Source organism: Microbacterium proteolyticum, from assembly GCF_030818075.1.
GTDB classification, from domain to species: domain Bacteria; phylum Actinomycetota; class Actinomycetes; order Actinomycetales; family Microbacteriaceae; genus Microbacterium; species Microbacterium proteolyticum_A.
Genome location: NZ_JAUSZZ010000001.1, coordinates 2754085 through 2811255 on the forward strand (window position 1 = coordinate 2754085; position 57171 = coordinate 2811255).

Consider the following 57171-nt stretch of genomic DNA (forward strand, 5'->3'; position numbering starts at 1 on the left):
TCCGCCCGAGGACACGGCCCGCGGGCTTATGAAAGTAGTTCGCGTGTTTCGGGGGCTGGGCGTCGCCTGATGCTCCGACGAATGACCGGCAGACGGCCCGAGCGCCGTCAGATCTCGGCGGTGCTCGACACCACCCGCTGCAGCACGGCGTGGCGGTCGGTGCGCCAGCGCTGCGAGAAGGAGTCGGTGAACTCCATGCTCTCCACTACGTAGCCACCGGTGACCGTGTACGGGCGAAGCGTTCCCTCGTACTCGCTCGGCGGCATTCCGAAGCCCCATGGGGCCTTTCCCTTGCCGCGGTCGGACTCCAACGGCACGAAAAGGCGACCCGGAGGCAGTGTCACCAACTTGAGCGTCGGCTGGACCTCCTTGTGAACGGTCGCGACGACGTCGACGGAGTAGAAGGTCGCTCCGCTGTCGTTCGCGATCAGCACCCCGTAAGCCCGGTGCTCGGGGTCGGCGTCGGTGACGGCCCACGCCGACAGTCGGGTGGCCTGACTCTTCTCCTCGCGGTCACGCTCCTGCGCGCGACTCTTCCTGTCACCGAGATAGCTGAGCGCCGCGAAGCCGATCGCCAACGTCGAGATCCATGTGGGAAGGTCGCCCATCCACTGCAGTCCGTCCATGTTCCACTCCCTGCTCTGGCGCACATCGCACCCGGCCAGAGCCTCTCAGGCGGATGCCGCCCTCCGCAGATGCCCTCACGCCAGACTCACCGGCCCACCGCGTGACGACGCCGTCTCCGTTGCTTGTGGGCGGCGCAGCGGCTCCGTGCATTCACCCCGCTCCTCAGCCGAGACGATGCTCTCCTTCGCCCGCGCGCCGGAACGTGCTGCGGGTGTGAGACGTTCTCGCGCGCGGAGACACCTCTCAGTGAGAGAGTGCTCATGACGGCCCCGCGAGGGGCGGAACGGATGCCATGACCCACGACGTGATCGACGACAGGACGCTCGTCGCGCGTGCCGCCGGCGGCTCGGAACAGGCCTTCCGCGCGCTGTACCGCGCGTACGCGCGGCCCGTGTACTGGGTGGCATTCGGACTGGTCGCAGATGCCACCGACGCCGAAGATGTCGTGCAGGAGACGTTCGTCGTGGCGTGGAAGAAGATCCCGTCCCTGCGGCTGGAGGGTGACTCGCTGCTGCCGTGGCTCGCCACCGTGTGCCGGCTGCAGGCGCAGAACCGCCTGCGCGCCCGTCGGCGGCACAGCTCGCACGCGACGCTCGACCACGAGATCCCCGCGGTCGTCGACGTCGAAGCGCAGGTCGTTCAAGCGCAGACCGTCGCGGCCATCCTCGCGGCTGTCGACCGCCTCAGCGAGCTCGACCGGGAGATCTTCCGGCTGTGCGCCGCGGAGGGCTACGGCTATGAGGCCGCCGCGGCGAAGCTGGGCGTGTCGCATGGAACCGTGCGCAACCGCCTCTCCCGCATCCGGTCCCGGGTGCGCGCCACCGCGATGGAGACGGAGACCCCATGACCGGCCCGACCCTTCCCCCGCTGCCCGCCGAACGCATGGATGCCATCGAGTCCGCCGTCTTCGGACGCATCGCCGATGAGCGGCACCGGGTCCGCCGGCGCCGCCGCGCGATCTGGACGGGTGTCGGCGCGGCCGCATCCCTCGTGGTGGTCGCTGCCGTCGTCGGCCCTGCGCTGACTTCGACGCAGAGCGCCGGCGGGTCGTCGGCTGTCGGTGTCAGCGGCGCGGAGAGCGCCCCGGGGTTCCAGGAGCAGTTCGACCCGGGCAGCATCGTGGTCGTGCCGGAACAGGTCCAGCCCGTGCCGGGCCAGGATGCCGCCGGGTCGAGCGCCGTCCCGGAGGGATCCGCCACCCGTGATGCGGGCGCACGTGACATCGTCGCCACCGGGTCCAGCACGGTGCAGGTCGACGATGTCGCGGGGGCCATGGACGCCATCTCGGCCGCAGCAGCGGCGGTCGGCGGATACATCGAATCGTCGCAACTCGGCGACGGCGTGGTCGGCATCCCGTTCGAGGGCTCATCGACGACGCCCGATCCCTCGTCGGGGTGGATCACCGTGCGCGTGCCCGCCGAGTCGCTGACCCAGGTCATGGACGGCCTGCGCGAGGTCGGCGAGGTCACGGCCACCAGCGTCAACCGCTCCGACGTCACACAGCAGACCGTCGATCTGCGTGCCCGTGTCGCCGCGGGTGAAGCATCCGTCGCCCGTCTGACGGAGCTGATGGCCCAGGCCGCGTCGGTGTCCGACCTCATCACCGCCGAGTCGGCGCTGGCCGAACGGCAGGCGCAGCTCGACAGCGACCGGCAGGTGTTGCAGTCGCTCGAGTCGCAGGTGGCGATGTCGTCGCTGAGCGTGCAGGTCGACGCGCGGACCGTCTCCGTGACCGCCGACCCCGCCGGATTCGGCGACGGCCTGGCCGCGGGGTGGAACGGGCTCATCGCCACGCTCAACGGCGTCGTGATCGGTCTGGGCTTCCTGCTGCCGTGGATGGTCGTCGCCGGCCTGGTCGGCGCGATCGTGTGGGGCGTGCGACGGGCGATGCGGCGCCGGCGCGACGCACGCGCGGGGTGACCCGCGGCGGGGACGACCGTCGCGCATTCGGCTGGGAAGAAGGGAATCGGATGCCGAGCGGCTCGGCATCCGATTCTCTCCGCCGTGCCCGACTCCGCGCCGGCGGCGACGCCCCGACCCGCGCGGCGATGACCTTGCCCGTACACGTGTCGCCCCCTCCACACGCCGCTGCGCGGCGCGCGGAGCCTCCGGGCGAGGGGGCCCAACCCGCGCATGCGGCTCCTCGTCCTGCCGCGGCACCGGAACAGCAAAAAGGCCCCGACCATTCGGTCGGAGCCTTTTTGGTGTTGGTGACCCCAGCGGGATTCTCCCTTCGCCCCCTCCACACGCCGCTGCGCGGCGCGCGGAGCCTCCGGGCGAGGGGGCCCAACCCGCGCATGCGGCTCCTCGTCCTGCCGAGGTCGCCGAAACGAAAAGAGCCCCGACCTGATGGTCGGAGCTCTTTTCGTGTTGGTGACCCCAGCGGGATTCGAACCCGCGTTACCGCCGTGAGAGGGCGGCGTACTAGGCCGCTATACGATGGGGCCGCGTCGCAACTGTTCAAGTATGCATCACGAATGGCACGCACGCAAAATCGGCTCGGAACCGGTGCGATCCCGGGCGTGTCCCAGCACGGTACCGCGAACGCGCCGGTGAGGGAAGAGCCGTTAGACGGTGTTCACCCGCTACGCCACCGGTTGCCCCGCCGCTCCGGTGAGGAGTTGACTCGACGCATGCGTCTTACGAAGCACGAACACGCCGCCCTCGTCCTCGTCGAGTCGGGCCACTCGCTGGTCATCGACCCCGGGAGCTTCACGTCGCCGCTGGAAGGCCTCGTCGGCCTCGTCGGCGTCGTCCTCACGCACGAGCACCCCGACCACTGGACGCCAGAGCATCTCACGCGCCTCCAGGACGCGCATCCCGGGGTGCCGATCTACGGTCCGGAAGGCGTCGTGCAGGCGGCGGCCGGTTTCGACATCATCGCGGTCCACCCCGGCGACCGTCTGGACCTCGGTCCCTTCCACCTCGACTTCTCCGGCGGCGAGCACGCCGTCATCCACGAGTCGATCCCGGTGGTCGACAACGTCGGCGTCCTGGTGAACGATTCGCTGTACTACCCCGGCGACTCGTACACGGTGCCCAAGCACGCCAAGGTGAAGCTCCTCGCCGCCCCCGTCGGCGCACCGTGGCTGAAGATCGGCGATGCGATGGACTACGTCCTCGCCGTGAAGCCGGAGCGGGTCTTCGCGACGCACGACATGACGCTGTCGGTCGCCGGCAAGAAGATGGGCGACGCCCGCCTCACCTGGGCGGTGGAGCAGAACGGCGGCTCCTTCGTCGATCTGCAGCCCGGCGACACCGTCGACGTCTGAGCCGCGACAGGCCGCCACGGCCGGCGGCGGCAGCGGGGCACGGAATGTGCACCGGGGTGTCTTCCGTCTGCCCCGGTGCGCATTCCGTGACCCGGCGCGGGGGCCTGGGGGTGCCCGCACGAAACACCGGATGCCACGAGCCCTCAGGCCCGTGGCATCCGGTGTTCTGGCGCGAAGCGCTTACTGCGCGTCGAGGTCGGTCTCGAGAAGGGCGACGAGCTCGTCGAGCGCCTGCTCGGCGCCCTCACCCTCGGCCTTGAGCGTCACGACGGTGCCGTGACCGGCGCCGAGGCCCATGAGCGACAGGATGCTGCCGGCGTTGAGGTCGGCACCACCGTTCGCGGCGATGGTGACGGGGATCTTCTTCTCCTGCACGGCCTGCACGAAGAGCTTCGCGGGGCGGGCGTGGAGACCCGAGCTGCTGGCGATGGTGGCCTGACGTTCTGCCATGGTGATTCCTTCCGAACCGATGGGGGTCTTAGGCGGCGACGGGGGCTGCGGGTGCAGCCTCGGCGACGCTTGCGTCCTTGGTGGTGCGACCGATGCCCTTGAGGGCGACGACGATCAGCGCCGTCACGACCGTACCCACAATGATCGCGAGGGGGAAACCCCACACCGGGTTGATCGCGAACAGGACGAAGATGCCGCCGTGCGGAGCGTACGACTGCACACCGATGAGCATGCTCAGGCCACCGGTGATGGCACCGCCCACCATCGAGGCGGGGATGACGCGCAGCGGGTCGGCGGCGGCGAAGGGGATCGCCCCCTCGGAGATGAACGAGGCGCCGAGCAGCCAGGCAGCCGCACCGTTCTCGCGCTCGACCGGGGTGAACCGGCCGCGAGCGAGGATCGTCGAGGCCAGGGCCATCGCGAGCGGGGGCACCATGCCTGCGGCCATGACCGCGGCCATGATGAGGTACGGCGTGGTGTTGGTCTGGGTCGCCGCGGCGAGACCGGTGGTGGCGAAGACGTAGGCGACCTTGTTGACCGGGCCACCGAGGTCGAAGCACATCATGAGGCCGAGGATGACGCCCAGGACGATGGCGCCGGCGCCGCTGTTGGCGAGACCCGTGAGGCCGTCGGTCAGCGCCACCATGAGCGCGGCGATCGGGCGACCGAGGAAGAGGATCATCAGACCCGACGCGAAGATCGATCCGAGGAAGGGCACGATCACGACGGGCATGAGGCCACGCAGCCAGCGCGGGGCGTTGAAGCGACCGAGCCACCACGCGATGAACCCGGCGAGCAGACCGCCGATGATCCCACCGATGAAGCCGGCGTTCATGAGCACCGCGACGGCACCGGCGACGAAGCCGGGCGCGATGCCGGGGCGGTCGGCGATGGCGAAGGCGATGAAGCCGGCGAGCACGGCGACGAGGAAGCCCATCGAGGTCGCGCCGATCATGAAGGCGACCGAGCCGAGGTACTGTCCGAGCGGGCCGAACGACGACGTGATGTCCTCGGTCGGGAGGTCCCACAGGGAGTTCTGGATGATGACGTTGGCCGCGTTCTGCGTGACCTGGTACCCGCCGAGCAGGAAGCCCAGGGCGATGAGCAGACCGCCACCGGCGACGAACGGGATCATGTAGCTGACGCCCGTGAGCAGCCAGCGCTGGATGCGACGGCCGACGGACTGCTGCGCGACGGGGGCGTCGGAGGCGGATGCGGCGGCGGCACCGCCCTGGACGCGAGCGGCGTTGGGGTTCTCGCTGGCCGCGACGGCCTCGGCGATGAGCTGCTTCGGCTGCTCGATGCCCCGCTTCACACCCGCGCGGACGACGGGCTTGCCCGCGAAGCGCTGCGGCTCGCGCACGTCGACGTCGACCGCGAAGATCACGGCGTCGGCCTCGTCGATGACGCTCTGCGGCAGGGCCTTGTAACCGCTCGAGCCCTGGGGCTCGACCACGAGCTCGACACCATCGGTCTCGGCGCCGGCCGCCGTGAGGGCGTCGGCCGCCATGAAGGTGTGGGCGATGCCGGTGGCGCACGCGGTGACGGCGACGATCTTCTTCGTCTTCGTCGCGGTGCGGGCCTCGGCGCGCGTCGCGGCCGGGGCGGCGGCGGCGGGGGCTGCCGCGGCGGCCGGAGCGGGCTCGGCGGCCGGGGTGACGGCATCCGTGATGATGCGGACGGCCTCGCCGGGGTTCTGCGCGGCGCGCAGGCCCGACATGAAGTCGTCGCGCATGAGGCTGCGGGCGAGCTGCGACAGCACCGACAGGTGGGCCTCGTCCGCACCGGCGGGGGCGGCGATGAGGAACACGATGTCGGCGGGACCGTCGGGTGCGCCGAAGTCAACACCCGGCGCGAGACGGGCGAAGGCGAGGGTGGGCTCCGTGACCGAGGCGCTCCGCGCGTGCGGGATGCCGATGCCGCCGGGCAGGCCGGTCTCGTCTTTCTGCTCACGCGCCCAGGCGTCGTCGAACAGTTCTTGCGCGCTCGTCGCGCGGCCCTGCGCGACCACGCGCTCGGCGAGGGCGCGGATCACCGACTGCTTGTCGGTGCCCAGGGGCACGTCGAGAGTGACGAGCTCCGGAGTGATGATGTCGGACATTGTCAGTGACCTCCGTGGTCAGGATTCAGCGATAGGGGTGGCGAAGTCGGAGACGGCGATCGGTGCGGTGGGCAGATCGTCGGGCGTCGGGGCTTGCGTCCCCGGCAGGGTCGCGGCAGCGGCACCGTAGGCGATGCTGCGCGCGAGACGGTCGGGGGCGGTGGCCCCCTCGAGGTCGGCCAGCAGGTAGCCGGCGAGCGAGCTGTCGCCCGCGCCGACCGTGCTGGCGACCTGGATCTTGGGGGCCACGCCGCGCCAGGCGCCGTCAGCGGTGAACAGCAGAGCGCCGTCGGCACCGAGGGTCACGAGCGCGGAGGCCACGCGACCGGGAACGAGCGCGTGCGCGCGGCGCGCGGCTTCGACGAGCACGTCGGCGTCGGACGCGGCGTCTTCCGCGACCAGTTCGGCGAGCTCTTCGTGGTTGGGCTTGATGAGGTCGGGGCGGGCACGCTCGACGACGGCCGTGAGCGCCGGACCCGACGCGTCCACCGCGATGCGGGGGGCGTCCTCGCCCCAGCGCGCGCGGACGGCGTCGATGAGATCGGCGTAGAAGGTGAAGGGCACCCCCGGAGGCAACGACCCCGCGAGCACGAGCCAGGTCGCGCCCTCGGACGCCGCGACGACTCCCGCCACGAGAGCCTCGGCTTCGTGTGCGGTGAGCTCGGCGCCCGGCAGGTTGAGCTTGGTGGTCTCGCCGGCGGGGTCGGTGATCGTGAGGTTGGCGCGCGCCCGTCCGGCGACCTCGACGGTCTCGAGGGCGATCCCGGTGTCTTCGAGGAGAAGGCGGTAGGGGTCGTGGGCGTTGACCGGGACGACGGCCCGGGCGGGAGCACCCGCAGCCGCGACGACGCGGGCGACGTTCACGCCCTTGCCCCCGGCATCCTCGCGCGACGACACCGCGCGCTGCACCTCGCCCGGAGCGAGGACGTCGGGGAGAACGACGGCACGATCGGCCGAGGGGTTGGCGGTCAGGGTGACGATCATGCGACACGCACCTCGACATCGGCGTCGGCCAGGGCCTCTGCGAGCGGGGCGGGCGGTGCCGCATTGGTGACGAGCACATCGATCTCGTCGAGCCGGGCGAAGCGCACGAGCAATTCCTCTCCGAACTTGGCGGCGTCGGCGACCAGCACGATGCGGCGGGCCGACTGGATGATGGCGGACTTGACGGCGGCCTCGTCGGGGTCGGGCGTGCTCAGACCGAAGCCGGCGCTGAGGCCGTTCGTGCCGACGAAGGCGATGTCGGGGCGCAGCTGCGTGATCGCGTGCACCGTGTGCGCGCCGACCGCCGCCGCGGTCACGCCGCGAACGCGTCCGCCGATGACCGTGAGGGAGAGCTGCTCCTCCCCCGCGAGCAGGTGCGCCGTCTCGAGCGAGTGCGTGACGACCTCGACGCCCGTCGAGCCGGGTCCGAGAATCTCGGGCAGTGCCGCGGCGACGGCCGCGGGCGTGGTGCCGCCGTCGAAGAAGATCGACCCGCGGAAAGTGCTCCCGATCAGGGATGCCGCGTCCGCGGCGATCGCGCGCTTGGCATCGCCGTGGCGGTCGCGTCGTTCGGTCAGAGTCGTCTCGGCGGTGCTCGCGCGGTCGGTGCTCACGGCACCGCCGTGGACGCGGCGGAGCGAGCCCGTTCCTTCGAGGCGGTCGAGGTCGCGTCTCACGGTCTCGGTCGTGACGTCGAAGCGCCGGGCGAGGTCGACGACGCTGACGCGTCCGACATCGCGCAGTTCGCGCTCGATGAGCTGCTGGCGCTCCATTGCGTACACGGGATCCCCTTCGAAGATTCCCACACAGTACAACACAGGCACACAACTATCAACACATTCCCACACGCCCTGCCCCGCTTTCGCCGACATTCTGCGGGGCGGAACCGGTGGCGCCCGCATCCGCACGGGACGAGGAGGGAACGGACGGAGGGCACGGACTGCGCGAAACGGACAAGTGAGGCTATCCTTACCGACGGTCCGCCGTCGGGCCTCCTGTCACACGATCCCTACGGAGTTCCCGGATGCCACGCGCCCGCGCCCTCGTTCTGCCCCTCGTCCTCGCGGTCACCGCCGCCGTCCTCACCGGATGCGGCGCGTCGGAGGTCGTGCCCGATGCTTCGGCGGTCCCCGCCGGCGAGGGAGCGACGACCTACCCGCTGACGATCCAGAACTGCGGACGCGAGATCACCCTCGACGCTCCCCCCAGCCGCGTCGTCTCGCTCGATCAGGATTCGACCGAGATCCTGCTCTCCCTGGGGCTGCAAGACCGCCTCGTCGGCACGGCCTCGTGGACCGATCCCGTGCTCGACACGCTCGCCGAGGCGAACGCCGCGGTGCCCCGCTTGTCCGACAACGCACCCTCGTACGAGGTCGTGCTCGGCACCGACCCCGACTTCGTCACCGCCTCGTTCGGTCGGCATTTCGCGCAGGGCGGGGTGGCCACCCGCGACCGGTTCACCGAGACGGGGATCGCCTCGTACCTCTCCCCCACCGACTGCGACGGCGACGTCATGTTCAACGCCGGCGCGGACGTCGCACGACGGCGCTGACCATCGACGTGCTCTACGACGAGATCCGCGAGCTCGCACGCGTCTTCGACGTGACCGATCGCGGCGAGGCGCTGGTCGCGTCGCTGAAGGAGCGCGCCGCCGCCGCGACCGACGGCATCGACTTCGAGGGCCACTCGGTCGCCTTCTGGTTCGCCGACACGAAGACCCCGTACGTCGCCGGCGGGTTCTCCAACGCCGCGCTGCTGGCATCCACCACCGACATGACAAACGTCTTCGCCGACCAGAGCGACGACTGGCCCGCCGTGGGCTGGGAGAGCATGGTCGCGGCCGACCCCGACGTCCTGGTGCTCGGCGACCTGCAGCGCGACCGGTTCCCCGGTGACCGCCTCGACAACAAGATCGCCTTCCTCGAGAGCGACCCGCTCACCAGCACGATGACGGCCGTGAAGAACAAGCGGTACATCGCCCTGCACGGCGCCGAGCTCAACCCCTCGATCCGCTTCGTCGACGCGCTCGACAAGATCCGCGCGTGGTGGGATGCCAACGGGAGCACGCTCTGAGCGCCACCGTCGTCTCGCGCGCCCGGCTCGGCCGCGGCACCGCCGGTCGCGGGGCCCTGCTCGCCGGCTTCGGTCTGGCGGTGCTCCTGGTCTCGGTCGGCGTCTCCCTGACGCTGGGACCCGCGGATGTGTCGCTGGTGAATGTGCGCGACGTGCTGCTCAACCACGTGGGGTGGGCCGACATCCCGGTCAAGGCTGCGAAGAACGCCATCGTCTGGGAGGAACGACTCCCCCGCGCCCTCGTCGCCGCGTGCGCGGGCGCGGGCCTGGCCCTGTGCGGTGTCGTCATGCAGTCGCTGCTGCGCAACCCCCTGGCCGAGCCGTTCGTCCTGGGCGTGTCATCGGGAGCGTCGACCGGTGCGGTCGTCATCGGCGTGCTCGGGATCGGCGGCGGCGCGCTGGGGCTGTCGGGCGGCGCGTTCGTCGGCGCCCTGGTGGCGTTCGGTCTCGTCCTGCTCCTCGCTCGCTTCACCTCGGGCGGCACGTCGGGAGTCATTCTGGCCGGTGTCGCCGGCACGCAGTTCTTCTCCGCCCTCACCTCCCTGGTGGTGTTCGCCGTCGCCGACAGCGACGAGACGCGCGGCGTGATGTTCTGGTTGCTGGGCTCGCTCGAGGGCATGCGGTGGGACGACGTCGCCCTGTGTGCCGGCGTGGTGCTGGTCGGCGGAGTGATCTGCATCGCCGCCGCACGCGCACTCGACGCCTTCACCTTCGGTGACGACGTCGCCGCCTCTCTCGGCATCCCGGTCGTTCAGACCCGGATCGGCCTGCTCGTCGTGACGGCGCTCATGACCGCGGCGCTGGTCAGCGTCGTCGGCGCGGTCGGTTTCGTCGGCCTGGTCGTGCCGCACGCGGTGCGTCTGCTCGTCGGCCAGCGTCACGCCCGGGTCGTTCCGCTCGCCGCCGTCGTGGGCGCGGTCTTCATGGTGTGGGTGGATGCCGCCACCCGCACGTTCTTCGCGCCGACGCCGCTGCCGGTGGGCGTGGGAACGGCGATCGTGGGGGTGCCGGTCTTCGTCGCCCTGCTGCTGAGACGGAGGGGCCGCGCATGACGCTGGAAACCCGTGAGGTGCGTTGGACGCGCGGCGGCGCGCTCGTCGTCGACGGCGTCTCGCTGCGTCCCGACGCCGGGAGCACCGTGGGCCTGCTCGGCCCGAACGGCTCGGGCAAGTCGTCACTGCTACGGCTGCTGCAGGGAGCGGCCCGCCCCGACGACGGCGACGTGCTGCTCGACGACCGTCCCCTCGCCTCCTGGCGCCGACGCGACGTCGCCCGTGCGGTGGCGGTGGTGACGCAGCACGCCGAGACCGATGCCGACATCGTCGTCCGCGACGTGGTGCGCCTCGGTCGCACGCCCCATCGACCCGTTTGGGGCGGGTCCACCACGGGCGATGAGCAGGCGGTCGACGCCGCGCTCGAGCGCGTGGGCCTGACCGACAAAGCCGATCGCCTCTGGCACACGCTCTCGGGCGGCGAGCGCCAGCGGGCGCAGATCGCCCGCGCCCTCGCGCAGGAACCGCGCGAGCTGCTGCTGGACGAACCGACGAACCATCTCGACATCCGCCACCAGCTCGAGATCCTCGCGCTGGTCTCCGCCCTGCCCGTGACGAGCGTGATCGCCCTGCACGACCTCAACCTCGCCGCGACCTACTGCGACACCGTGCTCGTTCTGCGAGAGGGGGCGGTGGTGGCGGCCGGAGCGCCCGCCGACGTGCTCACTCCCGCCCTGATCGCCGACGTCTACGGCGTGCGGGCACGCGTGTTCCCGGATGCCGAGTCGAAGCGCGCGACCATCCTCTTCGACGGACCGCTGGCGCACTGAGCGGTCGGTGGACGCCGAGAGTCGTCCGCGTCCCCGCATCGCGACGGCGGGGCCGCGCCTGCTGACGGGGCCTCGATGCGTGAGGGGGCCGCGCCTCCTGACGGGGCCGCGCCTGCGGACGGGGCCCCGACGCGTGACGGAGCCGAAAGACTCGCCCCCCGACGCGTGACGGGACGCCAATGCCTCCACCGGCCGGAGTCATCGCCGTGGAGACGCCCGTCGCGGCGTCACAGCCGCCGGACGCGACAGCCCCCGGCATCCGCTACCGCTGAGCGATATGCCTGAGCCCGGCGTTTCAGACCGTGACATCGATACCCGTCCGCCCGAGGGAGAGGACTTCCTCCGCGTCAGTACTCGACGACGGTGATGGTGAACGCGACCGTTCGACCGTCGGGGCCCGTCACCGTGGCATCCGTCGTCCCGATGTCGCGCACGATGAATCCCGGACGGAAGACGGCGCCCTCCGACGGGCCGCCGGGCGAGAACTCGGCGATCGCCACGTCGGCGGTGGTGCCCATCCACTCCGCCTCGGTCCCGTCGGGAACGGCCAGCACCAGCGACGTGCCCCGGATGACGCGCACGTCGGTCCCGTCGAGGTCGGCCGGCACGACCGTCGTGGGCGGAAGCATCTGGTCCATCGGGGTGGCTGACGGAGTGGACGACGGGACAGTCGCTCCGGTGGGCGCGGTTTCGCTCACTGTCGGCGTGCAGCCGGCGACCATCAGCGGCAGGGCCACGGCGGCGGCGACGGCGATGGTGCGCTTCACGATGACCTTCTTCCCCGGCGGGCGGGTATCGCCCCGCTCGCTGCTCGGATGCTATCCCGCCCGGGCGTTCCCTCACGGGAGCCGAGGCGTGTCGCTCCCGCGGAGGCGGTCAGTCGCTGTCCGAGGTCGGCGCCTCGCCGTCGAGGGGGATCTCGACGGAGGTCGTCGAGGAAGCGACGAGTCCGAGCAGGCCCGTGGGGGTCGCGGTGGGCTCGTCGTCGGGAAGCAGCTCGGCCGAGGTGCGCGCCCGGAGCGGTTCGCCGGGCAGACCCGCCCACTCGCTCGGTTCCTCGGGCCGTTGAACGAAGAGTCCCATGCAGCCATTGTGCCTCGGCCGCCTGCTCGCCGGCGGGCGGCGGCATCCGCGTCACGACTCCCGCTCACCGAACAGGACGGGACCCCGCACCGCCACGCCGACCGATTCCTGCACGCGTGGGAGCGTCGCGTACCCGGACACCTCCACCGTCAGGCTCCCGCCGCCGTCGAGGACCACGTCCACCGAAGCGCGCGCGCCCTCGTCGCGCACGGCCCGCACGCGCGCCCGCACGGCCGCGGAGGGGTCGAGCACGAGCTGCTCCGGGCGCACCTGGCCGCCATGCCCCTTCCGGAGGGCGCTCGGCACCGGCACGAGATCGCCCGTCAGCGCCGCGACCTCCGGCGACGCCGGTGCGCGGTAGATCGCCGCGGGTGTCGCGAGCTGCGCCACCCGCCCGTCGTGGAACGCGGCGACCCTGTCGCCGGAGGCGAAAGCCTCGGCACGGTCGTGCGTGATGAGCACCGCGGCGACGCCCGCGTCGCGCAACAGGGCCAGGACGCTCTCGCGCACGCCCGCGCGCAGACCCGCGTCCAGGGCGTTGAACGGCTCGTCGAGCAGCACGACCGTCGGCTGCGGCGCGAGCGCACGCGCCACGGCCACACGTTGCCGCTGTCCACCCGATAACTCGTGCGGCATCCGGTGGGCGAGGTTCTCGAGCCGCACCAGGGCGAGCAGACGCCGCACGTCGGGATTCTCCGCCGCGCGCCGCGCCGGCACACCGCGGAGGCCGTAGGCGATGTTGGCTGCCACGGTCAGCCCCGGGAACAGCGCGCCCTCCTGCGCGACGAGTCCCACGCGTCGACGGTGGGCGGGCACGGCGGTGATGTCGCGGCCTCCCGACACGACGCGTCCGGAGGCGATCGGATGCAGCCCGGCGATCATGCGCAGGAGCGTCGTCTTGCCGCTCCCCGACGGCCCCAGCACCGACACGATCTCTCCGCGATCGACGTGCAGATCCACGTCGCGCACCACGGTGTCGGCGCCGTAGCCTCCGGAAACGGCGTGAAGGTCGAGGGTCATCGCGAGTCCTCCCCGATCGAACGGATGCCGCGGGCGACGGCGAGCGCCGGAACCAGCCCGACGAGGATGAGCAGCAGGGCGGGCAGGGCCGCCGCGCCGTAAGCGCCCACGCTCGTCGCACGCCACAACTCGGTGGCGAGCGTGTCGACGCCGATGGGTCGCAGCAGCAGGGTGGCGGGCAGTTCTTTCATCACCGCGGCCCAGACGAGCACGCCGCCGGCGAGCACGCCGGGTGCCGCGAGCGGCAGGGTGACGCGGGCGAAGACGCGGGGCGGCGGGTCGCCCAGGCTCAGCGCGGCGTCTTCGAGGTCGGGCCGAACCGCCGCGACCGCCGACCGTGCCGACCCGACCGCCTTGGGCAGGAACAGCACGACGTACGCCGCGATGAGCGCGGTGGGTCCCTGGTAGGCGCCCGGCGCGACGGCCACGGTCAACGACACGAGGGCCAGCGCCACCACCAGCCCCGGTATCGCGTGGCCGACGGAGGTGATCGCCTCGAGCACCGCCACGAAGCGCCCCCGTCGGCGGGCGGCGAGCCACGCGATCGGGAGGGCGGCCACGACGGTGACGCCTGCAGCGGTCACCCCGAGCGCCAGGGTCGTCGCGGTGGCGACGGCGAGGTCGTCGACGCCCGAGACGTACCGGTCGGCCCGGGGCAGGCGCGCCGCGAGGGCGGCCGGCGGAACGACGACGGATGCCACTGTCACCGTCGCGAGCGCCGCCGTCACCGCTGCCGTGGCGAAGGGGCCGAGATGGCGCCGCGCCGCGTCGACGACCCGGCCCCGCGCGTGTCGGGGCGACCGGCGCCGCAGGGCCCCCTCGGCGACGACGCACGCCACGGCCAGCCCCGCGAGCACCAGCGCCATCGCCGCGGACAGCGATCGGTCGAAGCCGCCGGCGAATTGGGCGTAGATACCGGTCGTGAGGGTGTCCACGCGCAGCAGCGCCGGGGCGCCGAAGTCCGACAGCGCGTAGAGCGCGACGAGCAGGGTGCCGGCGAGGGCCGCCGGCAGCACCTGCGGCAGGGTCGCCGTGACGAATGCCGCCCCCGGCGAGCGCCCGAGCGAGACCGCGGCATCCGCCACCGCCTGATCGGCGCGCACGAAGGCGGCCATCGTCGGCACCGTCACGTAGGGAGCGGTCGACAGCACGAGCACCCCCACGAGCGGACCGATGCCGGACAGGCCGGGAACGAGCCCCATCCAGCCGAACGCGGCGACGAAACTCGGAACCGCCAGCGGCAGGCACGCGGCGACGCGCCAGACTCCGCCCCACGGGAGTGCGACTCGCGTGAGCGTCCACGCCGTCGCGACGCCCAGGAGGAACGCCCCGGCGCTCGTCGCCAGCGTGACCACGATGCTCGTCGACAGCAGCTCCAGCGTGCGAGGCCGCAGCAGCACCGGCGCGAGACGCGCCGGATCGGCCGTCATCGCGCGCACGAGCAGATGAAGCAGCGGTGCCGCCGCGGCGAAGGCGACGACGACCGCGGCGCACAGCAGCGCCGGGGTACCCGCGCGAAAGGCACGGGCACCCCGGCGCGCGGGGAGGGCACGCAGAGTCAGAGCAGGCCTGTCGCCGTGAGCAGGTCGACGGTCTGCTGCACCGACGAGAGCTGAGCGAGGTCGATGTCGACACCGCCGAGCTCGTCGAGGGCCGGCACACCCGCCGGGGCTGCGACGCCGTCGACGAGCGGGTACTCGAAGGTCTCGGTCGCGAAGTACTCCTGCGCGGGGGTCGAGACGAGGAACTCCACGAACTCCCGAGCCGCGCTCGACTCGGAGCTGCCCGCGAGGATCCCCGCGCCGGTGACGTTGACGAGGGCCGAGACCGATCCGGGCTCGCCGAACTTCAGCTGGGCCCGCAGGGTGGTGGGGTCCTGCTCGGACCGCGCCCAGTAGTAGTGGTTGATCAGGCCGAGGGGTACCGCCCCGGTGTTGACGGCCTCGAGGATCTCGCCGTTCTTCGCGTACCGCTGCACGCCGTTCGCGACCATGGCCTCGACCCACTCGCTCGCTCGGTCCTCGCCTTCGGCGACGCGCATCGCGGTCACGAACGCCTGGAAGGACGCGTTCGAGGGGGCGACGGCGACCTTGCCGTTCCACTCCGGCTTCGTCAGCTCCCACACGTCGGCGGGGATCTCCTCCGCGGTGTAGCTCTGGCTGTCGTACGCGATGACGCGTGCGCGGCCGGTCAGACCCACCCAGGAGCCGTCGGTCGAGGTGTACTCCGCGGGGACGGCCGAGGTGATCCCGGTGGGCAGCGTCGCCAGCAGGCCCGCGGCATCCAGTGCTCCGAGCGAACCGGAGTCCTGCGACAGGAAGACCTGGGCGGGAGTGCGCTCGCCCTCCTCGAGGATCTGGGCGGCGAGTTCGGTGGATCCGGCATATCGCACCTCGACATCGATACCCGAGCTCTCCTCGAACTGCTCGATGAGGGGGGCGACGAGTTCTTCGTCACGACCCGAGTACACCGTGAGCGTACGCTCCTGGGCGGCGTCCGCGTCGGCGGGCGAGGGTGCGGCCCCCGAGCAGGAAGAAAGGGCGAGGGCGCTCACGAGGGCGAGCGCCAGGGCGCCGGTGACGGCGGTGATGCGGGGCATGGGGGCTCCTGTGATGGACGGTTCGGATCGTCGCGACGTCCTGAGGTTAGCCTTACCTTTGCGGCTTTCCTCCCCCTAAACTGAGGGGGTCATGACGCCGTCCGCCGCCACCGACACCCCGTTGCGGGTGCTCGTGATCGACGACCACCGCGTCTTCACCGACCTCCTCGCGTTCGCCCTGGATGCCGCGGCCGACACCGTCTGCGTCGGCACCGCCGCGACCCTCGTGGAGGGGCTCCGCAAGGCCGAAGCGCTGTCTGTCGACGTCATCGTGCTCGATGTGAGCATCGGGGACGACGACGGCGTGACGGCGATCCCCGATCTGCGCGAACGGTGTCCCGGCGCGCGCATCCTCGTGCTCACCGCGCACCCGATCGCGGCGGGGGCGGATGCCGCGCGCGCCCTCGGCGCCTGCGGGTACCTCGCGAAGGACACGCGTCTGGACGATCTGCTCGTCGCCCTGCGCACCGCGACGGCCGCGCGACCCGCGGTGGCACCGGGCCTGGTCCGTACGCCGGTCGACGACCTCACCCCGCGTGAGCGCGAGGTCTTGACCCTGCTGTGCGAGGGCCGCCGTCCGGCCGACATCGCCCGTCATCTCAGCCTGTCGCCGCACACCGTTCGCGACCACGTCAAGACACTCCGTCGTTCACTCGGTGTGCGGTCGCAGCTCGAGGTGGTCGCTCGCGCCCGCGCTCTCGGACTCGGTGCGCGGGGCGGGCGGTGAGGGGTTCGACACCGTCGGCGACGACGATCGTCCGACGCCATCTGCTCGCGGCGGCGGCCGTCACCCTGGCGATCGTCGCCGCGCTGGTGGGCGTGGAGTGGTCCCTCGCGACCGCCGAGGCCGATCGGGTGACGAGAGCGGCGGCGACCCGGGTCGCCGAACGGGTGTCGTCCGTGCTGTCGGCCGCCGACTTCGCACGCGGCACCATCGATGTCGCCGCCCTCGACGGCCGGCTCGAGGGCTTCTTCGCCGCTGGATCGGTCGTGCGCGTGAAGGTCTGGCGTGTCGAGGACGACGCGGCCCGCGTGGTCTATTCCGACGAGCGCCGCCTCATCGGCGATCGACGGCCCTACTCCCCCGTCCTGGCGGAGCGTCTCGCACGGCAGGGGGTCGTCGTCCTCGAGGTGCCCGACGACGCGGAACATCGCTTCGAAGCGGGCGGCGACGAACTGCGCGAGGCCTTCATCGCCTTCACCGACGCGGGCGGCGCAGCCCTGCGCCTGGAGGTGTACGTCCCGGTCTTCCGCGACGCCTGGGTGAGGTCGACGCTCGCCGTCTACGTCCCCGTGCTCGTGGGCGGTGTCGCGACCCTCGTCGCCGTTCTCGTTCCGATGTCGGTGCGGCTCGCGCGGCGGCTCTCGGACGCCGAGATCGACCGGCGTCTTGCGATCGAGTACGGTCTGCGATCGCGCGAGCGCGAGCGCCTGCGGCTCGGTCGACGGCTTCACGACGATGTGCTGCAGGACCTCGCCGGCTCCGCTCTCGCCCTCGAGGCCCTGGCATCCGCTCCCGACCCGGCACGGCTGCGGGCCATCGCCTCGATGCTCGCGAATGACGCGCGCACGCTCCGCGGCATCCTCGACGCAGCGGCCCCCGAGCGGCCCCCCGCCCTGGCCGAAGCCATCGAGGCCGCCGTCACCCCCGCGCGAAGCTCCGGGCTGACCGTCGAGCTCGACATCCGGACCGATGCGGAACCGGATGCCGAGACCTCGCGCCTGCTCGTCGAGGCCGCGCGCGAACTGGTGAGGAACGTGCGCGAGCACGCCCACGCCAGCCGCGCCACAGTGAACCTCCGCACGGAGCCGGGAGTCATCGTGCTGACCGTGTCCGACGACGGCCAGGGCTTCGCACCGGGCCGGACGATGACATCCGGGCACGGACTCCGCCTGCTGCAGAGCGCTTTCGCGGAGGTTCAGGGCGATCTGACCGTGACCACGAGCGACGGGGGCACCGTCGCGCGTGGTCGCGTGCCGGTGGAAAGCGAGGCGCGTGTTGCCCCCGCTCCGGCGACCATGCTTTGATGAGCGAGTCCTGGGGGATCGGGGGGTGCCGCGCCCGATCGTTCTGATGCGGTAGCCGAACCCGATTGCCGTACGCAGTGTCGCAAGTCGCCGCCCCACGGGGGGCGTGGGTGGTGGCGGGCGGGCCAGAGGCATCTGACGATCCGCGCTCGCGCGCGGTCTTTTGGGGGAGATCATCGTGTTCATTCATCGCGCCACGCGGGCGCTGGCCTGCGCGACATCGCTCGTCGTGGCGATCGGGTTGATCGGCGGAACGGCTGCGCACGCGGCCGCGGATCCCGTCGACTCGGACTCGTCGACGACGGCCGGCCGCTGGCACACCGCCGAGGAGCGGGCGCAATCGGGTCAGGAACGACCGGCCCCGAGCGATCCGTCGAGCCAGAGCCGGCTCTTCTCGACCGCCGTCGCCGCGCCGGCGAACGACCTGCTCGCCAACGCGACGAAGGTGACGTCGCTGCCGTACCAGGTGAGCGGGCAGCCGTACGCCGGGGCCACGCTGGAGGCGGGTGAGCCGGCGACGTGTCGGACGACGGATCCTGACTGGACGGAGTATTTCACCCACGGGGAGCGCTCTACGTGGTATTCCTACACGTCGCCGGTGGCGCAGACGCTGACCTTCAGCGGAGGAGTGGACGGACGGGGCAGCATGGTCATCGCCTACGCCTCCGCCAGCATGAGCGCGCTCACGCGCATCAGCTGTACCGAGACGGGATACCGTGATGTCAATCACCTGCAGGCGAAGGCAGGGGCAACCTATCTCTTCCAGGTGACGGACTACCTCGACGGGGCTGTGGCCGCCAACACCGCATCTCTTCGGATCGAGGCGAGCGCACCAATCTCGAACCTCTCGCCAGAGACCGCCACGACGGTCTCCGTGCCGAGCACGGTGACGGGCTCGACGACGAAGATCGACAACAATTGGTACGAGCCATACGTCATGCAGTGCGATCGCGGCTTCGTCACCATGCTGGGTACGCGCTGGTACAAATACGTCGCGACCGGCACGACCGGTGTGCGTGTCGACCTTCGCGGCAGCTACTACAACGCGGATGCCGCAGTGTGGGCGTCCGACGGTTCGAAGCCCACGACCGAGATCGCCTGCCCCGCCCAGATAGAGGGTGACCCCAGTGGGCCCGGACCTTACGACAAGTCGAAAGCATTCGTCGATTTCGCCGTGGAGCCAGGAAAAACGTACTTTATCCAGGTGGGCGGCTGGGGCTTCGCCATCGGGGACTACGAACTCAAGCTGACCACCTACCAGCTCCCCCTCATGACGCTGACGCCGACCCCGAAGATCACCGGCACGGCTCAGGTGGGCTCGACTCTCACAGCGAACCCCGGCACGTGGGACGAGGGCACGACGCTCACGTACCAGTGGATGCGCAGCGGCGGCGCCTACATCTCGGGAGCCACGCAGCCGACGTACACCGTCGGCGCGGCCGACGTCGGGACGCAGCTCACCGTGGCGGTGACGGGCACGAAGCCCGGCTACTCCGGAGCGCGCAAGACGAGCGCCCCGACCGCCGTCGTGACGAAGGGCGTGCTGACCTCAGCCACTCCGACGATCAGCGGCACTCCGACCGTCGGCACCGCCGTCACCGCGGTCCCGGGGGCGTGGGGTCCGGCGCCGGTGACCTACACGTACCAGTGGCTGCGGAGCGGCTCGCCGATCTCGGGCGCCACGGGCGCGTCGTACACGCCCGTCGCCGCCGATGCGGGCACGGCGCTGTCGGTGACCGTGACCGGGACGAAGAGCGGCTACACCACCAAATCCGCGACCAGCGCGACCAAGACGGTCGCCAAGGGCACGCTGACCGGCGCCACGCCCACCATCTCGGGAACCACCAAGGTCGGCTACACCCTGACCGCCAAGGCCGGCACGTGGGCGCCGGCTCCCGTGACGCTGTCGTACCAGTGGCTGCGCAACGGCGTCGCCATCTCGGGCGCCACGGCGAGCACCTACAAGCTGACGTCGACCGACAAGGGCAAGCGCATCACCGTCCGGGTGACCGGCATCAAGGCCGGGTACACCACCCTGGCCAAGACCAGCGCCGCGACCGCTCTGATCGGCTGACGACCGGCAATGGCGGAGCGTCCGCTGCCCCGTGGATGACACGGGGCAGCGGACAGCAGAGCTTGCACCCTCTGCTCACCGTCGCCTCGAGACGCGCGATCACCTTGTGCTGCGACCGCACGGGGACGCGTCGGCCGCCCGGGCACGCCTCCGCTGGACGGCAGCCGCTCGCCGCGAGCGTGCGCTGAGCGGTGGTCGTCCGGCGAACGCGTCAGCGGGACGAGCGCGACGGATGACGAAAGCCCCGGTCTTCGCTAACCTGCGATGACCGGGGCTTTTCGTCTGGCTGGGGTACCTGGACTCGAACCAAGAACAACGGAACCAGAAACCGCCGTGTTGCCAATTACACCATACCCCAAGGCGCTGAGCCGGAACTCGTGCCGAGGATCAAGCTTACGCGAGAGCAGCCCCAGCACCAAACCGGCGCGGTCCCGCATGCGTCCCGGGCGTTTCCCCAGGCCGGCTTCTCCTCCCCCGGTACCGCACGATCGCCTATTTCACTCCGGTCGCAGCGGCGAAGGTGCGAGGTTCAGGCCGCCCCCCGACGACAATGCCGTCGCCCGCCGCGGGCCGCCGGCTCCGGAACTCCCGTCGCCCGCCGCGATCCGCCGGCTCCGGAACTCCCGCCGCCCGCCGCGAGCCGCCGCCTCCGGAACTCCCGCCGCGGGCCGCCCGCTCCTGAACCCCCGCCGCCGGGCGCGGGTCGCCGCCCGCCGGCCGCCGCCTCGAGCCGCCGCTCACCCACCTCCGGCGCACGCGGCAGCAGGGCGCCGGGCGCGCGCTCCCGTGCAGGACATGTGGAGCGCGAGCCACGAGCCGCCGGCGCTCCCCGGGCCGTCCGCGGCAGCCGGGTCATCCGCAAGGACGGCGCCCTCCGCGGTTTCCCCGCCCGCCTTCCCCGCACACACGCAAGATCCTCGCAGCCTCCGCGAGGGAGCCTGCGAGGATCGCGACGTCCTGCGAGCCAGACTCCTCAGCCCAGGTGCGCCACCAGGGCGTTCAGGCGCCGCAGCGTCTCGTCCTTGCCGAGCAGCTCCATCGACTCGAACAGCGGCGGCGACACCCGGCGGCCGGTCAGCGCGACGCGCGGCGGGCCGTAGGCGACACGAGGCTTCAGGCCCAGCTCATCAACGAGGGCGCTCGACAGGGCGGCCTGCACGCCGGCGGCGGTGAAGTCGTCGACGGGCTCGAGAGCGCGGACGGATGCCGTGAGCACCTCGGCCGCGTTCGCGGGCAGGCCCTTCAGCGCGTCCTCCGCGTAGTCGACGTTCGACACGAAGAGGAAGCCGAGCATGCCCGGCACCTCGCCGAGCAGCTGCACGCGCTCCTGAACGAGCGGAGCCGCGGCGGCGATGATCGCCCGGTGCTCGGCCGACGGCTCTTCGGCGATGAGGCCCGCACCGGCGAGGTAGGGCACGATCCGGGCGGCGAAGTCGTCGGCATCCAGCATTCGGATGTGGTCGCCGTTGATCGCTTCGGCCTTCTTCTGGTCGAACCGCGCCGGGTTGGGGTTCACATCGGCGATGTCGAACGCGGCGATCATCTCCTCGAGCGAGAACACGTCGCGGTCGTGCGAGAGCGACCAGCCCAGGAGCGAGAGGTAGTTGAGCAGCCCCTCGTGGATGAAGCCCTTCTCGCGCTGGAGGAACAGGTCGGCCTGCGGGTCGCGCTTGGACAGCTTCTTGTTGCCCGTCTCTCCCAGCACGAGGGGCATGTGACCGAAGCGCGGAATGAACGTCGTGACGCCGGCATCCACCAGCGCCGAGTACAGCGCGAGCTGGCGCGCGGTGGAGGGCATGAGGTCTTCACCGCGGATGACGTGGGTAATGCCCATCAGAGCGTCGTCGACCGGGTTCACGAACGGGTAGAGCGGCACTCCCCCGGCACGTACGAGCACGAAGTCGGGGAAGGAACCGGCGGGGAAGGTGACCTCGCCGCGGATGAGGTCGACGTAGCTCAGGTCGTGGTCGGGCACGCGCAGGCGCCACGCGGGCTGGCGGCCCTCCGCCCGGAAGGCGGCCCGCTGCTCCTCGGTGAGGTCGCGGTCGAAGTTGTCGTAGCCGAGCTGCTTCGCCCGGCCGTTGGCCTCGTTACGTGCGTCGATCTCTTCCGCGGTCGAGTAGCTCTCGTAGACCGCGCCGGCCGCGACGAGCTTGTCGAGCACCTCGCGGTAGATATCGTGACGCTGCGACTGCCGGTAGGGGGCGTGCGGACCGCCGACCTCGACGCCCTCGTCCCAGTCGATGTTCATCCACCGCAGCGCGTCGAGGAGCTGCTGGTAGCTCTCCTCGCTGTCCCGCGCGGCATCGGTGTCTTCGATGCGGAAGACGAGCTTGCCGCCGTTGTGCCGGGCGTAGGCCCAGTTGAACAGGACGGTGCGGATGAGACCCACGTGCGGCAGGCCCGTCGGAGACGGGCAGAAGCGGACGCGAACGTCGGCGCCGGAGGCGGTCGTGGTGCGGGGATCGGGCGTGGCAGACATCCCCTCGATCCTACCGGCGGCGCGTCGGTCGACCCGAGGGCAGTGGATAGTCCGCGAGCACCTCGCCGATGACCTCGAGCGCCACACCGACCGCCGGCACGTTCTCCGCGCCGCGCGCCGTGACGACGTGGAGCGTGCGGGCTTCGGCATCCGGAAGAGGAGGGGCCGCGATCCCGGTGAGCAGGGGGAAGGATGCCACGGCCATGCGCGGCAGGATGGCGACGCCCACGCCCTGCGCGACGAGATTCTCGACCGCGATGTAGTTGTCGGTCTCGAAGGCGATGTCCGGGACGAACCCGGCGCGCGCGCAGGCCTCGAGAAGGTGCCCGCGACACTGGGGGCACCCGGCGATCCACCGCTCCCCCGCAAGGCGCGACAGATCGATGGGCCCGTCGGCCGCCGGGTGGTCGACGGGCAGGACCAGGACGGTGTCGTCTCCGCCGACCGTACGCACCGACAGCCCCGTCGCAGCGAGGTCGAGCTCGCGACGGTCGCCGGGATAGCTGTAGGTCAGCGCGATGTCCGCGCGGTCCTCGCGCACCGACACGATGGCCTCGGGCGGCTCGGCCTCGACGAAGCTGATCGAGACGCCCGGTCGGCGCGCCGTCACGGCAGCGATGACCCGCGGCACGACGGTCGACGACGCCGACGGGAAGGCGGCGATGCGCACACGACCTGCCCGCAGGCCCCGGAGTTCGGCCAGGTCGCCCGCGGCGGCGTCCAGGGCCGTCGTCACGGCGGCGGCGTGGCGGGCGAGCACGTGGCCCGCCTCGGTGAGTCGCACGCCGCGCCCGACGCGCTCGACGATCGGCATGCCCGCGCGTCGCTCGAGGCGACGCAGCTGCTGGCTGACGGCCGGTTGGCTGTAGCCGAGGGCGCGCGCGGCGGCCGTGATCGAACCGGAGTCGGCGATCGCCTTCACGACGCGGAGCGAATGGGCGTCAAGGCCGTCGTCGGAGTCGGTCACGCCAACACATAAGCAGACGAATGCTTCTCATGCAAAGCCTGCTCTAGTGCAATGACACGAGACGGCGGGAACCTGGATCCATGAGCAGCCTCGCATTGCACTTCGCCGGCGGCCGTGACTATCTCGGCGCGTGCACCGTCGGCCTCCCCGCGCGTAGCACGGTGCGCGCCATCCGCGCCGATCTCGACGCTGCGGCATCCGGTCGTCCCGATCTCGCCGCCGCATCCCGGGCAGTGGAGGAGGCCCGATCCGCCTACGCACGACTCGTGCGCTCCCCCGTCGGCGACGTCGCGATCGGATCGCAGACGTCGGTGATGGTGTCGATGATCGCCGCCTCCGTGCCCGACGGCGCCGAGGTGCTGTGCCCCGAAGACGACTTCGCCTCGCTCGTCGCGCCGTTCGCGCAGACCGGACGAGGGATCCGGCTGCGGACCGTTCCGCTCGCGGAGCTCGCCGACGCGGTGTCGACCGACACGTGGATGGTCGCATTCTCGCTCGTCCAGTCGGCCACGGGTGAGGTGGCGGATGCCGCGGGCATCGCCGCCGCGGCGGCCCGCGCCGGCGCGCGCACGCTCTGCGATCTCACTCAGGCCGCCGGGTGGCTGCCGGTCGACGCGACGCTCTTCGACGCGACCGTCTGCCACGCCTACAAGTGGCTGTGCTGCCCGCGCGGAGTCGGCTTCCTCACCGTGCGCCCGGATTTCGCCGCGCGGCTTCGCCCGGTGCAGGCCGGCTGGTACTCGGGCGACGACCCGTGGTCGTCCTGCTACGGCACCGGCGGCACGCTCGCGGCCAACGCGCGCCGCTTCGACGTGTCACCCGCGTGGCAGGCGTTCGTCGGGGCTGCGCCCGCGCTCACGCTGTTCGCCGACGCCGACGCCGCCGAGCTGTACGTTCACACCACCGCCCTGGCGGCGCGCTTCCGGGAGTGCCTCGGACTCGCGCAGCCCGCTCGGCCGTCGGCGATCGTCACGTGGCCGGATGCCACCGGCGAGGCACTCGCGCAACTCACCGCCCACGGCATCACCGCGTCCGGTCGTGCGGGTCGGGCGCGAGTCGCGTTCCACGTGTTCAACGACGAGATCGACGTGGACCGCGCGCTCCGCGCCCTGGGCCGCGGTCGCAGGCATGCTGCACCCCGAGCCGGACGCAGCCGCGCACTCGACACGTCGCCGCGGGCGTTCGCTCCCCCGTCCTTGGCTTTGGACTACTCCATCTGACGGAGCCCGGCGCAGGTCGACGTTCTGCCGCCCTCGCGCAGCATTCCGCGCTCGGAAACCCGACGGCCGCGTCGTCGGATGCCAGGAGCCTGTCTGGGCGGTGGTGTCGGGGGTCGACGGCCCCACCGGCTCACAGCTCGCGCGCCCCGAGCCCGAGATTCCGCCATCGACGAGGATGACCGGAGCCCCCGGCTCGGTGACCCGGGAGCCACGGTCCGGTCACAGGCTGCGGCTGCGCACGACGACGGCCCCCACGCAGACCACGGTGACCGGAACCAGCGCCCAGAGGGCGAGGCCGTCGTACCCGACCGCGCCGAGGATGACACCGGCCAGCACGGAACCCACGGCGGCGGAGGCGGTCATCGTCGTGTCGCTGCGACCCTGGCGTCGTGGGCGCGCCGCAACCGGCGTCGCCTCCGTCAGCAGAGCGGACCCGGCAACGGTGGCGGCGCTCCACCCGAGCCCGAGCAGCACGAGGGCGACGAGCACACCCATCTGGGCGTCGGTGAACAGCGCCGCGGTCATCAACGCGGCGACCAGCAGCACCTGGCCGAGGACGATGACCGCGATCCGTCCGACACGGTCGGCGAGGATGCCGAAGACCGGTGACAGGCCGTACATCCCGAAGACGTGCAGCGCGATCGTGACGCCGACGGCGAGGGTGACGGCATCCGGTGCCACGATGTGCGCGAGGTGAACGGGTGTCATCGCCATGACCGCGGCCATGGTGACGTGGGAGGAGGCGACGGCGAGGATGGCGAAGCGGGCGAGCCACGGCCGATCGAGGTCGGGAGCCGTGACGGCCGAGGGCTCGCCCTCGCGCGCGAGTCGCTGCGCGAGCAGCAGCGGGTCGGGGCGCAGGACCAGCGCATAGAGCCCGAACGCGCAGGCCTGCGCGAGCAGCGAGAACAGGTACGCGCCGGTGAGCCGCGGCATCCCGATCGCCGCGCCGACCACCTCGGCCGGCGCCAGGAGCAGGGGCCCCACGACACCGCCGACCGTCGTGGCCCAGACGACGGTCGCGAGATCACGGCCGCGCCGGGCCGTCGTCGCGAGATCCGTGGCCGCGAACCGGGATTGCAGCGTCGCCGCATTGCCGGCGCCGATGAGCGCGATTCCGACGAGGAGCAGCGGGAACGACCGCACGGATGCCGCGAGGATCACGAGTGCGATGCCTGTGAGCGCGGCCACGTTGCCGGTCGTCAGCGCGACGCGTCGGCCGCGTCGCCCCGCGAGCCGCGCGAGGGGAATCGCCGTGAGCGCCGCCCCCAGCGTCACCGCCGCCGTGGCGAAGCCCGACAGGGACTCCGCCCCGGAGAGGTCGGCGGCCAGCAGCGCCCCCAACGACAGCGTCGACCCGAATGCGACACCACTGAGCACCTGCCCGACCGCCAGCACGCGCACCGTGCGGCGCTGCGTGGCGAGGAGGTCGAGCGCCGCCGGAGCGGCCGAGGTGTCAGGCATCGCGCGCGGTGTTGCGCAGGATCCCGATGCCCTCGATCTCGACCTCGATGGCGTCGCCCGCGGCGAAGGAGCCGATGCCCGCCGGCGTTCCGGTCAGAAGGAGGTCGCCCGGAAGCAACGTGAACACCGCCGAGGCATACGCGATGAGGGCCGGGATGCCGTGGATCATGTCAGAGACCGGTCCGTTCTGGCGCACCTCGCCGTTGACACGCGTGGTGATCACGGCGGCGTCGAGGTCGAGATCGGTCTCGATGACGGGCCCCACCGGGCAGAAGGTGTCGAAGCCCTTGGCGCGCGACCATTGCCCGTCGGAGCGCTGGAGGTCGCGGGCGGTGACGTCGTTGGCGACGGTGTAGCCGAAGATGTAGTCGTTCGCGCGTTCCGCAGGGACGTTCTTCGCCACCCGCCCGATCACCACCGCGAGCTCTCCCTCGTAGTCGGTGTGGGAGCTCAGGCGGGTCGGCCGCACGATGGTGTCGCCGGGGCCGATGACCGACGTGTTCGGCTTGAGGAACATCAGCGGCTCAGCGGGCGCCTCACTGCCCATCTCCGCGGCGTGATCGCGATAGTTCTTGCCAATGCACACGACCTTGGAGCGCGGGATGACCGGCGCGAGCAGGGCGACCTCGACGAGCGGAACGCGTTCTCCGGTGGTGTCGAACCCGGCGAACATCGGATCACCGGCGAGGACCACGAGCTCGCCGTCGTCGACGATCCCGTAGCGAATGGCATCCTGGTGGCTGAATCGAGCGATCTTCACGAGGTTCAGCCTAATCGGGGCCTCCGACACGCTTCAGGGAAGCCCGCGGTGTGTGGACGCCGGGGCCGACGCACACATCCTCGGCTCGCGGCCCTGCGCGCGCAGCCCCGCAGCGGCGCAGCCCCGCAGCGCGCGGCCCCGCAGCGGCCCGCAGCCCGCCCGCCCGCGGCCACCTCCCCACGCATAAACACAATCCCTGCGCAAAAACACGCCCGCAGACTGTTTCTGCGCACGAATCGTGTTTATCGGCGACGCGGCCCGCCCCACCCACGCTGGCCGGCCTACACTCCACCCGCGGCAGCCCGCCGACCCCGACACCGCCACCTGCGGCAGCCCGCCGACCCGCGGCCACCTTCCCCCGCAAAAACACAATCCCTGCGCCAAAAACACGCTCGCAGACTGTTTCTGCGCACGAATCGTGTTTATCGGCGACGCGCACCGCCCACGCCGGCCTACCCACGCTCCACACGCCGCTTGGCACGAAACCCCAACGCGACAGCCCGCCGACCCCAACACCGCCACCCGCTGCAGCCCGCCGACCCGCGGTCACCTCCCCACGCATAAACACAATCCCTGCGCAGAAACACGCTCGCAGACTGTTTCTGCGCACGAATCGTGTTTATCAGCGACGCGGCCCGCCCCGCCCACGCCGGCCGACCCACGCTCCGCACGCCGCTTGGCACGAACCCCCAACGCGGCAGCCCGGCGACCCCAACACCGCCACCCGCTGCAGGCGCGGCAGCCCGCGGCCACCTCCCCACGCATAAACACAATCCCTGCGCAGAAACACGCTCGCAGACTGTTTCTGCGCACGAATCGTGTTTATCGGCAACGCGGCCCGCCCCACCCACGCCGGCCGACCCACGCTCCACACGCCGCTTGGCAAGAAACCCCAACGCGACAGCCCGCCGACCCCAACACCGCCACCCACTGCAGCCCGCCGACCCGCGACCACCTCCCCACGCAGAAACACAATCCCTGCGCAGAAACATGCTCGCAGACTGTTTCTGTGCACGGATCGTGTTTATCGACGACGCGCCCCAGCCCCGCCCCCGCCAGCCGACCCACACTCCACCCGCGGCACCCCGCCAACCCAACACCGCCACCCGCTGCAGCCCGCCGACCCGCGGCCACCTCCCCACGCAGAAACACAATTCCTGCGCAGAAACACGCTCGCAGCCTGTTTCTGCGCACGCATCGTGTTTCTGCGCGAGAAGCGCGACGGCGAGCCGTGGCGAACGCTCCCGACCGCGTCGGTCACGCCCGACGGCGCCGCGGCCCACGCCGAGGATTGGCAACCGGCCGCAAAGACGGCGGAGGGACCCCCGGCATCCGGGAGTCCCTCCGTGGTCGGCGGCTGCTTACGCGTCGAGGCGGTAAAGCCAGCCGTGCTTGTCTTCGGCGCGACCGTACTGGATGTTCGTGAGCTCCTCGCGCAGTTCGAGGGCGAGGGTGCCGGTGGGCTGCTCGTCGATGAAGTCCCGACCCTTCAGCACGCCGATGGGCGTGACGACGGCGGCGGTCCCGCACGCGAACACCTCGACGATGTCTCCGGATGCCACGCCCTCGCGCCACTCGGTCAGCGACACGTTGCGGCCGACCACGTTATGGCCGCGATCGCGCGCGAGCTGGAGGAGCGAATCGCGGGTGATGCCCTCGAGGATCGAGTCGGACTGCGGGGTGACGATCGTGCCGTCCTTGTAGACGAACACGACGTTCATGCCGCCGAGCTCCTCGACGTTGCGGTCCTGGTCGAGGAACACGACCTGGTCGCACTCGTTCTCGTACGCCTCCGACTGCGGCAGCAGACTCGCGGCGTAGTTGCCGCCGGTCTTGGCCGCGCCGGTGCCGCCCTTGCCGGCGCGCGAGTAGTCCTCGCTCAGCCAGATCGACACCGGCTTCACGCCGCCCTTGAAGTAGGCACCGGCCGGGCTCGCGATCAGGTAGTAGGCCACCTTGTGGGCCGGACGGACACCGAGGAACGCCTCTTTCGCGAACATGAACGGCCGCAGGTACAGGCTCTGGTCTTCACCCGAGGGAACCCACGCCCCGTCGACGGCGATGAGCTCACGCAGCGACTGCAGGAAGTAGGGCACGGGCAGTTCAGGAAGCGCGAGACGGCGGGCCGAACGCTGCAGACGGCGCCCGTTCTGGTCGGGACGGAACGTGTGCACCGAGCCATCGGCGTGACGGTACGCCTTGATGCCCTCGAAGATCTCCTGCCCGTAGTGCAGCACGGCGGCCGCGGGGTCGAGCGAGATCGGGCCGTAGGGCGAGACGCGCGGGCGGTGCCAGCCGCCGCGCACCGACCAGCAGATGTCGACCATGTGGTCGGTGAAGCTCTGACCGAAACCGGGGCTGGCCAGGATCGCGTCGCGGTCGACGGTGCTCTTGGCGGCGAGGTTGCGGGTGACGGCGAACTCGAGGGGCTCGAGTCCGGTGTCGGGATCGGTGTCGATGGTGGTCATGTGGGATCCAAAACTCTTCGTGCGCGGGGGCGATGCGGACCGATCGCTCCAGGTTACGCCTGGACGCGTTCGGCGATGGCGTCGCCGATCTGGGCGGTGGTGCGGGCTCCGTCACGGCTCGCGATGTCATCCTCGACCGCGCGGGTGACGCGGGCGGCTTCGTCGACGAGCCCGAGGTGATCGAGCAGGAGGGCGACGGAGAGGATCGCGGCCGTGGGGTCGGCTTTCTGGGTGCCCGCGATGTCGGGCGCCGATCCGTGGACGGGCTCGAACATCGAGGGGAACGCGCCGTCGGGGTTGATGTTGCCCGATGCGGCGAGGCCGATGCCTCCGGTGACGGCGCCGGCCAAGTCGGTCAGGATGTCGCCGAAGAGGTTGTCGGTGACGATCACATCGAAGCGGCCCGGGTTCGTGACCAGGAAGATCGTCGCCGCATCGACGTGCAGGTAGTCTACGTCGACCCCCGGGTACTCGGATGCCACGGCATCCACAATGCGCTTCCACATGCCGCCCGCGTGCACGAGGACGTTCGTCTTGTGCACCAGCGTCAGCTTGTGCCGGCGCCGCGCGGCGAGAGCGAAGGCGTAGCGCACGACGCGCTCGACGCCGTAGGCGGTGTTCACGGACGTCTCGTTGGCCACCTCATGCGGCGTGCCCCGGCGGATCGCACCGCCGTTGCCGACGTACGGACCCTCGGTGCCCTCGCGCACCACGACGAAATCGATGTCGCCGGGATCGGCGAGGGGGCCCGTGGCACCCGGGTAGTGCTTCGAGGGGCGGAGGTTGACGTAGTGATCGAGCTCGAAGCGCAGCTTCAGCAGCAGGCCGCGCTCGATGTTGGCATCCTTGAGGCGCGGGTCGCCGGGGACTCCCCCGACGGCGCCGAGCAGAATCGCGTCGTGCGCGGCGATGGCGGCGAGGTCGTCGTCGGTGAGGGTGTCGCCCGTCTCGAGGTAGCGGCCGGCGCCGAGGGAGAACGCCGACTTGTCGAAGGTGACGTCCGACTCGGCGGTGACCGCGTCGAGGACCTTCACGGCCTCGGCGACGACCTCGGGACCGATGCCGTCACCGGGGATGACGGCCAGCTTCACGACACGCGACATCGCTCTCCTCAGAGCTCGGGGCACGTCACTTCGACGACGTGCTGCGGGTTCCTCCCAGGGTAGTCGCAGCGATGACTCCCGCCACGACGATCAAGCCCGCGCCGATCAACGCGGTCACGACGACCCCCGAGTCGAAAGCGTGCGCCGCCGCCGCGCGCAGGGCCTCGGCCAGCGCGACGTCGTCGAGCGTGTGCGACACGGCCACCGCCCCGGCCAGAGTCTCGCGCGACGCCTGTGCTGCGGCATCCGGAAGCCCCGCGGGAAGGACGAGCTGCGCGCGATAGAAGGCGGCGAGGATCCCGCCGAGGACAGCGGTGCCCAGCACGGCCCCCACCTCGTAGGCGGTCTCGGAGACAGCGCTGGCAGCCCCGGCCTTCGCGGAGGGCGCGCTGGAGAGGATGAGTTCGTTCGACACCGTCTCGGCCGCGCCGATACCGATGCCCAGAAGCGCGAAGGCGACGATCAGCTGCGTGAGGTCGGCCGTGGAGAGCGCGACCATCACGTAGGCGACGACGGAGAAGCCGAGTGCGACCGGCACGACCACTCGGGGCGCGAAGCGCGTGGCGATGGGCACAACGGCCAGCCCCGACAGGATCATGAGGGCGAGTCCCGGCACGAGGGCGAAGCCGGCGTTCATCGGCGACAGTCCCACGACGAGCTGGAGGTGCTGCGCGACGAAGTAGAGGAAGCCCACCAGCCCGACCACACTGAGCAGGTTGACCAGGATGGCACCCGAGAAGGTCCCGCGCTGGAAGAGCGACATGTCGAGCATCGGCGACGCGATCCGCCCCTGACGGCGCACGAAAAGCCACCCGAACGCGACGCCGACCACGAACAGGACGGCGGCCGTGGAGGTCGGCCCGTCGACGGCGAGCTTCTTGATGCCGTAGACGATGGGCACCATGGTCGCGAGCGACAGCAGGACGCTCAACGGGTCGAACCGACCGGGGGCCGGGTCGCGGCTCTCGGGCACGAAGAACGGGGCCAGCACGAGCAGGGGCACCAGAACGGGAACGGCCAGGAGGAAGACCGAACCCCACGAGAAGTGTTCGAGGAGGAAGCCGCCGACAATGGGCCCGAGCGCGGCGCCGGCCGAGAAGCCCGACGCCCACACGGCGATCGCGAGGCGACGCTCGTCGCGATCGCGGAAGATGCTGCGCAGCAGCGACAGCGTCGACGGCATGAGCATCGCACCGAAGACGCCCATCAGCGCGCGACCGGCGATCAGCGCCGCGGCGGTGGGCGCGAACGCGGAAAGGGCCGACACGGCGGCGAAGCCCGTGGCGCCGATGAGCAGCATGCGCTTGCGTCCGAACCGGTCGCCGAGCGTACCCATGGTCACCAGGAGCCCCGCCAGGACGAGCGGGTAGACATCGATGATCCACAGCTGCTCGATGCTCGAGGGCTGCAGGTCGAGCGCGATCTCGGGCAGCGCGAAGCTCAGCACGGTGTTGTCGACCGAGACCAGCAGCACGGGCAGCATGAGCACCGCCAGCGCGAACCACCCGCGCCAACCGGCCCGGGTCACGGCGATCTCTTGGGTGGGCAACGAGGTGAGCATTCTTCCGATCCGTTTCTAAACCGTCCAGCCGGTATAGTATCAGAGCGTCGCCATTTCCCGCCAGTACGATCGAGGAGTCATGAGCCGCCCTCCCCTCGCCCGCGAAGCCGTCCTCGACGCCTTCATGCGCATCCTCGTCGACGACGGCGAGCGGGCGGCGACGATGGATGCGACGGCGCGCGCCGCGGGCGTGTCCAAGGGCGGCCTGCTCTACCACTTCAATTCGAAGAGCGCACTGGAAGCCGCGCTCGTCGATCGGCTCGAGCGCCTCGCCCGCGAGGATGTCGCCGAGATCGAGGAGTCCGACGAGGGTGTGGTCGCCGCGCATCTGCGCTCCTCGCAGAACACCGGCTCGCCGCTCGACGTGACGATCCTCGCCGTCTCGCGTCTCGCGCAGAACGGCAATGATGCCGCCTCGGCATCGCTTCGTCGCGTGCGCGAACTCTGGGAAGACAGCCTGCGCCCGCACACGCGCGATGAGACGGCGCTGCAGATGGTGCTCCTGGTCAGCGACGGTCTGTACTTCAACGCCGTGCTCGACCTGAACGCGGTCCCGGGCCCTCAGCTGCAGGGACGCGACCTCGACGCGCTCATCGACGCGGTCGTCGCCGCGGCCACCTGACTCCGGCGCCGCACCCGCTCAGCGGTCCGCGCTCCCCGCGCGATCGATGCGATTCTCGCCGATTCCGGGCGGAAAGCGGAGCGCGGGGCGGAGCAACGCCCACCGCGCGCTCATGCCGAGGACGACGAAGGGGGCCGCCGCAGCGACCCCCTCCCCCGAGAACGAACCCGTCAGTCCTCGACGATGTCGATCTGACGGAACAGGTCGGCGCCGACGGCCTCGCGCATCGCGCCGAGGATGTCGTCGGGCACCGGCGAGTCGACCGTCAGCACCGAGAGCGCCCGGCCCGTGGCATCCGGAGCCGCCACCTGGAGACCCGCGATGTTGATGCCCGCCTCGCCCAGCTTCCGGCCGTAGATCGCCACGATGCCGGGACGGTCGGCGTAGCGCATGACGAGGTGGTGCTTCTCGATCGGCACTTCGATGTCGTAGCCGTTGACGGCGACGACCTTGGGAACCATGCGGGTACCGGCGAGGGTGCCGGCGACGGTGAGGGTGGAGCCGTCGGCCAGCGTGCCGCGCAGGATCGTGATGTTGCGGTACAGCGGGCTCTCCGCCTCGACGACCAGGCGCGCCTCGACGCCGCGCTGCTCCGCGAAGAGCGGCGCGTTCACGTATGACACGGTCTCGCTGACGATGCGGCTGAAGTAGCCCTTGAGCGCCGCCAGGCGGTACACGCTCACGTCGTACGCCGCGAGCTCGCCACGCACCTCGATGTCGAGGCTGGTGAGGGCGCTGTCGGCGAGACCGCTGAAAAACTGACCCAGCATCTCCACCAGCGCGATCCCCGGACGCACGAACGGGTCGATCGCGCCGCCGGCGACGTTCACGGCATCCGGAACGAGGTCGCCCTCGAGCGCGAGCTTGACCGAACGGGCGACCGAGACGCCCGCCTTCTCTTGCGCCTCCTCGGTGCTGGCACCGAGGTGCGGCGTGACGACGACGTTCGGCAGGTCGAGGAGCTTGCGCGCGGGGCCGCCCTCGGCGGGGGGCTCGGACGAGAACACGTCAAGTCCCGCTCCGGCGATCTCACCGGTGGTGAGGGCGTCGAAGAGGGCCTCCTCGTCGATGAGGCCACCGCGGGCGACGTTGATGACGTAGGCCGTCTTCTTCATGCGTCGGAGCTGCTCGGTGCCGATCATGCCGGTGGTCTCGGGCGTCTTCGGCATGTGGATCGTGACGAAGTCGCTCTGCTCGAGCAGATCGTCGAGCGAGACGAGCTGCACGCCGAGCTGCTGGGCGCGCGCGACCGTGACGTACGGGTCGTAGGCGATGACCGACATGCCGAACGCCTGCACGCGAGCGGCGATGAGGGCGCCGATGCGACCGAGGCCGATGATGCCGATCGTCTTCTCGAACAACTCGGTGCCGGTGAACGAGCTGCGCTTCCACAGGCCCTGCGCGAGCGAGGCGTGGGCGGCCGGGATCCGGCGCGCGAGGCTCAGCACGTGACCGACCGTGAGCTCCGCGGCCGAGATGATGTTGGAGGTCGGGGCGTTGACGACCATGACGCCGGCCGCGGTCGCCGACTTGATGTCGACGTTGTCGAGACCCACGCCCGCGCGGGCGACGACCTTGAGCGAGGGGGCTGCCGCCAACGCCTCGGCGTCGATCTGGGTGGCCGAGCGCACGAGCACCGCGTGCGCATCGGCGAGAGCCGAGAGCAGCGCGGGGCGGTCGGTCCCGTCGACGCTTCGCACGTCGAAGTCGGGGCCGAGCGCGTCGATCGTGGCGGGAGAGAGTTCTTCGGCGATGAGAACGACGGGCTTCGTCACGGATGCGTCCTTCGAAACGGTGCAGGGGATCTGACGCGCACCGTCGCGCACCGCCGGCGCGAACCGGGCGCGCGACCCGTGCGGGCCGTCTGCCAGCCTAGCGCGGAGGCAGGCGCGCCCCCGACCGTGTGACGGCGGACGACGGATGCCACGATGCCGACCCGACGCCGACCGCCGCGGAATCGCAGCCGGCGTCGACGTCGGGGGCGCTCAGCCCCCGTACAACCCGTACGACGTCGTGCCGTACCCCACGATCGCGAGCCAGAACGCCGCCGACAGCGTGAGCCCGGCGAGGAGGACGATCGCGAACTCCCCCGCCCGACGCCGCGCGCCGATCGCGAACGCGACGCCGAACGCCGCGAGGGGGAACACGATCGGCAGGATGTACACGAACCACCCGAGGCCATTGAGTCCGAGCGGGCCGGTCGCCTGCTGGATCAGCAGCGCGACCGAACTCCACACCACGTAGGCGTAGAACAAGGCGAACACCCCGGCGATCGTGACGACCAGCCAGGTCGGGAGCACACGCGTGCGGGCGGTGTCGCTCATGCGAAGGCTCCCAACGACAGGAACGGCCAGGGAACGAGCAGCACGATCCCGAGGATCAAGAGCAGGAACCGTTGCCAGGTGCGCCACGATCGCGTCAACACGAGCACGGCGACGAACCACACCAGGGGCGCGAGTGCGGCCCCGATGGTGAGCGCGATGAGGGTGACCGACGGGATCGGGAGGCCCAGCCCCTGGAGCTGCAACCCGGCGACGAACCATCCGATCGCGAAGATGACCAGTGCCATGGCGACCATGCCGATGCCCACGAGACCGGCGTTGCCGAGCGGCGCTGCGTGCGCGGCATCCTGATCGGGCTCGGCGGGCACGTCGGACGGGTCCGGATGCCGTGCGGGCGGAGCCGCGGGGGGTGGCGACGGCTGCAGCGGCTCGGGCTCGGGAGCCCGTCCTGCGCCGCCTCCGGGCGCGTGCTTGTCGCCGACGTCGAGCGTCGGATCGTCGTCACCGCCCCACGAGAGGGCGTCGTCATCGCGCGGAGTGCTCACGCGCCAACGGTAGCGCGGCTCCCCCACCACCCGGCCGCGCCCCGCCGCGACCGGAGGCGATGGCATCCGGGCGCCGTCGACGACCGCGGCAACGGCGAACGCCCCGGAACCGAAAGGTCCCGGGGCGTTCGAGAACGAGAACTCAGCGCGCGGCCGAGCCCACCGCGATCGCCTGGGCGATCGCTATGAATGACGTAGCCGCCGGCGGAGGTCAGCGCGCAGCGCTGCCCTCGACGTAGTCGCTGTCCTGCTGCTTCCACGCGAACAGACCGCGCAGCTCCTTGCCGGTCGCCTCGATGGGGTGACCCTGCTCCTTCTCGCGGAGCTCGAGGAACTCGGTGGCGCCGTTGTCCTGGTCGTCGATGAAGCGCTTCGCGAACGCGCCCGACTGGATGTCGGCGAGCACTGCCTGCATGCTCGTCTTGACCTCGGGCGAGATGACGCGGGGGCCCGAGACGTAGTCGCCGTACTCGGCGGTGTCGGAGATCGACCAGCGCTGCTTGGCGATGCCGCCCTCCCACATGAGGTCGACGATGAGCTTGAGCTCGTGCAGCACCTCGAAGTACGCGATCTGCGGCTGGTAACCGGCCTCGACGAGGGTCTCGAAGCCGTACTGCACGAGGTGGCTCATGCCACCGCAGAGCACGGCCTGCTCGCCGAACAGGTCGGTCTCGGTCTCTTCGGTGAAGGTCGTCTTGATGACGCCGGCGCGGGTGCCGCCGATGGCCTTGGCGTACGACAGCGCGGTGTCCCAGGCCGAGCCCGAGGCGTCGCGCTCGACGGCGATGATGTCGGGGATACCGCGGCCGGCGACGTACTCGCGACGCACGGTGTGGCCGGGCGCCTTCGGGGCGACGAGGATGACGTCGACACCCTCGGGGGCGTCGATGTAGCCGAAGCGGATGTTGAAGCCGTGCGCGAAGGCGAGCGTCTTGCCCTCGGTCAGCTTGTCCTTGATGGAGTCGGCGTAGATCGAGCGCTGGTGCTGGTCGGGCGCGAGGATCATGATGAGGTCGGCCCACTCGGCGGCGTCGGCGACGCTCTTGACCTCGAAGCCGTCTTCCTGCGCCTTGGCGGCCGACTTGGAGCCGTCCTTCAGCGCGATGACGACCTCGACACCCGAGTCGCGAAGGTTCTGCGCGTGCGCGTGACCCTGCGAGCCGTAGCCGACGATCGCGACCTTCTTGCCCTGGATGATCGCGAGGTCGGCGTCGTCGTCGTAGAAGATCTCTGCCATGGAACTTTCTCCTTGGTTACAGGTCCCTGAGCTTGTCGAAGGGACCGGGGGTTGTGGGACGTACGTGGTTCGGGGAGTCGGGCCCTTCGACAGGCTCAGGGACCGACGGGTCGGGGTGTCGGGCCCTTCGACAGGCTCAGGGACCGACGGGTCGGGGTGTCGGGCCCTTCGACAGGCTCAGGGACCGACGGGGTCAGCCGCGCAGGACGCGCTCGGTGATGCTCTTGCCGCCGCGGCCGACGGCGAGCAGACCCGACTGCGCGAGCTCCTTCACGCCGAAGGGCTCGATGGCCTTGAGGAAGGCGCCGACCTTGCCCGAGTCGCCGGTGATCTCGATGACCATGGCGTCGGGGGCGTAGTCGACGACCGACGCGCGGAACAGGTTGACGACCTCGACCACGTTCGAGCGCGTGGCGTTGTCGGCGCGTACCTTCACCAGCACGTGCTCGCGCTGAACGGATGCCGACGGGTCGAGCTCGACGATCTTGATGACGTTGATGAGCTTGTTCAGCTGCTTGGTCACCTGCTCGAGGGGAAGTCCCTCGACGTCGACGACCACCGTGATGCGCGAGAGTCCGGGCACCTCGGTGACGCCCACGGCGAGCGACTCGATGTTGAAGCCGCGCCGGGCGAAGAGCCCCGCGACGCGGGTGAGCAGACCCGGCTTGTCCTCGACGAGGAGGCTCAGAACGTGACGAGACATCTCAGTCCTCCTGCTCGGCGAAGGCGGGCGAGTGGTCCCGCGCGTACTGCACGTAGCTGTTGCTGACGCCCTGCGGGACCATCGGCCACACCATCGCGTCCGCGCTCACGACGAAGTCGATGACCACGGGGCGGTCGTTCGTGTCGAGCGCGAGCTGGATGGCGGCGTCGATCTCGTCTTCCTTCTCGACGCGGATCGCGAGGCAACCGTACGCCTCGGCGAGCTTGACGAAGTCGGGGATGCGACGCGTGCCGTGACCGGTGTTGAGGTCGGTGTTGGAGTGACGGCCGTCGAAGAACAGCGTCTGCCACTGGCGCACCATGCCCAGCGAAGAGTTGTTGATGATCGCGACCTTGATCGGGATGTCGTTGATGACGCAGGTCGCGAGCTCCTGGTTGGTCATTTGGAAGCAGCCGTCGCCGTCGATCGCCCACACCGCGCGCTCGGGCTGAGCCACCTTCGCACCCATGGCCGCGGGCACGGCATAGCCCATGGTGCCGGCGCCGCCGGAGTTCAGCCAGGCGTTGGGACGCTCGTACTTGATGAACTGCGCGGCCCACATCTGGTGCTGACCAACGCCCGAAGCGTAGACACCCTCGGGGCCGGTCAGCTCGCCGATGCGCTGAATGACGTGCTGGGGCGAGAGCAGACCGTCGGTGGTCGGCGTGTATCCGAGCGGGAACTCCTCTCGGAGCCCGTTCAAGTACGTCCACCACTCGGAGTAGTCGTGCGGGTGCTCGGCATCGGCGGCGCGGAACGCGGCATCCAGGTCGACGAGCACCTCACGCAGATCGCCCACGATCGGCACATCGGCGGTGCGGATCTTGGAGATCTCGGCGGGGTCGATGTCGACGTGCACCACCTGCGCGTGCGGGGCGAACAGCGCCGCCTTGCCGGTGACGCGGTCGTCGAAGCGTGCACCGAGCGAGACGATGAGGTCGCTCTCCTGCAGCGCGAGCACGGCGGGCACGGTGCCGTGCATGCCGGGCATGCCCAAGTGCTGCTCGTGCGAGTCGGGGAACGCACCGCGCGCCATGAGCGTGGTCACGACCGGGGCGCCGGTGGCCTCGGCGAGCACCTTGAGCTCCGCCGACGCGTTCGAGCGGATCGCGCCGCCGCCCACGTAGAGCACGGGCTTCTTCGCGGTGGCGAGAAGGTGCGCCGCGGCCTGGATCTGCTTGCCGTGCGCCTTGGTCACCGGGCGGTACCCGGGCAGGTCGATCTTGGGCGGCCACACGAAGGCGGCCTCCGCCTGCTGCGCATCCTTGGTGATGTCCACCAGCACGGGGCCGGGGCGACCGGTCGAGGCGATCTCGAAAGCCGCCGCGATGGCGCCGGGGATGTCCTCCGCCGACTTCACCAGGAACGAGTGCTTCGTGATCGGCATCGTGATGCCGACGATGTCGGCCTCCTGGAAGGCGTCGGTGCCCATGAGGGTCGAGAACACCTGGCCGGTGATGCACACCAGCGGAACCGAGTCCATGTAGGCGTCGGCGATCGCGGTGACGAGGTTGGTGGCACCGGGACCGGACGTCGCGATGGCGACGCCGACCTTGCCGGAGGCGGCGGCGTAGCCCTCGGCAGCATGACCGGCACCCTGCTCGTGGCGCACGAGGATGTGGCGGACATGCTCGTCATCCATGAGCGGGTCGTAGACCGGCATGATCGCACCGCCGGGCAGACCGAACACGTCGGTCACCCCGAGCAAGTCGAGGGAACGGACGACCGCCTGGGCGCCCGTCATCACGGGCGCCGGCGCCGTACGCACGGGCGGCCGGGGAATGGCCGCGGTGGGGGAATCGATGGACATGGGAGTACCTCGAGAACCAGAAGAAGGTGAGAAAGGGGACGGCCGTCAGCCCGTGACCGCGCCCTCCGCAGCGGAGTGCACGAGCTTGGAATACTTGGCCAGAACGCCGCGGGTATAGCGCGGGGGCAGCGGCTCCCAGCCGTTACGGCGGGAACTGAGCTCGGCGTCATCGACGATCAAGTCGAGAGTGCGAGCGGCGATATCGACCCGTATCAGATCACCATCGCGCACGAAGGCGATCGGACCTGCGTCCACCGCTTCGGGAGCTATGTGGCCGATGCAGAGGCCGGTTGTGCCGCCTGAGAATCGACCGTCCGTCAAGAGTAGTACATCTTTTCCGAGGCCAGCGCCCTTGATGGCCGCGGTGATGGCCAGCATCTCGCGCATGCCCGGGCCGCCCTTGGGGCCTTCGTAGCGGATGACGACCACGTCGCCGGCGTTGATCCGGCCCGCCTCGAGGGCGTCCATGGCCCCGCGCTCGCGCTCGAACACCCGCGCCGGGCCCTCGAAGACGTTGCCGTCGAAGCCGGCCGACTTCACGACCGCACCCTCGGGGGCCATCGACCCGTGCAGGATCGTGATGCCGCCCGTGGCGTGGATCGGGTCGTCGAACGAGTGGATGACCTTGCCGTCGACCGGGTCGGGGTCGAGGTCGGCGAGGTTCTCGGCGAGCGTCTTGCCCGTGACGGTGAGCGCGTCGCCGTGCAGCAGTCCCTCGTCGAGCATCGCCTTGAGGATGACGGGGATGCCGCCGTGGCGGTCGACGTCGTTCATGACGTACTGACCGAACGGCTTCATGTCGGCCACGTGCGGCGTCTTGTCGCCGATGCGGTTGAAGTCGTGGAGGGTGAGCTCGACCTCGGCCTCGTTGGCGATGGCGAGCAGGTGCAGCACGACGTTGGTCGAGCCGCCGAGCGCCATGGCGAGGGCGATGGCGTTCTCGAAGGCCTCTTTGGTGAGGATGTCACGCGTGGTGATGCCCTGGCGGAGCAGGTTGACCACGGCTTCGCCCGAGCGGTGGGCGAAGTAGTCGCGGCGACGGTCGGCCGACGGCGGAGCCGCCGAGCCCGGCAGGCTGAGGCCGAGCGCCTCGGCGACGGAGGCCATGGTGTTGGCGGTGTACATGCCACCGCAGGCCCCCTCACCGGGGGCGATCGCGCACTCGATGCGCTTGAGGTCGGCTTCGCTCATCTTGCCCGCGAGGCACGCGCCGACGGCCTCGAACGAGTCGATGATCGTCACGTCCTTCTCGGTGCCGTCGCTGAGCTTGACCCAGCCCGGCGCGATCGAGCCCGCGTAGAGGAAGACGCTCGACAGATCGAGGCGGGCGGATGCCATGAGCATGCCCGGGATCGACTTGTCGCAGCCGGCGAGCAGCACGGAGCCGTCGAGGCGCTCGGCCATCATGACGGTCTCGACGCTGTCGGCGATGACCTCGCGAGAGACGAGCGAGAAGTGCATGCCCTCGTGACCCATCGAGATGCCGTCGGAGACGGAGATGGTGCCGAACTGCAGCGGGTACCCGCCGCCGGCGTGCACGCCTTCTTTGGCGCCCTGCGCGAGGCGGTCGAGGCTGAGGTTGCAGGGGGTGATCTCGTTCCAGCTCGACGCGATGCCGATCTGGGGCTTGTCCCAGTCCTCGTCCCCCATGCCGACGGCACGAAGCATGCCTCGCGAGGTGGTGGCTTCGATGCCGTCGGTGACGACGCGACTGCGGGGCTTGATGTCGAACTCGCCGGTGTTCGGATTCTGCGGTGCGGGCATCCTGAAAGTCTATTGCGCGCACCGGCACCGCCGATGCGCCACGGGCGATGAACGGCCGATTAATCCGTGTGCGCTCGGCGCAGCCGCGCGACGTCCTGCAGCACCGCGACGAACGCGTCGATGTCGTCGACCCGCAGGGTGGCGGCGGTGGCTCCCCCGCCGACCCGGACGCCGAGATCTCCGGGTCCGAGCGCGTGCAGCGCGTCTTCGTCGGTGACGTCGTCGCCCGCGAACAGCACCGCCGAGGCGCCGACGCGCTCACGCAAGTGGGCGACCGCGGAGTCCTTGCCCTCGTGCCGGAAGGCGAATTCGAGGATGTCGTGGCCCGTCCGCCGACGCCAGTCGGGGGCGGAGGCGGCGACCAGCGCATCGACCGCGTCGCGCGCGGCGCCGGCGGTCACGGCATCCGCCGAGCGGGTGTGCACGCCGAACCCGTACTCCTTCGGCTCGATCCAGACGCCCGCCATTCCGGCGGCCGCGGCCTCGGCTTCGCGGAGCAGCCGGTCGCGCAGCGCGCGATCGTCGGCGTCGTCGGGGGTCGCCTCGACTCCCGTCCCGGGCACCCAGAACTGCGCTCCGTGCGACCCGGCCAGCCAGAGCGGCGACTCGTCGGCATGCTCCGCGATCTCGCGCAGGTGCCCGAGCGACCGGCCCGACACCAGGGCGACCACCGTCCGCGGCAACGTGGCGAGCTCGTCGACGACGGTCCGCGCGTCAGCCGTCATGCGCGCCGACATCGGCTGATCGACCAGCGGCGACAGCGTGCCGTCGAAATCGAGCGCGACGAGCAGGGTGTCGGTGGTGGCGACCGCCTCGACGGCGGCGTCCGCGGCGGTCACTCGGCCTCCCCCTCGTCGTCTCCGTCGGCGCCGGCGGCATCCACCTCGGCGGCCGCGGCGGCGCTGGACGCGCGGTCGTGGAAGACCGCGAGAGCCTCGAGGAAGCCGCGCGACCAATCCTCGACGTCGTGTTCGCGCACGCGCCGGCGAAGGGTGCGCATGCGCCGGCCCTGCTCGGACGCGGGCATGTCGATCGCGCGGATGATGGCGTCTTTCAGGCCGTCGATGTCGTGCGGGTTGATCAGCAGCGCGCTGCCCATCTCGTCGGCGGCGCCGGCGAACTCGCTGAGCACCAGCACGCCGCGGTTGTCCGTCCGGCTGGCGACGTACTCCTTCGCGACGAGGTTCATGCCGTCGCGCAGCGCCGTGACGAGCATGACGTCGGCGGCGAGGAACAGCGCCACCATCTCTTCGCGGGGGAAGGACTGGTGCAGGTACCGGATGGCGGTGTGGGTCGTGCTGTCGTGGTCGCCGTTGATGCGCCCGACGGTCATCTCGATCTCGTCGCGCAGCTGGACGTAGGCGTCGACACGCTCGCGACTCGGGCTCGCGACCTGCACGAGGGTGGCGTCCTCGACGCTCGCCCGGCCGTCCTCCAGGAGCTCGCCCCACGCCTTGAGGCGGTGACGGATCCCCTTGGTGTAGTCGAGACGGTCGACACCGAGCAGGATCTTGCGGGGGTTGCCCAGCCCCTCGCGGATCTCTCTCGCGCGCTGCTGGATCTCGGGCTTCTGCGCGAGCTCGATGTACGACTCGGCGTCGATCGAGATGGGGAACGCCTTCGCGAGCGCCACGCGGGTGCCGCCCTGACCGTCGGGCACCAGGATGCCGCTGGCCTTGGTCTCGTGGCGCAGTTGCCGCCGCACGGCACGGGCGAAGTTGCCGGCATCCGCCACGCGCTGGAAGCCGATGACATCGGCACCGAGAAGGCCCTCGAGCACTTGCTTGCGCCACGGCAGCTGGGCGTAGAGGCCGTAGGCGGGGAAGGGGATGTGGTGGAAGTAGCCGATGGTCAGGTCGGGCCGCAGCTCGCGGAGCATCTTCGGCACGAGCTGCAACTGGTAGTCCTGCACCCACACGATGCCGCCTCGGGCGGTGACGTCGGCCGCCGCCTGGGCGAAGCGCTGGTTGACCTTGACGTAGGCGTCCCACCACGCACGCTTGTACGTGGGTGCGGCGATGACGTCGTGATAGAGCGGCCAGATGGTGTCGTTCGAGAAGCCCTCGTAGTACAGCTGCACATCGGCGGCGGAAAGGGTCACCGGCACGAGGTGCGTGCCGTCGAACTCGAACGGGTCGACGTCCACGTCGGCCTGGCCCGCCCACCCGACCCACGCGCCGTCGGCGCGGCGCATGACGGGTTCCAGAGCGGTCACGAGTCCGCCCGGCGAGCGCCGCCAGCCCTCTCCATCGGGGGTGCGGTCAACGGGCAGACGGTTGGCGACGACGACGAAATCGGCCTGGGTCACAGGTCTCCTCCTTGGGGGATCGTCCCCAGGCTAACAGCGGCGCCGGCCCGCCCGAGGGGGTGGACGCCGCGGCCCGGATGCACCCCCCGCGGAGCTCCGCGTCGTCCGTGCGGGAACGGCCGACGCCTGTCAAGGCGCGGCGTCGGATGGCCCGCCTCGATAGGTTGGGCGCATGCGGCAGTACATCTTCGGAACCGGTCTTCTCAGCGCCATCACCGGCGGCGTCACGCTTCTGCGGGCGTTGCGCAACGACGAGCCGTTCACCTGGCGCACCGCGCTCGCGTGGCTGAGCTGGGGCATCACACTCGCGCTCGCGATCGGATCGGTCGTCGATACCCGCCGGGCGCGTCGCGGCAAGGTCATCGCCGGCGATTCCCCCGTCGCGAAGAAGCAGCAGAAGCTGTTCAAGAAGCGCTTCGGGCGCTGAGTCCCCTCCCTCACTCCCGCGGGGCCCCGCCCCGATCGGCAGACCGGATGCCGCGGCCTCGTCGCCGCGGCATCCGTCCCTCGTCTACCGGGTGAGGATCAGCGCGTCGCCCTGACCGCCCCCGCCGCACAGGGCCACGACGGCCGTGCCGCTCCCCCGCCGGACGAGCTGGTGGACCGCGTGGACGACGAGGCGGTTGCCCGAGGCGCCGATGGGGTGGCCGATCGCGATGCCGCCGCCGTGCGGGTTGACGACGTCGTCGGAGAGGCCGAGTTCGGCCTGCGAGCGGGCCACGACGGCGCCGAACGCCTCGTTGATCTCGACGTGGTCGAGGTCGGCTGCGACGAGCCCCTGCTTCTCGAGGGCCTGGGCGATCGCGCGCGCCGGCTGCGCGTGCAGCGAGTTGTCAGGGCCGGCGACCTGCCCTGACGCCCCGACGACGGCGAGAACGTTCCAGCCGCGCGCCTCCGCGACGCTGCGCGTCGTGACGACGACGGCCGATGCACCGTCGGAGATCTGGGAGGCGTTGCCGGCGGTGATGGAACCGCCCTCCGCGAACGCGGGACGCAGCTTCGCGAGCGTGTCGACGGTGGTGTCGGCGCGGATGCCCTCGTCGGCCTCGATGAGGAGCGGCCCCTGAGCCTGTCGAAGGGCGCCCTTGCGCTGCGGGATCTCGACGGGCACGATCTCGCCGTCGAAGACGCCGGCGGCCTGCGCGGCGGCGGCGCGCTGGTGGGAGCGTGCGGCCACGGCATCCTGAGCCTCGCGGGTGACCTCGTACCGCGCGTTCGCCCGCTCGGTCGAGGCCCCCATGCTCTCGCGGTCGTAGGCGTCGGTGAGCCCGTCGAAGGCCATGTGGTCGAGCACCTCGACCGAGCCGTAGGCGTAGCCCTCGCGCGAGTTCATCAGCAGGTGCGGGGCGCGGGTCATCGACTCCATGCCCGCGGCCACCACCACCGCGGCATCGCCGACGCGCAGCATGCGCGCGGCGTCGATGACGGCGGTCAGCCCCGACAGGCACACCTTGTTGATGGTCGCGGCATGCACGTCCCAGCCGATCCCCGCCGCAATCGCGGCCTGCCGGGCGGCGTTCTGCCCCGCGCCGGCCTGCAGCACCTGGCCGACCAGCACGGCGTCGACCGCATCGGCGGGAATGCCCCCGCGCTCGAGCGCCCCGCGGATGGCGGCCGCGCCGAGCTGCACAGCGGTGAGTGCGCCGAGCTGCCCCTTCAACCGCCCCTGCGGGGTGCGTGCGGCGGCGACGATCACGACGTCTTCGGTGTTCAACGAGTCATCTCCTCGGTCAGGGCCACCGTCAGCGGTGGCTCGGTGGCATCCCGCACCTCGTCGACGCTCACCCCGGGGGCGACCTCGACGAGCACGAGTCCATCCTCGGTCACGTCGATCACGGCGAGATCGGTGATGATGCGATCCACGACCCCGCGGCCGGTCAGCGGCAGGGAGCAGGTGTCGACGATCTTGGGCGAGCCGTCTTTGGCGACGTGCTCCATCAGCACGATCACGCGGGCGGCTCCGTGCACGAGGTCCATCGCGCCGCCGGGACCCTTGACCATCTTCCCGGGGATCATCCAGTTCGCCAGGTCTCCGGATGCCGACACCTGCATCGCGCCGAGAATGGCGGCGTCGATCTTGCCGCCGCGGATCATCCCGAAGCTCAGCGCCGAGTCGAAGAAGGCCGCGCCGGGGAGGGTGGTCACCGTCTCTTTCCCGGCGTTGATGAGGTCGGCATCCACCGCGTCCTCCGTCGGGTATGGCCCGACGCCCAGGATGCCGTTCTCGGACTGCAGCACGACGGTCACGCCCTCGGGCACGTGGTTGGGCACGAGGGTGGGAAGCCCGATGCCGAGGTTGACGTAGGCGCCGTCGGCGAGTTCGCGGGCGGCGCGGGCGGCCATCTCGATGCGGGTGAGGGCCATGTCAGTTCTCCTTCGTCGTGGGGGCGGAGCGAAGCCCGAATCCCTGGGCCTGTCGACGCCCAGGTCCCTGAGCCTGTCGAAGGGACCGGTACCCGTTCATTGCGCGCCTGCGCTCACCGTGCGCTTCTCGATGCGCTTGGGGATGTCGGGACCGACCTCGACGATGCGGTGCACGTAGACGCCGGGGAGGTGCACGGCATCCGGGTCCAGCTCGCCCGCCTCGAGGAGGTGCTCCACCTGGACGATGCACGTGCGCCCGGCCATCGCGGCGAGCGGGTTGAAGGCGCGCGCGGCCTTGCGGAAGACGAGGTTGCCGTGCCGGTCGCCCTTCCAGGCGTGCACGAGCGAGAAGTCGGTGGTGATCGCCTCTTCGAGGACGAACTCCCGAGGCTCACCACCGACGTCGAAGGTGCGCACCTCCTTCACCGGGGATGCCACGGCGATGCCCCCGGAGCCGTCGTAGCGACGCGGAAGACCACCTTCGGCGACCTGCGTGCCCACGCCGGTCTGCGTGTAGAACGCCGCGATGCCCGAGCCGCCGGCGCGGAGCTTCTCGGCGAGGGTGCCCTGCGGGGTGAGCTCGAGCTCGAGCTCACCGGAGAGGAACTGCCGCTCGAACTCCTTGTTCTCACCGACGTACGACGACGTCATCTTGCGGATGCGGCCGGCGCCGAGCAGGATGCCGAGCCCCCAGTCGTCGACGCCGCAGTTGTTGGAGACGACCGAGAGGCCGGTCGTGCCCTGGGCCAGAAGCGCCTCGATGAGGGCGATGGGGTTTCCGGAGAGCCCGAATCCCCCGACGGCCAACGAGGCCCCGTCAGGGATGTCGGCCACGGCCTCGGCGGGCGAGGGCCAGGTCTTGTCGATCACGCGTACTCCTTCGAACAGCGATGTCTCCATGCTGCGACCCGGGCCGCGGGCGGGGGCACCCGTGTCTTGCGATGTGGATGCCGCGCGGCGTAGCGTCCACATCGTGGACACTCCGGATGCCATCCCCCCTCGTCCGCCCCGAGCGAGCGTGCCGGGCGCCCAGGTCATCGCCCGCGCCGCGCACCTGCTCCGGCTCGTCACCGCGGCCGGCGACACGGGAGCCCCGGTGGGCGATCTCGCGCGAGAGGCCGATCTGACCCGGCCGACGGTGCACCGCCTGCTCACGGCCCTGCGGCGTGGAGGGCCTCGTCGACCGCGACGACGCAACGGGACACTGGTTGCCGGGGCCCGAGCTGTATCTGATGGGCAGTGTCGCGGCATCCCGCTTCGACATCACCTCCGTCGCGCGCGACATCGTGCGCTCACTCGCCGTGCGCACGGAAGAAAGCGCCTTCCTCTCCGTCCGCCGCGGCGACGAGACGGTCTGCCTCGTCCGCGAGGACGGGAGCTTCCCCATCCGGTCCTTCGTCCTGTCGGAGGGTGTCCGCTTCCCCCTCGGCGTGGCGTCTGCCGGGCTGGCGATCCTCGCCTTCCTGCCGCCCCATGATGTGGACGCGTATCTGGACCGGCATCCGGAGCTCGCCGACCGGTGGGGCGCGTCGCACGCCCCGGCGCGCTTGCGCACGCGCATCGCCGACACGAAGGCCCGCGGCTACGCCGTGAACCCGGGGCTCATCGTCGAGGGCAGCTGGGGCGTGGGAGCCGCCGTGTTCACGCGAACGGGCGATCCGCAGTGGGCGCTGAGTCTCACGGGCGTGGAGTTCCGCTTCGGTGGCGAACGCCTCGCGGAACTCGGGCGCATCCTGCTGGCGCACGCGCATCAGCTCTCGACGCGCGTCGCTGCGCGCTGATCGCATTTTGATACCTCAGGTATATACCTACGGTATGCTTATGGGATGACCCGCGACGACGACCTGCAGAAACTCCTGCTCGCGGTGCACGCCCTCACGCGCATCGCGGCCATCGACACCCAGAACGACGCCCCCGGGGCGCAATGGCGCACATTGACCCTGCTCCGCGATCACGGACCGCAGAGCATCGGCGACCTCGCCACCCTCAGCCGCGTCACGCAGCCCGGGATGACCCGCCTCGTGCGTCAGATGGATGCCGCGGGCCTCGTCGAGCGCGCGGCTCATCCGACCGATTCGCGCGTCAGCGTGATCCGCGTCACCGATCGCGGAAGAGACGCCCTCAGCGCGTGGTTCGAACAGCTGCGGGCCTCCCTCGCGCCCCACGTCGCCGATCTCTCCGAGGCGGAATGGGATGCCGTCGGCGTCGCCGCCACCGCGCTGTCGCTCCGCGTCGGGCTCGCCCCCGTCGCAACGGGCGCACCCGCGGACAGGACGAAGGAGGCCGTCCGGTGACCGCTGCCAACCGCGTTCTCGCCGCGACACCCGGGCATACCGCTTCCGCCGCGCCCGCGGCATCCCGGATCTGGAAACAGCCGGCGCAGGTGTGGGCCGTCGCGTTCGCGTGCGTCGTGGCCTTCATGGGCATCGGCCTGGTCGACCCGATCCTGCCCGCGATCGCCGATGCGCTCGAGGCGACCCCGGTCGAGACGGAACTGCTCTTCACCAGCTACCTCGTCGTCACCGGCCTGGCGATGCTCGTCACGAGCTGGATCTCGAGCCGAATCGGCGCGAAGGCGACGCTGCTCGTCGGCCTCGGGATCATCGTCGTCTTCTCCCTCCTGTGCGCGCTCAGCGGCAGCGTCGACGCGATCATCGGCTTCCGCGCCGGATGGGGACTCGGAAACGCCCTCTTCATCTCCACCGCGCTGGCCACGATCGTGGGCGCGGCATCGGGCGGCAGCTCGGCGGCGATCATCCTCTACGAGGCCGCCCTCGGCCTCGGCATCGCGATCGGGCCGCTCGTGGGCGGCATCCTGGGCGAGATCAGTTGGCGCGGGCCGTTCTTCGGCGTCGTCGCCTTGATGGCCATCGCGTTCGTCGCGGTGACGGTGCTTCTGCGCGGCCCGTCTCCGGAGCGCACGCCCCTGCCCTTCAGCGCGCCGTTCCGTGCGCTGCGCCGGCCGGCGCTGGCGATCCTGGCCGCGACCGCGCTGTTCTACAACATCGGCTTCTTCACGCTCCTGGCGTTCTCGCCGTTCCCGCTCGGCTTCGGCGCGATGGGGATCGGGCTGACGTTCTTCGGCTGGGGCGTGGCGCTGGCGATCACCAGCGTCTGGGTCGCCCCCCTGCTCCTTCGTCGTCTCCGGCTCACGAGCGTGCTCCTCATCGCGCTGCCGCTGCTCGCACTCGACCTTCTCGTCGCCGCGTTCGTCGTGTCGTCGGCCGGCGCCCTGGTCGCCTGCATCGTCGTGGGCGGGCTGGTGCTCGGCGTCGTCAACACCGCCTTGACCGAAGCGGTCATGGAGGCCACCGACCTCCCCCGCTCGGTCGCGTCGTCGGCATACTCCGCCGTGCGCTTCCTCGGCGGGGCGATCGCTCCCCCACTGGCGGCACTGCTGTGGCACGCCTCCAATGCCGGCGTCCCGTACGTCATGGCCGCCCTGGCGGTCGCGATCGCGACCGCGTTCATCCTGTTCGGGCGTCGTCTCCTCGCCCACATCGACGGCGCACACGCGGACGCCGCCGACGAGGGGGCCGCGGTGCTGCTCGGCGACGCGGCATGATCCCCCGTCGCCGCACGCGGGGGTTCCGCGCGACCCGCGCGTCGGCCCGGTGGGTGCGGCTCAGGATGCCGCGATGACGACCACCGCTTCCCACTCCTGACATGCACGAGGCGCCGGATCCCGCATCGAGTTCGATGCGGCACCCGGCGCCTCACTGTTCGGTGCGTCAGTCCCAGATGGAAGCGAGTCGCTTGGCCGTCGGTACGGGCGCGACGGCGTCGAGATCCTCGATCGTCATGGGCTCGATCTTGCTGAACCCGCGGTCGCCCTTCGAGCTCTCCGAAGCGACGACCTCCGAGAAGGAGTAGTACGGCGAGACGCTGCCGACGACGGAGGTCGTGCGCACGGAGAGGTCGGACCAGGTGCCGTGCAGCGAGTTGGCGCCGTTCACGACCGCGCCGCCCGCATAGACCGGGTAGCGCAGCTGCGCCGTCTTGCCGCCGACGACGAGGGTGTTGCGGATCGCTCCCCCGCTGTTGTTGCCGGCGATGATGCCCTGGTTCGTCGACTGGAAGACCGCGGAGTCCTCGATGACGACATCGCTGATGGTGCCGTTGCCCGACGTCGTGACGAACTGGATCGTGTCGGTGTGAGCGCTGGAGCCGCGCTCCTTGTAGTGCGGGGCGGCGTACAGGCCCGAGAAGGTGAGCCCCGCGATGTCGTAGCCGCCGGCGGACTTCACTTCCATGCGGTCGTACCCGACGCCCTCGGCGGCCTCGGTCCCTGCCACCACTTCGACCACGTCGGCGTCGCGCACTCCGTTCAGGCCGTTCGCGGTGACCAGCAGCGTGCGCACGGTCGTGTAACCGAAGCCGAAGGCCTCGACGTTGCGCAGCATCACCGACGTGTCGCCGAAGTCGATGCCGACGATCGAGACGCCGCGGACGCCGACGAAAGCGATTCCCTTGCCTCCGGCGGTGTCGACCGTGCCGATCCCATCGCAGGGGGTGATGAGGATGCGAGAAGCACGGTCGGCGTTGCCGACATCCTGCATGACGCCCTTCGAGCTGGAGCCGGCGCCGTTCCCGCCCGTGATGGTGCCCGGTGTCACGCAGATGACGACGTCGTCGGAGGTCTTGGCCTCCGCCGCGATGGCCGAGGAGATCGCCGCCCACGTCGGGGCCACGCTGACCGTACGCGCCTTGCCGGCGCGGGGTGTGTCGTCGGGCCAGTGGGTTCCGTCGGGGCCGACGATGCCGACCGTCCCGGCCGTGTCGGCGGGAGGCGGCGTCGGGGTGACCGTCGGCGTCGGGGTCGGGGTCGGGGTGACCGTCGGCGTTGGGGTCGGCGTCGGCGTGGCCGTCGGCGTCGGGGTGGCGGTCGGCGTCGGCGTCGGCGTCGGCGTCGGCGTAGCGGTCGGCGTCGGCGTGACCGTCGGGGCCGGCGTGGCCGTGGCCGTCGGGCTCGGCGTGGCCGTGGGCGTCGGGGTCGGCGTGGCCGTCGGGGTGGGCGTGACCGTGGGCACCGGAGTCGGCGCAACGGTGGGCGCCACGGTCGGCGTGGGAGTCGGCTCAGGGTCGACCGGCTCAGAGGGCGTTTCCAGATCCGGGTCGGCCGCGAAAGCGACATCGACGAGAGGGCTCGCCGCCTGGCCCGTCGAGGGGTAGCCCGCACCGACCTTGTAAACGCCGGCGTCTTCGGGAGTCGAGATCCCGTTGGTGACCTTCGCCTCGGTGAAGAAGTTGTTGATGGCGGGCACCCGGCCGTCTCGGTCGAAGACGCTGACGGTGTATTCGACATCGGCCTGGAGATCGACGTCGACCGGAACCGTTCGCCAGCCGACGGAGGCGACGGGATTCACCGACACCTGGTCGAGGAGGTCACCCTCGGCCGACCACACGGATGCGCTCAGGACGCCGGAGTTGGAGGTGTTCTGGTAGAACTGCACGGCCGTGAGGGTGCCGGAGTCGGCGGGCGAGAACGTGAAGCCCACCTCCATCGGCCCCGAAACGGGCGCTGCGACGATCTGCGGACGGGCGTTGTCGGGCAGCACGCCGACCGGCTCGGCCTCCGCGGCGACGCTGGGCGTCGCGGTACCGACCACGAGAGCCGCAGCGACGGAGAAAGTGGAAATGAACAGTGTGCGTCGATGACGGGCGGAAGAACGGGACGGAACACCGGAAGCGGCGTTGAGTTCCATGGGCGCGATGTACTTTCGGCTCGTGCTCAGAGTGCGCAAAAGACTGCGCGCACCCCGCGGCGGGTGAGATGTGTCGGAACCGCTGCGGGGCAGCAATATGACCATATACCGATAACATTACGGGTGGATTAACAATCGACCGAAAGTGGATCGACACAGGCGGACTCTTACGCGCGGCCCGCCTCGCCCATCGCCGGAAAACCGCCGGATTCTGGGACAGGTCATGACGGCGGCGATGACACAGGAAATGAACCGCCGTCGACTGGCAGAGGTTCCGGCGGCCATTCGGACGCCGCGTGAGGAGGGTCGGTTTTCGACGACTAGTCAGTTCGAATCCCCGAATTCCCTGCAGGCACGAAAACGGCCTGACGCGTTGTTCGTCCATCACGCACGTGCGTTGACCCCGCCCCGCACGACGCCGCGGCGGTGATATATCGGTGGATTTCGGAGTCGTAAATTCTGCGAGGAATCCCTCGCGGCATCATGCCGACCGGCTTACGGTCACTCCATGACTTCCCCCGGAGTCAGCGTCGGCCCCCGGGTCGGCGCCGAGTCGCCCGTGCCGCCGGGCGTGAGAGGACCCGTTATGACTTTCCGTACGCCCCGACGCGCCCGCCTGACCGCCGCGACGGTTCTGCTCGCCGCGGTCGGCACGGTCACCACCCTGGGAGCGACGCCCGCTGCCGCTGCGCCGCCCACCGAGTCGGACTACGTCGTCATGATCAAGGAGGGGAGCACGCTCGACAGCGTCCTGCAGCGGCTGAGCGGTGTCCTGCCCGAGGGTTCGCTCACTCGAAGCTTCGACGCCCTGGGCGGCTTCGTGGCGCGCCTCAGCGACGGCGAGGCCGCCCTGTTGTCGCGCAGCGCACTGATCGAGACCGTCGAGCGGGATTCGGTGATGACGACCCAGGTCACCTGGGGTCTGGACCGTATCGACCAGCCGAGCCTGCCGCTCGACAACTCCTACACCCCCGCAGGGACAGGAGCCGGGGTGACCGCCTACATCATCGACACCGGCATCACCGCCTCCGACCCCGAGTTCACCGGGCGCGTCCGCTCGGGCTACACCGCGATCTCGGACGGCCGAGGCACCGGCGACTGCAACGGACACGGCACGCACGTCGCCGGCACCGTCGGCAGCGAGACCTATGGTGTCGCCACCGATGTCAGTCTCGTCGCCGTCCGCGTGCTCGGCTGCGACGGCTCGGGTTCGACGTCGGGCGTCATCGCGGGCATGGACTGGGTGGCCCGCAACGCCGTACGCCCCGCCGTGGCCAACATGAGCCTGGGCGGGCTCTACAGCTCGTCCACCAACTCTGCGGTCAAGCGCATGACCGACAAGGGCATCACTGTCGCCGTCGCCGCCGGTAACGACAGCATTTCGGCCTGCTACGCCTCCCCCGCCTCGGCACCGTCTGCGCTGACCGTGGCGGCCAGTACGCGCGCCGACGCCCGCGCGTCCTTCTCGAACTACGGCAGCTGCGTCGACATCTTCGCCCCCGGCCAGGAGATCACCTCGACATGGTTCGACGGCACCACCAAGACGATCTCGGGGACGTCGATGGCATCCCCGCATGTCGCCGGTGTCGCCGCCCTCGTGCTGCAGAGCTCCCCCGGCGCCTCGCCGTCGGCGGTCGCGACGACGATCCGCGGCGACGCCGTCACGGGCAAGATCACCGACGTGCGCAATTCGCCGAACCGGCTGGCGCAGGTGCCGTGACGTTGTCCCCGGGTCTGGGAGCCGACCGCGTTGGGGGCGGCTCCCAGACCCGGGGGTGAGGGGCCCCGCGAAGCATCGGCGGCGAGCCGCCCCCTCAGCGCCGGGTGATCTCCCGGCGTGCCGCTGATGAAACGAAGATCCCCTGCCGGCCTCGCCGCCGGGAGGGGATCTTCCTCCCCCGCCCGCCCTCGGAGCAGCCGGCGGAGCCGCGCCGTCCCCTCACCGGACGGCGGGCGGCTCGTTCCCGACCGCGCGCCATGTCTGCTCCCCTCTGACGCGGGGAGCACCCCGAACCGCCCGAAGGTCTGGCCTAGAGAGAAGAAACGCCTGGTCGGGATAATTTCCCGACCAGGCGTCTCACATGGTGCACCCCCTGGGACTCGAACCCAGAACCCACTGTTCAGTGAGGCGCGAAATCTCTGCTGATCCGACGTGAACCCGCGTAGCGTCGAATCTAGTTTTTTCCCAGTTCAGGAATACTTAATACATCGTCACGCTTCACGCAGAAGCACGGACGCTCCCGCAGTCATCCTGACTGAATCCTGACTAGCTCACGGGCGAGACTTGTCCCCAGTCAGCCAGGCGGTCCTTCTCGTCCAGCAGCCACGGGAACCCGATAAAGATGGTTCCAACGGGGTCGGGATTCAGCTCGGGAAACTCGACGGTTACAGACATCCGGGGGCGTCCATCGTCACCCTGGTCCAGCGTGAGAAGCGCACGACGCTCCCCTGCCAGGAGGAACGACGTCTCGTGCAACGCGTAAGCGATGCTCCACGCGAAGGTCATGCGCGCCCGCTGATCGCGAGGGTCGATTCGCACCCCTAGGTCTCGCTTGCTCAACACGAGGTTCATCTGATTGATGACCTCTCGTATGGGGTGGAGGACTTTCACCCTGCCCCCCTCCGTGTTTTTTCTAAGCAGACCGTCCAACATCAGTTTCGCGAAGGCCTCAATCTCCCGGTAGGCGCCCCCCTCGTTTCGTTCGCGATGCGCCACGCTGTGCGCTAGGTCCAGCAGCGAACCCTTCGCGTCGTCGCGCACCGCCATGAGAAGAGCAACCGCGGACCCGTTGGGAGGAATGAGTCCGTTATTGACGAGCGTCACGCTCTCGATGACGGATTCTTTCTCGGTGGGTCGCATACGTCGATGATGCCCGGTGCTCCGGACATCTCAATCTGCGTTAGCCACCTAGAAGCTTCGTGTCGGTCGAAACTACTCGCCCGGCGTGTCGCCCGCCGTCCCGAGGGAGACAGTCACCCCGCCGTCACCCAGCCTCACAGCTTCGCCAACAGCGAGGGCGAGCCGGTGGAACGTGCAGGCGTGGAAGACGAGTGGGGGCTGACCACTCTCGATCCACCCCGGAACGTGCGACATGTCTACAGCGTGCCCGGCAGTGACGGCGCAACCGAACACGTCGCACGTTTTCATGTATCGCACATTAATGAATCCTTAGCTCTATCGCGGGGGCAGGGCTGACAAGGAGAAGCTGAGGCAATAGCGCAGGTGCGCACTAATCGGCGCACCCCGCACTCGCGCAAAGGTTCACCAAAAAGCCAATAAGCCCCCACGCTTACTGTAAACTTGAACTAACACTTCGAGACTCCACACTCGCTCAGTGTCCTGCCCTCTGCTCCCGCTGTCTTCCATCCGGCGATGAGCAGGGGGCTTCTTCACGCCACCAGTGGCGTGAAGGGGCCAAAGAAGTCTGCGTCACGTGCTCGAAGTCAGTGTGTACAAACCGAGGGTTGCCTTCACGCCACCAGTGGCGTGAAAGGGACCAAGTAGGGTAGACGTGCTCGAAGTCAGTGTGTACAGATCACACATCTGTAACTATTAATCGTCGTTCAGCCAACGAAGCGCGAGCAAATCGATTAGAATCAAATTATCTTCTTTTGCTATCTATTCTTTATCTGATTTCATTTGAAGATTTTGTTTTAGAGATTATGCGGCTAGACGCTTCATGTGGAGTGAGCGACTAGCTGGGGGGTGTCACCGGTAGACGGTGGGTAGATGGAAATTGCTCCGCAGATGGATGGTGCCCGATGGGTACAGCAAGACAAGCAGATGCACTACTTAACTTGCAAAACAAGTTGGGTCGAAAGTGGAATGAAGCCGATGTGGCGAGGTATCGCCGCGATGTCATGGCGGCTCCCAACAGTGTTGTACAGGCGGAGTTTCATCAGCTCAACGAGAAGCTTGGCTACAACCGTCAAACGGCCAAGTGCTCAGACAAGCAAGCCGCTTTGATTCGTGACCTTGAATCGCAAGTTCTTGGAGCACCGGTCACCGACTGGACGAAGTTCCGTCACATGACGTTTGACGAGGCGGATGTACGAATCAAAAACTTGTTGGCCGAGCTAGCGGAGTTGAAGACCAACAAGGAGTTCCAGGGCATCGTTGGCGGTGTGCTTTGACATGCATGAGCTTGCACCCTTGGCTCGCTGGGAAGCACAGAACGCGCGTCTAGAGGCGAACCTCGATGTCCTCCAAATGCTGGCCGATTATCTTCTCGAAGAGGTGTTGTGAAGGGTTCACGCGAGACGTTGGAGAGATTGCTGACGGGTTGCTTGGATTGCCAAGAAGTAGAAATTGCCTACCGAATGCTCTCCAACGCACGAGAGCTCAGATGGCCGCTCCCGTCCGACGAGTTTATGCAAATGTTCGAGCAACGTGTGAAGCTGATTCACAGAGCAACGAGTCTCTGAGCCCGCTTCCTAGCTCCGCTCGAATTCTCCCGAAAATAGTTGCTCATTTCGGGACACTTTGCGCTCGCGTATCCGATAGTAGAAGTCAGGAAAGGCACCGGCGTAAGTCACCAGTTCTCCTCAGGGTGGTGAACGCGAAAGATCAATGGTTCCGGTGCCTTTCCCCCTGAACTACAAAGGAGAACCGCTATGGCGAAGCTAGGCAGACCAAGCTCTATTGCCACGCGCTCCGACGTGAACTCGATTATTCTCGATCTTGACGCCGGTATCGCCTATGAACGTTTGAGCACGAAATATGGCGTGAGCACAAGCGCCCTATCCAGATTCAATCTCGCCCGAAACGCGGTCGAGGAGAACGTGCAATCAGGTCGCAATCCGGTCACCGACGTTGTTAGCCGACTCGTGGAAGCCGCGGATGATGCGCAATCGCTCCGTCGTCACACCGCTCTCACTGGCGCTCCTCTCAGTCGTGCACGCTCGATCAAGGCGGAGGCAGACATCCTCCTCAACCTCGTAGACCGTCTCGGCATCACTGACACGTCAATTGCGGACGTGATGCGAGATGCCGAGTCGATAATGAACGCGACGGCGGAATTTGTTCGCGAGCACCCTTCCTCAGCGCTGCCGCTCATCGAATCCATCGCGAAGCACCCCGAACTCGCCCCCCTCGCCGACGCCCTGCGTCGACTCATTTCCCCCAGGAGAACAGGATCATGACCGAAGCAACAACGAAGACACCAGCCCGCGTAGGTGACACGGTTACGGTGCTTGGAGCGATTAGCCTTCCTGATCCGGAGCGCGGCGACGTTGCGACAGTGCGTCAACGTGGGCACGTCTTCGTCCTCACTGACGCGGTGTACGAGGCGTCGAAGAACCGATATGGATGGAGCTTCTTCGACGACATCTCCACGGACACTCAGGTCAAGGCATGGGGCACGGAGAAGCTGGCTCTTGGAGACCTGAGTGAGACCGTCCTTTGGTGGCAAGAAGATAGCTCTTCCGCGAGGCTGGCATATGACCACGAGATGGCGAACGCGGCTCTCATTGCAGACCACGAAGAACGAGCGGCTACCGTCACCGCGATCCGCAAGAAGTTCGCGAACGCGGGGCTGAATCCTTCTAATCAGGTATCAAGGAGATTCCCCGCCGACCGCGACCCTCACGCCACGGAGGACGCCCGATGACCACTGTTGGGGACACCCCTTATGGAGACAGTCTCCGAATGTTCGCTCGCGAACTACGTCGTGC

General features: G+C 70.0%; 50 protein-coding genes, 2 tRNA genes and 1 pseudogene. 20 read left to right on the plus strand and 33 right to left on the minus strand.

Annotated elements, in window-relative coordinates:
• Positions 1-107: 107 nt before the first annotated feature.
• Positions 108-626, minus strand: a complete 519-nt coding sequence (locus tag QE392_RS12810; protein ID WP_307452290.1) for a hypothetical protein — start codon at positions 624-626, stop codon at positions 108-110.
• 293 nt (positions 627-919) lie between these two features.
• Between QE392_RS12810 and QE392_RS12815 the strand changes: the two genes are divergently transcribed.
• Both QE392_RS12815 and QE392_RS12820 read left to right on the plus strand, forming a co-directional pair.
• Entirely contained in the window at positions 920-1474 is a 555-nt protein-coding gene (locus QE392_RS12815) for an RNA polymerase sigma factor (RefSeq protein ID WP_307452292.1), read from the plus strand.
• A complete protein-coding gene (locus tag QE392_RS12820) occupies positions 1471-2547 on the plus strand; it encodes a DUF4349 domain-containing protein (RefSeq protein ID WP_307452295.1) in 1077 nt (358 codons plus the stop codon). The genes QE392_RS12815 and QE392_RS12820 overlap by 4 nt, the downstream gene beginning before the upstream one ends.
• A gap of 451 nt (positions 2548-2998) precedes the next feature.
• Here QE392_RS12820 and QE392_RS12825 read toward each other — a convergent pair.
• Positions 2999-3074: transfer RNA gene (locus QE392_RS12825), tRNA-Glu, on the minus strand.
• Between the two features lie 186 nt (positions 3075-3260).
• Between QE392_RS12825 and QE392_RS12830 the strand changes: the two genes are divergently transcribed.
• Positions 3261-3899, plus strand: a complete 639-nt coding sequence (locus tag QE392_RS12830; protein WP_307452297.1) for an MBL fold metallo-hydrolase — start codon at positions 3261-3263, stop codon at positions 3897-3899.
• Between the two features lie 180 nt (positions 3900-4079).
• Here the strand turns inward: QE392_RS12830 and QE392_RS12835 are convergent, their stop codons facing one another.
• The 4 genes from QE392_RS12835 to QE392_RS12850 are packed head-to-tail and all read right to left on the minus strand — an operon-like array spanning position 4080 to position 8216.
• On the minus strand, positions 4080-4349 hold the full coding sequence (locus QE392_RS12835) for an HPr family phosphocarrier protein (RefSeq protein ID WP_243498132.1): 270 nt from the start codon (positions 4347-4349) through the stop codon (positions 4080-4082).
• 28 nt (positions 4350-4377) lie between these two features.
• Positions 4378-6450 carry a PTS fructose transporter subunit IIABC gene (locus QE392_RS12840; protein WP_307452299.1) on the minus strand — a complete coding sequence of 691 codons (2073 nt, stop codon included), beginning with the start codon at positions 6448-6450 and terminating at the stop codon, positions 4378-4380.
• Positions 6451-6468: 18 nt separating this feature from the next.
• A complete protein-coding gene (locus QE392_RS12845; RefSeq protein ID WP_307452302.1) occupies positions 6469-7434 on the minus strand; it encodes a 1-phosphofructokinase family hexose kinase in 966 nt (321 codons plus the stop codon).
• Positions 7431-8216, minus strand: coding sequence for a DeoR/GlpR family DNA-binding transcription regulator (locus QE392_RS12850; protein WP_307452304.1), 786 nt, complete (start codon positions 8214-8216; stop codon positions 7431-7433). Before QE392_RS12850 ends, QE392_RS12845 begins: the two co-directional genes overlap by 4 nt.
• Positions 8217-8458: 242 nt before the next feature.
• Here QE392_RS12850 and QE392_RS12855 point away from each other — a divergent pair, with 242 nt between their 5' ends.
• The 4 genes from QE392_RS12855 to QE392_RS12870 are packed head-to-tail and all read left to right on the plus strand — an operon-like array spanning position 8459 to position 11329.
• Entirely contained in the window at positions 8459-8986 is a 528-nt protein-coding gene (locus tag QE392_RS12855; RefSeq protein WP_307452307.1) for an ABC transporter substrate-binding protein, read from the plus strand.
• Between the two features lie 8 nt (positions 8987-8994).
• On the plus strand, positions 8995-9507 hold the full coding sequence (locus QE392_RS12860; protein WP_307452309.1) for an ABC transporter substrate-binding protein: 513 nt from the start codon (positions 8995-8997) through the stop codon (positions 9505-9507).
• Between the two features lie 56 nt (positions 9508-9563).
• Complete coding sequence (locus QE392_RS12865; RefSeq protein WP_307454143.1) at positions 9564-10559, plus strand: FecCD family ABC transporter permease; 996 nt, start codon at positions 9564-9566, stop codon at positions 10557-10559.
• Positions 10556-11329, plus strand: coding sequence for an ABC transporter ATP-binding protein (locus QE392_RS12870; protein ID WP_307452311.1), 774 nt, complete (start codon positions 10556-10558; stop codon positions 11327-11329). Before QE392_RS12865 ends, QE392_RS12870 begins: the two co-directional genes overlap by 4 nt.
• Before the next feature lie 347 nt (positions 11330-11676).
• On the opposite strand, the gene QE392_RS12875 is transcribed toward QE392_RS12870, so the two are convergent.
• From QE392_RS12875 to QE392_RS12895, 5 genes are all read right to left on the minus strand, one after another.
• Positions 11677-12096 carry a hypothetical protein gene (locus QE392_RS12875; protein ID WP_307452314.1) on the minus strand — a complete coding sequence of 140 codons (420 nt, stop codon included), beginning with the start codon at positions 12094-12096 and terminating at the stop codon, positions 11677-11679.
• 109 nt (positions 12097-12205) lie between these two features.
• Entirely contained in the window at positions 12206-12412 is a 207-nt protein-coding gene (locus tag QE392_RS12880) for a hypothetical protein (RefSeq protein ID WP_307452316.1), read from the minus strand.
• A 51-nt stretch (positions 12413-12463) separates the two neighbouring features.
• Positions 12464-13432: an ABC transporter ATP-binding protein gene (locus tag QE392_RS12885; protein WP_307452318.1), complete on the minus strand. Its 969-nt coding sequence runs from the start codon at positions 13430-13432 to the stop codon at positions 12464-12466.
• Positions 13429-14862 carry an ABC transporter permease gene (locus QE392_RS12890; RefSeq protein WP_307452321.1) on the minus strand — a complete coding sequence of 478 codons (1434 nt, stop codon included), beginning with the start codon at positions 14860-14862 and terminating at the stop codon, positions 13429-13431. The genes QE392_RS12885 and QE392_RS12890 overlap by 4 nt, the downstream gene beginning before the upstream one ends.
• Before the next feature lie 128 nt (positions 14863-14990).
• The gene (locus QE392_RS12895; protein WP_307452323.1) at positions 14991-16031 is read right to left on the minus strand and encodes an iron ABC transporter substrate-binding protein; all 1041 of its coding nucleotides are present in this window, start codon (positions 16029-16031) and stop codon (positions 14991-14993) included.
• A 91-nt stretch (positions 16032-16122) separates the two neighbouring features.
• Between QE392_RS12895 and QE392_RS12900 the strand changes: the two genes are divergently transcribed.
• The 3 genes from QE392_RS12900 to QE392_RS12910 all read left to right on the plus strand — a co-directional run bounded on the left by QE392_RS12900 (position 16123) and on the right by QE392_RS12910 (position 20133).
• Positions 16123-16758, plus strand: a complete 636-nt coding sequence (locus QE392_RS12900) for a response regulator (protein WP_307452325.1) — start codon at positions 16123-16125, stop codon at positions 16756-16758.
• Complete coding sequence (locus QE392_RS12905) at positions 16755-18059, plus strand: sensor histidine kinase (RefSeq protein ID WP_307452328.1); 1305 nt, start codon at positions 16755-16757, stop codon at positions 18057-18059. The genes QE392_RS12900 and QE392_RS12905 overlap by 4 nt, the downstream gene beginning before the upstream one ends.
• A gap of 178 nt (positions 18060-18237) precedes the next feature.
• Positions 18238-20133, plus strand: coding sequence for a hypothetical protein (locus QE392_RS12910; protein ID WP_307452329.1), 1896 nt, complete (start codon positions 18238-18240; stop codon positions 20131-20133).
• 283 nt (positions 20134-20416) lie between these two features.
• On the opposite strand, the gene QE392_RS12915 is transcribed toward QE392_RS12910, so the two are convergent.
• From QE392_RS12915 to QE392_RS12925, 3 genes are all read right to left on the minus strand, one after another.
• Positions 20417-20491: transfer RNA gene (locus QE392_RS12915), tRNA-Gln, on the minus strand.
• Positions 20492-21106: 615 nt separating this feature from the next.
• The gene (gene gltX / locus QE392_RS12920; RefSeq protein ID WP_307452331.1) at positions 21107-22615 is read right to left on the minus strand and encodes a glutamate--tRNA ligase; all 1509 of its coding nucleotides are present in this window, start codon (positions 22613-22615) and stop codon (positions 21107-21109) included.
• 10 nt (positions 22616-22625) lie between these two features.
• Entirely contained in the window at positions 22626-23582 is a 957-nt protein-coding gene (locus tag QE392_RS12925; RefSeq protein WP_307452334.1) for a LysR family transcriptional regulator, read from the minus strand.
• Positions 23583-23662: 80 nt separating this feature from the next.
• Here QE392_RS12925 and QE392_RS12930 point away from each other — a divergent pair, with 80 nt between their 5' ends.
• A complete protein-coding gene (locus QE392_RS12930; protein ID WP_307452336.1) occupies positions 23663-24802 on the plus strand; it encodes an aminotransferase class V-fold PLP-dependent enzyme in 1140 nt (379 codons plus the stop codon).
• A gap of 219 nt (positions 24803-25021) precedes the next feature.
• On the opposite strand, the gene QE392_RS12935 is transcribed toward QE392_RS12930, so the two are convergent.
• From QE392_RS12935 to QE392_RS12955, 5 genes are all read right to left on the minus strand, one after another.
• On the minus strand, positions 25022-26266 hold the full coding sequence (locus tag QE392_RS12935) for an MFS transporter (RefSeq protein ID WP_307452338.1): 1245 nt from the start codon (positions 26264-26266) through the stop codon (positions 25022-25024).
• A complete protein-coding gene (locus QE392_RS12940; RefSeq protein WP_307452342.1) occupies positions 26259-27026 on the minus strand; it encodes a fumarylacetoacetate hydrolase family protein in 768 nt (255 codons plus the stop codon). Before QE392_RS12940 ends, QE392_RS12935 begins: the two co-directional genes overlap by 8 nt.
• Positions 27027-28387: 1361 nt before the next feature.
• Positions 28388-29494, minus strand: a complete 1107-nt coding sequence (locus tag QE392_RS12945) for a branched-chain amino acid aminotransferase (protein ID WP_307452344.1) — start codon at positions 29492-29494, stop codon at positions 28388-28390.
• Between the two features lie 53 nt (positions 29495-29547).
• A complete protein-coding gene (locus QE392_RS12950; protein WP_307452346.1) occupies positions 29548-30597 on the minus strand; it encodes a 3-isopropylmalate dehydrogenase in 1050 nt (349 codons plus the stop codon).
• Between the two features lie 25 nt (positions 30598-30622).
• On the minus strand, positions 30623-32158 hold the full coding sequence (locus QE392_RS12955) for an MFS transporter (RefSeq protein ID WP_307452349.1): 1536 nt from the start codon (positions 32156-32158) through the stop codon (positions 30623-30625).
• Between the two features lie 79 nt (positions 32159-32237).
• On the opposite strand from QE392_RS12955, the gene QE392_RS12960 reads away from it, so the two are divergent.
• Positions 32238-32780 (plus strand): TetR/AcrR family transcriptional regulator, encoded by a 543-nt coding sequence (locus tag QE392_RS12960; protein WP_307452351.1) that lies wholly within the window; start codon positions 32238-32240, stop codon positions 32778-32780.
• Between the two features lie 170 nt (positions 32781-32950).
• Here QE392_RS12960 and serA read toward each other — a convergent pair whose 3' ends face one another.
• From serA to QE392_RS13005, 9 genes are all read right to left on the minus strand, one after another.
• Positions 32951-34555, minus strand: coding sequence for a phosphoglycerate dehydrogenase (gene serA, locus QE392_RS12965; protein ID WP_307452353.1), 1605 nt, complete (start codon positions 34553-34555; stop codon positions 32951-32953).
• Positions 34556-34765: 210 nt separating this feature from the next.
• The gene (locus QE392_RS12970) at positions 34766-35104 is read right to left on the minus strand and encodes a bacitracin resistance protein (protein WP_307452355.1); all 339 of its coding nucleotides are present in this window, start codon (positions 35102-35104) and stop codon (positions 34766-34768) included.
• Entirely contained in the window at positions 35101-35607 is a 507-nt protein-coding gene (locus QE392_RS12975) for a DNA polymerase III subunit gamma/tau (protein ID WP_307452357.1), read from the minus strand. The genes QE392_RS12970 and QE392_RS12975 overlap by 4 nt, the downstream gene beginning before the upstream one ends.
• Before the next feature lie 211 nt (positions 35608-35818).
• The gene (gene ilvC, locus QE392_RS12980; protein ID WP_307452359.1) at positions 35819-36844 is read right to left on the minus strand and encodes a ketol-acid reductoisomerase; all 1026 of its coding nucleotides are present in this window, start codon (positions 36842-36844) and stop codon (positions 35819-35821) included.
• A gap of 193 nt (positions 36845-37037) precedes the next feature.
• Positions 37038-37547, minus strand: a complete 510-nt coding sequence (gene ilvN, locus QE392_RS12985) for an acetolactate synthase small subunit (RefSeq protein WP_307452362.1) — start codon at positions 37545-37547, stop codon at positions 37038-37040.
• Between the two features lies 1 nt (position 37548).
• Complete coding sequence (locus tag QE392_RS12990) at positions 37549-39357, minus strand: acetolactate synthase large subunit (RefSeq protein WP_307452365.1); 1809 nt, start codon at positions 39355-39357, stop codon at positions 37549-37551.
• Positions 39358-39402: 45 nt separating this feature from the next.
• Complete coding sequence (gene ilvD / locus QE392_RS12995; RefSeq protein ID WP_307452367.1) at positions 39403-41121, minus strand: dihydroxy-acid dehydratase; 1719 nt, start codon at positions 41119-41121, stop codon at positions 39403-39405.
• Positions 41122-41180: 59 nt separating this feature from the next.
• On the minus strand, positions 41181-41960 hold the full coding sequence (gene otsB / locus QE392_RS13000) for a trehalose-phosphatase (protein WP_307452370.1): 780 nt from the start codon (positions 41958-41960) through the stop codon (positions 41181-41183).
• Positions 41957-43429, minus strand: a complete 1473-nt coding sequence (locus tag QE392_RS13005) for an alpha,alpha-trehalose-phosphate synthase (UDP-forming) (RefSeq protein WP_307452374.1) — start codon at positions 43427-43429, stop codon at positions 41957-41959. The genes otsB and QE392_RS13005 overlap by 4 nt, the downstream gene beginning before the upstream one ends.
• A 172-nt stretch (positions 43430-43601) precedes the next feature.
• Between QE392_RS13005 and QE392_RS13010 the strand changes: the two genes are divergently transcribed.
• Positions 43602-43856 (plus strand): hypothetical protein, encoded by a 255-nt coding sequence (locus tag QE392_RS13010; protein ID WP_307452376.1) that lies wholly within the window; start codon positions 43602-43604, stop codon positions 43854-43856.
• Positions 43857-43940: 84 nt separating this feature from the next.
• On the opposite strand, the gene QE392_RS13015 is transcribed toward QE392_RS13010, so the two are convergent.
• The 3 genes from QE392_RS13015 to QE392_RS13025 all read right to left on the minus strand — a co-directional run bounded on the left by QE392_RS13015 (position 43941) and on the right by QE392_RS13025 (position 46663).
• Entirely contained in the window at positions 43941-45143 is a 1203-nt protein-coding gene (locus QE392_RS13015; protein WP_307452379.1) for an acetyl-CoA C-acyltransferase, read from the minus strand.
• Complete coding sequence (locus tag QE392_RS13020; protein ID WP_307452381.1) at positions 45140-45793, minus strand: CoA transferase subunit B; 654 nt, start codon at positions 45791-45793, stop codon at positions 45140-45142. The genes QE392_RS13015 and QE392_RS13020 overlap by 4 nt, the downstream gene beginning before the upstream one ends.
• A gap of 96 nt (positions 45794-45889) precedes the next feature.
• On the minus strand, positions 45890-46663 hold the full coding sequence (locus QE392_RS13025) for a CoA transferase subunit A (RefSeq protein ID WP_307454144.1): 774 nt from the start codon (positions 46661-46663) through the stop codon (positions 45890-45892).
• 148 nt (positions 46664-46811) lie between these two features.
• Between QE392_RS13025 and QE392_RS13030 the strand changes: the two are divergent.
• The 3 genes and pseudogenes from QE392_RS13030 to QE392_RS13040 all read left to right on the plus strand — a co-directional run bounded on the left by QE392_RS13030 (position 46812) and on the right by QE392_RS13040 (position 49358).
• Positions 46812-47574: pseudogene (locus tag QE392_RS13030) on the plus strand (IclR family transcriptional regulator).
• Positions 47575-47619: 45 nt separating this feature from the next.
• Positions 47620-48087: a MarR family winged helix-turn-helix transcriptional regulator gene (locus QE392_RS13035; protein WP_307452383.1), complete on the plus strand. Its 468-nt coding sequence runs from the start codon at positions 47620-47622 to the stop codon at positions 48085-48087.
• A 68-nt stretch (positions 48088-48155) separates the two neighbouring features.
• Complete coding sequence (locus QE392_RS13040) at positions 48156-49358, plus strand: MFS transporter (protein ID WP_307454145.1); 1203 nt, start codon at positions 48156-48158, stop codon at positions 49356-49358.
• Positions 49359-49524: 166 nt separating this feature from the next.
• Here the strand turns inward: QE392_RS13040 and QE392_RS13045 are convergent, their stop codons facing one another.
• Positions 49525-51498 (minus strand): DUF4082 domain-containing protein, encoded by a 1974-nt coding sequence (locus QE392_RS13045; RefSeq protein ID WP_307452385.1) that lies wholly within the window; start codon positions 51496-51498, stop codon positions 49525-49527.
• A gap of 586 nt (positions 51499-52084) precedes the next feature.
• Between QE392_RS13045 and QE392_RS13050 the strand changes: the two genes are divergently transcribed.
• Positions 52085-53218, plus strand: a complete 1134-nt coding sequence (locus tag QE392_RS13050) for a S8 family peptidase (protein WP_307452387.1) — start codon at positions 52085-52087, stop codon at positions 53216-53218.
• A 546-nt stretch (positions 53219-53764) separates the two neighbouring features.
• Here the strand turns inward: QE392_RS13050 and QE392_RS13055 are convergent.
• On the minus strand, positions 53765-54358 hold the full coding sequence (locus QE392_RS13055; RefSeq protein ID WP_307452390.1) for a hypothetical protein: 594 nt from the start codon (positions 54356-54358) through the stop codon (positions 53765-53767).
• Positions 54359-55260: 902 nt separating this feature from the next.
• Here QE392_RS13055 and QE392_RS13060 point away from each other — a divergent pair.
• From QE392_RS13060 to QE392_RS13070, 3 genes are all read left to right on the plus strand, one after another.
• On the plus strand, positions 55261-55632 hold the full coding sequence (locus tag QE392_RS13060) for a hypothetical protein (protein WP_307452392.1): 372 nt from the start codon (positions 55261-55263) through the stop codon (positions 55630-55632).
• A gap of 480 nt (positions 55633-56112) precedes the next feature.
• Positions 56113-56640 carry a hypothetical protein gene (locus QE392_RS13065; protein WP_307452394.1) on the plus strand — a complete coding sequence of 176 codons (528 nt, stop codon included), beginning with the start codon at positions 56113-56115 and terminating at the stop codon, positions 56638-56640.
• Entirely contained in the window at positions 56637-57107 is a 471-nt protein-coding gene (locus tag QE392_RS13070) for a hypothetical protein (RefSeq protein ID WP_307452396.1), read from the plus strand. The genes QE392_RS13065 and QE392_RS13070 overlap by 4 nt, the downstream gene beginning before the upstream one ends.
• The last annotated feature ends 64 nt before the right edge of the window (positions 57108-57171 follow it).

Bases quoted from the DNA above. Each gene is read 5' to 3' on its own strand.
- QE392_RS12810 (WP_307452290.1), bottom strand. From the start codon at position 626: ATGGACGGACTGCAGTGGATGGGCGACCTTCCCACATGGATCTCGACG.
- QE392_RS12815 (WP_307452292.1), top strand. From the start codon at position 920: ATGACCCACGACGTGATCGACGACAGGACGCTCGTCGCGCGTGCCGCC.
- QE392_RS12820 (WP_307452295.1), top strand. From the start codon at position 1,471: ATGACCGGCCCGACCCTTCCCCCGCTGCCCGCCGAACGCATGGATGCC.
- QE392_RS12830 (WP_307452297.1), top strand. From the start codon at position 3,261: ATGCGTCTTACGAAGCACGAACACGCCGCCCTCGTCCTCGTCGAGTCG.
- QE392_RS12835 (WP_243498132.1), bottom strand. From the start codon at position 4,349: ATGGCAGAACGTCAGGCCACCATCGCCAGCAGCTCGGGTCTCCACGCC.
- QE392_RS12840 (WP_307452299.1), bottom strand. From the start codon at position 6,450: ATGTCCGACATCATCACTCCGGAGCTCGTCACTCTCGACGTGCCCCTG.
- QE392_RS12845 (WP_307452302.1), bottom strand. From the start codon at position 7,434: ATGATCGTCACCCTGACCGCCAACCCCTCGGCCGATCGTGCCGTCGTT.
- QE392_RS12855 (WP_307452307.1), top strand. From the start codon at position 8,459: ATGCCACGCGCCCGCGCCCTCGTTCTGCCCCTCGTCCTCGCGGTCACC.
- QE392_RS12870 (WP_307452311.1), top strand. From the start codon at position 10,556: ATGACGCTGGAAACCCGTGAGGTGCGTTGGACGCGCGGCGGCGCGCTC.
- QE392_RS12880 (WP_307452316.1), bottom strand. From the start codon at position 12,412: ATGGGACTCTTCGTTCAACGGCCCGAGGAACCGAGCGAGTGGGCGGGT.
- QE392_RS12885 (WP_307452318.1), bottom strand. From the start codon at position 13,432: ATGACCCTCGACCTTCACGCCGTTTCCGGAGGCTACGGCGCCGACACC.
- QE392_RS12890 (WP_307452321.1), bottom strand. From the start codon at position 14,862: ATGACGGCCGATCCGGCGCGTCTCGCGCCGGTGCTGCTGCGGCCTCGC.
- QE392_RS12895 (WP_307452323.1), bottom strand. From the start codon at position 16,031: ATGCCCCGCATCACCGCCGTCACCGGCGCCCTGGCGCTCGCCCTCGTG.
- QE392_RS12900 (WP_307452325.1), top strand. From the start codon at position 16,123: ATGACGCCGTCCGCCGCCACCGACACCCCGTTGCGGGTGCTCGTGATC.
- gltX (WP_307452331.1), bottom strand. From the start codon at position 22,615: ATGTCTGCCACGCCCGATCCCCGCACCACGACCGCCTCCGGCGCCGAC.
- QE392_RS12930 (WP_307452336.1), top strand. From the start codon at position 23,663: ATGAGCAGCCTCGCATTGCACTTCGCCGGCGGCCGTGACTATCTCGGC.
- QE392_RS12935 (WP_307452338.1), bottom strand. From the start codon at position 26,266: ATGCCTGACACCTCGGCCGCTCCGGCGGCGCTCGACCTCCTCGCCACG.
- QE392_RS12945 (WP_307452344.1), bottom strand. From the start codon at position 29,494: ATGACCACCATCGACACCGATCCCGACACCGGACTCGAGCCCCTCGAG.
- QE392_RS12950 (WP_307452346.1), bottom strand. From the start codon at position 30,597: ATGTCGCGTGTCGTGAAGCTGGCCGTCATCCCCGGTGACGGCATCGGT.
- QE392_RS12955 (WP_307452349.1), bottom strand. From the start codon at position 32,158: ATGCTCACCTCGTTGCCCACCCAAGAGATCGCCGTGACCCGGGCCGGT.
- QE392_RS12960 (WP_307452351.1), top strand. From the start codon at position 32,238: ATGAGCCGCCCTCCCCTCGCCCGCGAAGCCGTCCTCGACGCCTTCATG.
- QE392_RS12970 (WP_307452355.1), bottom strand. From the start codon at position 35,104: ATGAGCGACACCGCCCGCACGCGTGTGCTCCCGACCTGGCTGGTCGTC.
- ilvC (WP_307452359.1), bottom strand. From the start codon at position 36,844: ATGGCAGAGATCTTCTACGACGACGACGCCGACCTCGCGATCATCCAG.
- ilvN (WP_307452362.1), bottom strand. From the start codon at position 37,547: ATGTCTCGTCACGTTCTGAGCCTCCTCGTCGAGGACAAGCCGGGTCTG.
- QE392_RS12990 (WP_307452365.1), bottom strand. From the start codon at position 39,357: ATGTCCATCGATTCCCCCACCGCGGCCATTCCCCGGCCGCCCGTGCGT.
- ilvD (WP_307452367.1), bottom strand. From the start codon at position 41,121: ATGCCCGCACCGCAGAATCCGAACACCGGCGAGTTCGACATCAAGCCC.
- QE392_RS13010 (WP_307452376.1), top strand. From the start codon at position 43,602: ATGCGGCAGTACATCTTCGGAACCGGTCTTCTCAGCGCCATCACCGGC.
- QE392_RS13020 (WP_307452381.1), bottom strand. From the start codon at position 45,793: ATGGCCCTCACCCGCATCGAGATGGCCGCCCGCGCCGCCCGCGAACTC.
- QE392_RS13035 (WP_307452383.1), top strand. From the start codon at position 47,620: ATGACCCGCGACGACGACCTGCAGAAACTCCTGCTCGCGGTGCACGCC.
- QE392_RS13045 (WP_307452385.1), bottom strand. From the start codon at position 51,498: ATGGAACTCAACGCCGCTTCCGGTGTTCCGTCCCGTTCTTCCGCCCGT.
- QE392_RS13050 (WP_307452387.1), top strand. From the start codon at position 52,085: ATGACTTTCCGTACGCCCCGACGCGCCCGCCTGACCGCCGCGACGGTT.
- QE392_RS13055 (WP_307452390.1), bottom strand. From the start codon at position 54,358: ATGCGACCCACCGAGAAAGAATCCGTCATCGAGAGCGTGACGCTCGTC.
- QE392_RS13060 (WP_307452392.1), top strand. From the start codon at position 55,261: ATGGGTACAGCAAGACAAGCAGATGCACTACTTAACTTGCAAAACAAG.
- QE392_RS13065 (WP_307452394.1), top strand. From the start codon at position 56,113: ATGGCGAAGCTAGGCAGACCAAGCTCTATTGCCACGCGCTCCGACGTG.
- QE392_RS13070 (WP_307452396.1), top strand. From the start codon at position 56,637: ATGACCGAAGCAACAACGAAGACACCAGCCCGCGTAGGTGACACGGTT.